The sequence below is a fragment of the Photobacterium marinum genome (assembly GCF_000331515.1).
GTDB classification, from domain to species: Bacteria; Pseudomonadota; Gammaproteobacteria; order Enterobacterales; family Vibrionaceae; genus Photobacterium; species Photobacterium marinum.
The window spans coordinates 1-57671 of the sequence record NZ_AMZO01000030.1; the positions used below are offsets into that span (position 1 = coordinate 1).

General features: G+C 44.0%; 53 protein-coding genes, 1 tRNA gene, 1 other RNA gene and 1 pseudogene (1 of these 56 running past the window's edge). 29 read left to right on the plus strand and 27 right to left on the minus strand.

Annotated features, from left to right (window positions below; genetic code table 11):
- Positions 1–133: 133 nt before the first annotated feature.
- From C942_RS24805 to C942_RS18100, 4 genes and pseudogenes are all read left to right on the plus strand, one after another.
- Positions 134–263, plus strand: a non-coding RNA gene (locus C942_RS24805) — RtT sRNA.
- A gap of 428 nt (positions 264–691) precedes the next feature.
- Positions 692–793 (plus strand): annotated as a pseudogene (gene fabG / locus C942_RS25180) (3-oxoacyl-ACP reductase); the annotation flags it as partial.
- 209 nt (positions 794–1002) lie between these two features.
- Complete coding sequence (mog, locus tag C942_RS18095; protein ID WP_007468439.1) at positions 1003–1536, plus strand: molybdopterin adenylyltransferase; 534 nt, start codon at positions 1003–1005, stop codon at positions 1534–1536.
- 79 nt (positions 1537–1615) lie between these two features.
- Positions 1616–2386, plus strand: a complete 771-nt coding sequence (locus tag C942_RS18100; RefSeq protein WP_007468440.1) for a lipid-binding SYLF domain-containing protein — start codon at positions 1616–1618, stop codon at positions 2384–2386.
- Positions 2387–2711: 325 nt separating this feature from the next.
- Here the strand turns inward: C942_RS18100 and C942_RS18105 are convergent, their stop codons facing one another.
- Positions 2712–3290 (minus strand): hypothetical protein, encoded by a 579-nt coding sequence (locus tag C942_RS18105; protein WP_007468441.1) that lies wholly within the window; start codon positions 3288–3290, stop codon positions 2712–2714.
- Between the two features lie 284 nt (positions 3291–3574).
- Between C942_RS18105 and C942_RS18110 the strand changes: the two genes are divergently transcribed.
- The gene (locus C942_RS18110) at positions 3575–3814 is read left to right on the plus strand and encodes a nickel-binding protein (protein ID WP_007468442.1); all 240 of its coding nucleotides are present in this window, start codon (positions 3575–3577) and stop codon (positions 3812–3814) included.
- 131 nt (positions 3815–3945) lie between these two features.
- Here C942_RS18110 and C942_RS18115 read toward each other — a convergent pair whose 3' ends face one another.
- Entirely contained in the window at positions 3946–4839 is an 894-nt protein-coding gene (locus C942_RS18115) for a DUF7916 family protein (protein WP_007468443.1), read from the minus strand.
- Between the two features lie 533 nt (positions 4840–5372).
- On the opposite strand from C942_RS18115, the gene C942_RS18120 reads away from it, so the two are divergent.
- A complete protein-coding gene (locus C942_RS18120; RefSeq protein ID WP_007468444.1) occupies positions 5373–5855 on the plus strand; it encodes a glutathione peroxidase in 483 nt (160 codons plus the stop codon).
- Positions 5856–5897: 42 nt separating this feature from the next.
- Here C942_RS18120 and C942_RS18125 read toward each other — a convergent pair whose 3' ends face one another.
- Positions 5898–6872, minus strand: a complete 975-nt coding sequence (locus C942_RS18125; protein ID WP_007468445.1) for a CHAD domain-containing protein — start codon at positions 6870–6872, stop codon at positions 5898–5900.
- A 298-nt stretch (positions 6873–7170) separates the two neighbouring features.
- Here C942_RS18125 and hppD point away from each other — a divergent pair, with 298 nt between their 5' ends.
- Positions 7171–8247: a 4-hydroxyphenylpyruvate dioxygenase gene (gene hppD / locus C942_RS18130; protein ID WP_007468447.1), complete on the plus strand. Its 1077-nt coding sequence runs from the start codon at positions 7171–7173 to the stop codon at positions 8245–8247.
- Between the two features lie 81 nt (positions 8248–8328).
- Here hppD and C942_RS18135 read toward each other — a convergent pair whose 3' ends face one another.
- Positions 8329–9378: a preprotein translocase subunit SecY gene (locus tag C942_RS18135; protein WP_036801039.1), complete on the minus strand. Its 1050-nt coding sequence runs from the start codon at positions 9376–9378 to the stop codon at positions 8329–8331.
- A gap of 415 nt (positions 9379–9793) precedes the next feature.
- Between C942_RS18135 and C942_RS18140 the strand changes: the two genes are divergently transcribed.
- On the plus strand, positions 9794–10246 hold the full coding sequence (locus C942_RS18140) for an acyl-CoA thioesterase (RefSeq protein ID WP_007468451.1): 453 nt from the start codon (positions 9794–9796) through the stop codon (positions 10244–10246).
- A 65-nt stretch (positions 10247–10311) separates the two neighbouring features.
- Here the strand turns inward: C942_RS18140 and C942_RS18145 are convergent, their stop codons facing one another.
- Positions 10312–11208 (minus strand): LysR family transcriptional regulator, encoded by an 897-nt coding sequence (locus tag C942_RS18145; protein ID WP_007468453.1) that lies wholly within the window; start codon positions 11206–11208, stop codon positions 10312–10314.
- A gap of 393 nt (positions 11209–11601) precedes the next feature.
- On the opposite strand from C942_RS18145, the gene C942_RS18150 reads away from it, so the two are divergent.
- The gene (locus C942_RS18150; protein WP_007468455.1) at positions 11602–12234 is read left to right on the plus strand and encodes a porin family protein; all 633 of its coding nucleotides are present in this window, start codon (positions 11602–11604) and stop codon (positions 12232–12234) included.
- 116 nt (positions 12235–12350) lie between these two features.
- Here the strand turns inward: C942_RS18150 and C942_RS18155 are convergent, their stop codons facing one another.
- The 5 genes from C942_RS18155 to C942_RS18175 all read right to left on the minus strand — a co-directional run bounded on the left by C942_RS18155 (position 12351) and on the right by C942_RS18175 (position 15891).
- Entirely contained in the window at positions 12351–13139 is a 789-nt protein-coding gene (locus tag C942_RS18155; protein ID WP_007468456.1) for a ceramidase domain-containing protein, read from the minus strand.
- Positions 13140–13224: 85 nt separating this feature from the next.
- Positions 13225–13632: a globin gene (locus tag C942_RS18160; protein WP_007468458.1), complete on the minus strand. Its 408-nt coding sequence runs from the start codon at positions 13630–13632 to the stop codon at positions 13225–13227.
- Between the two features lie 157 nt (positions 13633–13789).
- Positions 13790–14137: a nucleotide pyrophosphohydrolase gene (locus C942_RS18165; RefSeq protein WP_007468459.1), complete on the minus strand. Its 348-nt coding sequence runs from the start codon at positions 14135–14137 to the stop codon at positions 13790–13792.
- Positions 14138–14227: 90 nt separating this feature from the next.
- A complete protein-coding gene (gene rarD / locus C942_RS18170) occupies positions 14228–15139 on the minus strand; it encodes an EamA family transporter RarD (protein ID WP_036801043.1) in 912 nt (303 codons plus the stop codon).
- Positions 15140–15294: 155 nt separating this feature from the next.
- Positions 15295–15891: a class I SAM-dependent methyltransferase gene (locus C942_RS18175; protein WP_007468466.1), complete on the minus strand. Its 597-nt coding sequence runs from the start codon at positions 15889–15891 to the stop codon at positions 15295–15297.
- A gap of 231 nt (positions 15892–16122) precedes the next feature.
- On the opposite strand from C942_RS18175, the gene C942_RS18180 reads away from it, so the two are divergent.
- Together C942_RS18180 and C942_RS18185 are read left to right on the plus strand one after the other, a co-directional pair.
- Positions 16123–16476 (plus strand): DUF2750 domain-containing protein, encoded by a 354-nt coding sequence (locus C942_RS18180; RefSeq protein ID WP_007468468.1) that lies wholly within the window; start codon positions 16123–16125, stop codon positions 16474–16476.
- Positions 16477–16652: 176 nt separating this feature from the next.
- A complete protein-coding gene (locus C942_RS18185) occupies positions 16653–16901 on the plus strand; it encodes a hypothetical protein (RefSeq protein WP_007468470.1) in 249 nt (82 codons plus the stop codon).
- A gap of 111 nt (positions 16902–17012) precedes the next feature.
- Here the strand turns inward: C942_RS18185 and C942_RS18190 are convergent, their stop codons facing one another.
- On the minus strand, positions 17013–17768 hold the full coding sequence (locus C942_RS18190) for a 1-acylglycerol-3-phosphate O-acyltransferase (RefSeq protein ID WP_007468471.1): 756 nt from the start codon (positions 17766–17768) through the stop codon (positions 17013–17015).
- Between the two features lie 535 nt (positions 17769–18303).
- On the opposite strand from C942_RS18190, the gene C942_RS18195 reads away from it, so the two are divergent.
- Complete coding sequence (locus C942_RS18195; RefSeq protein WP_007468472.1) at positions 18304–19923, plus strand: amidohydrolase; 1620 nt, start codon at positions 18304–18306, stop codon at positions 19921–19923.
- Between the two features lie 294 nt (positions 19924–20217).
- Here the strand turns inward: C942_RS18195 and C942_RS18200 are convergent, their stop codons facing one another.
- Entirely contained in the window at positions 20218–20694 is a 477-nt protein-coding gene (locus C942_RS18200; protein ID WP_007468473.1) for a GNAT family N-acetyltransferase, read from the minus strand.
- Positions 20695–20902: 208 nt separating this feature from the next.
- On the opposite strand from C942_RS18200, the gene C942_RS18205 reads away from it, so the two are divergent.
- Both C942_RS18205 and C942_RS18210 read left to right on the plus strand, forming a co-directional pair.
- Positions 20903–21397 (plus strand): NlpC/P60 family protein, encoded by a 495-nt coding sequence (locus C942_RS18205; RefSeq protein WP_036801046.1) that lies wholly within the window; start codon positions 20903–20905, stop codon positions 21395–21397.
- Between the two features lie 126 nt (positions 21398–21523).
- On the plus strand, positions 21524–22036 hold the full coding sequence (locus C942_RS18210; protein WP_232323384.1) for an aminoacyl-tRNA deacylase: 513 nt from the start codon (positions 21524–21526) through the stop codon (positions 22034–22036).
- A 126-nt stretch (positions 22037–22162) separates the two neighbouring features.
- On the opposite strand, the gene C942_RS18215 is transcribed toward C942_RS18210, so the two are convergent.
- The 3 genes from C942_RS18215 to maoP form a co-directional block, all read right to left on the minus strand.
- A complete protein-coding gene (locus C942_RS18215) occupies positions 22163–24145 on the minus strand; it encodes a flavohemoglobin expression-modulating QEGLA motif protein (RefSeq protein ID WP_007468479.1) in 1983 nt (660 codons plus the stop codon).
- Positions 24129–25157 (minus strand): glutathione synthase, encoded by a 1029-nt coding sequence (gene gshB, locus C942_RS18220; protein WP_007468481.1) that lies wholly within the window; start codon positions 25155–25157, stop codon positions 24129–24131. The genes C942_RS18215 and gshB overlap by 17 nt, the downstream gene beginning before the upstream one ends.
- Before the next feature lie 122 nt (positions 25158–25279).
- The gene (gene maoP / locus C942_RS18225; protein ID WP_007468484.1) at positions 25280–25636 is read right to left on the minus strand and encodes a DUF413 domain-containing protein; all 357 of its coding nucleotides are present in this window, start codon (positions 25634–25636) and stop codon (positions 25280–25282) included.
- Between the two features lie 164 nt (positions 25637–25800).
- Between maoP and hdfR the strand changes: the two genes are divergently transcribed.
- The 3 genes from hdfR (at position 25801) to C942_RS18235 (ending at position 27561) form a co-directional block, all read left to right on the plus strand.
- The gene (hdfR, locus tag C942_RS18230; protein WP_007468486.1) at positions 25801–26661 is read left to right on the plus strand and encodes an HTH-type transcriptional regulator HdfR; all 861 of its coding nucleotides are present in this window, start codon (positions 25801–25803) and stop codon (positions 26659–26661) included.
- Positions 26662–26960: 299 nt separating this feature from the next.
- Positions 26961–27122 (plus strand): hypothetical protein, encoded by a 162-nt coding sequence (locus C942_RS25370; RefSeq protein WP_007468489.1) that lies wholly within the window; start codon positions 26961–26963, stop codon positions 27120–27122.
- A 253-nt stretch (positions 27123–27375) separates the two neighbouring features.
- Positions 27376–27561, plus strand: a complete 186-nt coding sequence (locus C942_RS18235) for a restriction endonuclease subunit S domain-containing protein (RefSeq protein WP_007468491.1) — start codon at positions 27376–27378, stop codon at positions 27559–27561.
- A 505-nt stretch (positions 27562–28066) separates the two neighbouring features.
- On the opposite strand, the gene brnQ is transcribed toward C942_RS18235, so the two are convergent.
- On the minus strand, positions 28067–29359 hold the full coding sequence (brnQ, locus tag C942_RS18240) for a branched-chain amino acid transport system II carrier protein (protein ID WP_036801049.1): 1293 nt from the start codon (positions 29357–29359) through the stop codon (positions 28067–28069).
- A 412-nt stretch (positions 29360–29771) separates the two neighbouring features.
- Entirely contained in the window at positions 29772–30446 is a 675-nt protein-coding gene (yjjG, locus tag C942_RS18245) for a pyrimidine 5'-nucleotidase (RefSeq protein WP_007468497.1), read from the minus strand.
- 224 nt (positions 30447–30670) lie between these two features.
- Between yjjG and ribA the strand changes: the two genes are divergently transcribed.
- The gene (gene ribA, locus C942_RS24810; protein WP_007468499.1) at positions 30671–31723 is read left to right on the plus strand and encodes a GTP cyclohydrolase II; all 1053 of its coding nucleotides are present in this window, start codon (positions 30671–30673) and stop codon (positions 31721–31723) included.
- Between the two features lie 70 nt (positions 31724–31793).
- Here the strand turns inward: ribA and C942_RS18255 are convergent, their stop codons facing one another.
- Positions 31794–32549 (minus strand): substrate-binding periplasmic protein, encoded by a 756-nt coding sequence (locus C942_RS18255; protein WP_007468501.1) that lies wholly within the window; start codon positions 32547–32549, stop codon positions 31794–31796.
- Between the two features lie 79 nt (positions 32550–32628).
- Between C942_RS18255 and C942_RS18260 the strand changes: the two genes are divergently transcribed.
- A complete protein-coding gene (locus C942_RS18260) occupies positions 32629–35076 on the plus strand; it encodes a hybrid sensor histidine kinase/response regulator (RefSeq protein ID WP_007468503.1) in 2448 nt (815 codons plus the stop codon).
- A 72-nt stretch (positions 35077–35148) separates the two neighbouring features.
- Here C942_RS18260 and C942_RS18265 read toward each other — a convergent pair whose 3' ends face one another.
- Together C942_RS18265 and C942_RS18270 are read right to left on the minus strand one after the other, a co-directional pair.
- Positions 35149–35421, minus strand: coding sequence for a DUF1471 domain-containing protein (locus tag C942_RS18265; RefSeq protein WP_007468505.1), 273 nt, complete (start codon positions 35419–35421; stop codon positions 35149–35151).
- A 131-nt stretch (positions 35422–35552) separates the two neighbouring features.
- Entirely contained in the window at positions 35553–37034 is a 1482-nt protein-coding gene (locus C942_RS18270) for an FMN-binding glutamate synthase family protein (RefSeq protein ID WP_007468507.1), read from the minus strand.
- A gap of 184 nt (positions 37035–37218) precedes the next feature.
- Here C942_RS18270 and C942_RS18275 point away from each other — a divergent pair, with 184 nt between their 5' ends.
- Together C942_RS18275 and C942_RS18280 are read left to right on the plus strand one after the other, a co-directional pair.
- On the plus strand, positions 37219–38727 hold the full coding sequence (locus tag C942_RS18275) for a thymidine phosphorylase family protein (protein ID WP_036801052.1): 1509 nt from the start codon (positions 37219–37221) through the stop codon (positions 38725–38727).
- A complete protein-coding gene (locus C942_RS18280; protein ID WP_007468511.1) occupies positions 38727–39650 on the plus strand; it encodes a ribose-phosphate diphosphokinase in 924 nt (307 codons plus the stop codon). Before C942_RS18275 ends, C942_RS18280 begins: the two co-directional genes overlap by 1 nt.
- A gap of 90 nt (positions 39651–39740) precedes the next feature.
- On the opposite strand, the gene C942_RS18285 is transcribed toward C942_RS18280, so the two are convergent.
- Positions 39741–40649, minus strand: a complete 909-nt coding sequence (locus C942_RS18285) for a chemotaxis protein (protein ID WP_007468513.1) — start codon at positions 40647–40649, stop codon at positions 39741–39743.
- Positions 40650–41191: 542 nt separating this feature from the next.
- On the opposite strand from C942_RS18285, the gene C942_RS18290 reads away from it, so the two are divergent.
- The 3 genes from C942_RS18290 to C942_RS18300 all read left to right on the plus strand — a co-directional run bounded on the left by C942_RS18290 (position 41192) and on the right by C942_RS18300 (position 43880).
- Entirely contained in the window at positions 41192–43126 is a 1935-nt protein-coding gene (locus C942_RS18290; RefSeq protein WP_007468515.1) for a glycosyl hydrolase family 18 protein, read from the plus strand.
- Between the two features lie 270 nt (positions 43127–43396).
- Entirely contained in the window at positions 43397–43579 is a 183-nt protein-coding gene (locus tag C942_RS18295; RefSeq protein ID WP_007468517.1) for a hypothetical protein, read from the plus strand.
- Between the two features lie 226 nt (positions 43580–43805).
- A tRNA-Gly gene (locus C942_RS18300) sits at positions 43806–43880 on the plus strand.
- A gap of 236 nt (positions 43881–44116) precedes the next feature.
- On the opposite strand, the gene yidA is transcribed toward C942_RS18300, so the two are convergent.
- On the minus strand, positions 44117–44926 hold the full coding sequence (gene yidA, locus C942_RS18305) for a sugar-phosphatase (protein ID WP_007468519.1): 810 nt from the start codon (positions 44924–44926) through the stop codon (positions 44117–44119).
- Positions 44927–45291: 365 nt separating this feature from the next.
- Here yidA and C942_RS18310 point away from each other — a divergent pair, with 365 nt between their 5' ends.
- A complete protein-coding gene (locus C942_RS18310) occupies positions 45292–46188 on the plus strand; it encodes an aspartoacylase (protein ID WP_007468521.1) in 897 nt (298 codons plus the stop codon).
- A 119-nt stretch (positions 46189–46307) separates the two neighbouring features.
- On the opposite strand, the gene C942_RS18315 is transcribed toward C942_RS18310, so the two are convergent.
- Positions 46308–47042: a type 1 glutamine amidotransferase gene (locus C942_RS18315; protein WP_007468524.1), complete on the minus strand. Its 735-nt coding sequence runs from the start codon at positions 47040–47042 to the stop codon at positions 46308–46310.
- A 12-nt stretch (positions 47043–47054) separates the two neighbouring features.
- Positions 47055–48221: an iron-containing alcohol dehydrogenase gene (locus C942_RS18320; protein ID WP_007468527.1), complete on the minus strand. Its 1167-nt coding sequence runs from the start codon at positions 48219–48221 to the stop codon at positions 47055–47057.
- A gap of 216 nt (positions 48222–48437) precedes the next feature.
- Between C942_RS18320 and C942_RS18325 the strand changes: the two genes are divergently transcribed.
- The 3 genes from C942_RS18325 (at position 48438) to C942_RS18335 (ending at position 51662) form a co-directional block, all read left to right on the plus strand.
- Positions 48438–49838: a tryptophanase gene (locus C942_RS18325; RefSeq protein ID WP_007468528.1), complete on the plus strand. Its 1401-nt coding sequence runs from the start codon at positions 48438–48440 to the stop codon at positions 49836–49838.
- A gap of 160 nt (positions 49839–49998) precedes the next feature.
- Complete coding sequence (locus tag C942_RS18330) at positions 49999–50814, plus strand: c-type cytochrome (protein WP_007468530.1); 816 nt, start codon at positions 49999–50001, stop codon at positions 50812–50814.
- Positions 50815–50960: 146 nt separating this feature from the next.
- The gene (locus C942_RS18335; protein ID WP_007468533.1) at positions 50961–51662 is read left to right on the plus strand and encodes a DNA alkylation repair protein; all 702 of its coding nucleotides are present in this window, start codon (positions 50961–50963) and stop codon (positions 51660–51662) included.
- Positions 51663–51791: 129 nt separating this feature from the next.
- Here the strand turns inward: C942_RS18335 and C942_RS18340 are convergent, their stop codons facing one another.
- A complete protein-coding gene (locus C942_RS18340; RefSeq protein WP_007468535.1) occupies positions 51792–52547 on the minus strand; it encodes a MaoC family dehydratase in 756 nt (251 codons plus the stop codon).
- A 599-nt stretch (positions 52548–53146) separates the two neighbouring features.
- Here C942_RS18340 and C942_RS18345 point away from each other — a divergent pair.
- Entirely contained in the window at positions 53147–54283 is a 1137-nt protein-coding gene (locus C942_RS18345; protein WP_007468536.1) for a serine hydrolase domain-containing protein, read from the plus strand.
- A 9-nt stretch (positions 54284–54292) separates the two neighbouring features.
- Here C942_RS18345 and C942_RS18350 read toward each other — a convergent pair whose 3' ends face one another.
- Both C942_RS18350 and C942_RS18355 read right to left on the minus strand, forming a co-directional pair.
- Complete coding sequence (locus C942_RS18350) at positions 54293–55873, minus strand: EAL domain-containing protein (protein ID WP_007468538.1); 1581 nt, start codon at positions 55871–55873, stop codon at positions 54293–54295.
- Between the two features lie 182 nt (positions 55874–56055).
- Positions 56056–57671: the 3' portion of a methyl-accepting chemotaxis protein gene (locus C942_RS18355; protein WP_007468539.1), read on the minus strand. Its footprint extends 478 nt past the window's final position; 1616 of the gene's 2094 nt are visible here — the last part of the coding sequence; its start codon lies off the right edge, out of view; the stop codon is at positions 56056–56058.

A 57671-nucleotide genomic window follows, 5' to 3' on the forward strand; every position in this document is an offset into this window, starting at 1 on the left:
AGATGGCTGAGTGGTTGAAAGCACCGGTCTTGAAAACCGGCATACGTTTGTAGCGTATCTAGGGTTCAAATCCCTATCTCTCCGCCACATTCAAGAAAACCGCTGAATTATCAGCGGTTTTTTTATATCTGAATTTTATATTGTAGAGATAGGGTGCAGAATCCTAGAAAGGGTTCAGCCGAGCGCAGCGAGACAACGTTGCTAGCCGAAGGCGTTTTAAAGCAACGGCCCGAAGGGCGCAGTAAATCCCTATCTCTCCGCCACATTTTAAGCCCTGGCAGAAATGTCGGGGCTTTTTCTTTGTAGCAATAATCTCAATTACCCATCTTATAGCGCTCAATTTCTTGCTGCATAGATTCAGCAAGGTTAGCGAGCTCAGATGTGGCTGCGTTCATAGCGAGCAGATTGGTCTGTTCTGAAATTCCCTGAATGATGTCAACAACATTCAGGGAATTTCATCTCAATGGTGGCGATGCTGATTCATGGCTTCAGTTGTATTGTTGAGAACCATGGACAGTTTTTCAATGATGGCAATACTATCACTGACAATTGACTGGCCGTCGACGACGGTTGTATCTGCCTGTTGAGAATCACTGGCTGGTGCTGAAGCATTCTGTCCAACTTCATGAACTGTGGAGTTGAACTGGTTATTTTCGATGCGACTAGAGTGTTGGTGAAGGAGCTCGCGATACGCATGGGAGAACCGCAGGAAGTCGCTGGGCAGGTGAGCTACTTGATGTCAGATATCGCCGGATATGTGACGTGTCAGGTGATATCTGTTAATGGGGTCTGATTTAACCTGAGTTATCTTTGGTGGCATTACGCTGATATTGTCACCAGAGGTAAACTAACTCTCTTTATTTCCACGTTTTTTCACTCCTGAGGTTTATCCGCTCACTGTTATTCCTTAAACTTGCATTTTATTTGTTTGAATAGCTGGCTGGCGCATGTTCGCTGGTCGGCAATAATGAAGAAGCAAGGTTTGAGCCTGAGGGATAACAAATGACAAAAGCAAAAATCGGTATTGTTACGGTAAGCGACCGTGCGAGCGCTGGTGTGTACGACGATATTTCTGGTAAGGCAATCATTGAAACTCTGAATGATTACCTTACCTCTGAGTGGGAACCGGTTTATGAAGTGATCCCTGATGAGCAGGATGTTATCGAAGCCACGTTGATAAAAATGGCTGATGAACTGGACTGCAGCCTGATCGTAACAACCGGCGGTACAGGTCCGGCAAAACGCGATGTAACCCCAGAAGCTACAGAAGCCGTATGTGATCGCATGATGCCTGGTTTCGGTGAACTGATGCGTGCAGAGTCGCTAAAATTTGTTCCGACGGCCATTTTGTCTCGTCAGACTGCTGGTCTTCGTGGTGACAGTCTGATTGTAAACCTTCCGGGTAAGCCTAAGTCTATCCGCGAATGCCTGGATGCTGTTTTCCCTGCTATACCTTATTGTATCGATCTGATGGAAGGTCCGTACCTTGAGTGTAATGAAGACGTTATGAAGCCTTTCCGTCCGAAGAAAAAATAACGGACATAGCTTTAAGGACGCAAAATTAGACTGAAAACCGGCAACTGATAAGTTGCCGGTTTTATATGGAGAGTAGACAATGAAGTTGAAGCTAATTGTAGTCGCGTTATGCCTTGCGGTGGCTCCGGCTCATGCCAGTTGGGAAGAGATTAAGAAAGCGGCGTCAGATCTTGGCCAAAAGGTTAGTGAGGGCTCAAAAAAAGCTTGGGAGGATGTTACTGATTTTTCTAAAGAGACCTGGGATTCGGTTTCTGAGTGGGGTGAAGATGCATTTAATACCGCAGGTGAATGGACTGATGCCTCGATAGAAAAGGGCAAGGAGTGGCTGGAAGCCGGTGAAGCCAAGCTAAATGAAATGCTGGAACCGGAAACCCCTGAAGAAGCGCGCTTGGCGCTGGATACCATGTCAGATACAGCGCTTGTTCGTTTGTTTAATGAAGAGCCGTCTGCAAAGTTATTGTTTGATACTGCTTATGGTTACGCTGTGTTCGATTCACGTAAATTTTCTCTGATGCTTCATACTAATCAGGGCGCGGGTGTCGCGGTCGACCGTAAAACAGGAAAGCGCACATACATGAAAATGTTTGGCGCAGGTTTGGCACTTGGACTCGGAGGTAAGTTCTACCAGCAGTTGATCTTTTTTGAAGATAAGAAAACGTTCGATAGTTTCGTTAAAGATGGCTGGGAAGCAACGTCAGAAGCCGGTGCAGTCGCCGGAACAGAAAGTGCAGAGCTAACCGCAAAGTATAATGGTGGGATGGCAATTTATCAGATCGGTGAGAAAGGTTTACTGCTCGACGCCAATATTTCCGGTTCAAAATACTGGGTTGATGAGGATCTGACTCAGTAATCACTCTGTTTGCCCTCACTTATACTCAATACAAAAAAATACGCCTATCAAATAGTGATAGGCGTGGAATAAAGTATAAGGAACAACATATTTGTTTAAAGCATGAGCAGTTTATCGCTCGAACAAAAAATGCTCAACGATCGGTTTTGTAAAGATTGTATGTTGTTATGTTAAATGCCTTTTGTGGTAAAAACTTAATCGATGAAAAAAATTTCATCGATTAGTGTGTTTTTTTCTGGTTTAGTCTTTCTGTACCTTTAATCATGCAGTGCCCAATAATTGCTTTACTCAGAAAACCAGAAGGAATATGGTGCCGAAGTTTGGTTTAACTCCTTTTAAATAAGCGTTTTAGCTGATTTTTAATTGTTAACAAAACGGAGGTGTCACGATGGTTCTGACGATAAGCTTCAATGCCAGCATAATAGGCCTTCATGAACAATGAACGGTAATGTTCACTGTCATTCATATTTTCTTCGTGTTCTACCTCTGCTTGATTTTCGGTTAGCAGGTTCGCTGTTTCTGCTGCTTTGTCATTGGCATAACTGAAGTCAATGCCGGTATAACCTTGAACCATAAACCAAAGTGATGAGATAACAACAAGTTCGGCCTGATTGAGCGTTGAGAACTTACCTGCATGCTCGGTGCCGACACTATCGGTAAACATAGTCTTGAGTTCAGCAATTTTTGGTTGCGTCGCCAGATAGTTGTTGAATGCTTCTTCATGAGCCTTGGTCAGTAAGCCCAGAGCCATATCATGGTGTGGCTTGTCCGGTTTCTGCTGACAAACATGCTCAAAGAACGTAGAGCTGTGTTCGATAAACTGCTCCAGCAGCGTGGATTCCTGTTCAGTGAAGCTCAGAGAGTCAAGCCCCATTATTTCCAGTTCTTTGAGTAAGTTAGTCATTATTTCATATAATCTATAAATTTTGCGCCATTATACCCAAGTCAACTTAAGATGCTTGTGAAACAGCGATGAGCTTTTTTCTTTATTATATAAAGGTTTCTTAAAATAGGTTGTTTACGACCAAGGACTCTTGAACATCTCGTACTCGCTTATACAACTTATCCTTTCTATAGTTGTTCTAATGGCGAACTAACGTTACGGGAGGTTTGAATCGAGCTCCTTGATTTTTTCGCCGTGAGGCGCTCGCTAATACTGTATTACTCGGGCGGAAGGAGGTGACAATCATGCCTAAGTTCATTGATACCCATCCTATGGAACCATTCACTGCGGATGAGCTGAAAAAGTTACAGAATGCTCCTCCAGATGAGTTCGGTGTTACCCACCACGACATCCTGTTCAGCGAGAAGGACAACAAAATTTATTGTGTATTGGAAGCTCCTAATGCTGAAGCGATTCATAAACATCATGAAAAGGCTGGGATCAAGTGTGAATGGGTCTGTGAGGTGCAATCAACTCGTGGATAATGAGACTCATAGAAAATAGAGAGGCTGTACATGCCTCTCTGTTTGCCTGGCATATTATTGAGTGAATACTGGCACTGGTTTATTGTCTTTTCTCAACATGTATCACCGGTATAAGCAATTAAGGTAATAAATTACACTCGGCGGTTAGCCATGCGCTTGAACTGGTGACGTCTGCCTCGGATAGTTATCCCCATTCGCATGATGTTCTCCGGAATTGCGATGCCTCCGTATCCACTGTCGCCGATATGAACGATATCGGCTCCGGCCCCTTTCGCTTCCACAGCAACCTTTTCGATATAACTCTCAGAGGCCCCTTCTTGAGATGTACCAATTGCCAGCAGACCTAGCATGCCTGCTTCATGAACAGTATTCATGATGGTTGATGCTAGCGTTGGATTCATTCCTGGAGTGGTGTAAGGAGCTGGGAACATCATAATGTCAGCGCCGACTTTGGCAAACTGAGGAATGATATCCAGGTTATAGTCGTTACCGACACCGGCGCCATGCATTTTCCCTGCAATGATCAGGATATCTTTCGATACTTCACGGGTTAGAGCGATTGCGTCCAGAATCGTTTCCTGAGAAACCATCATACCCGGGTTGCCAGTTAACATGATGTAGTTAAGGCCAAGCTCAACTGCTTTTTCTACTGTTTTTTTTGTCAGGGAACGGCCCGCATTGATATCAGTAAAACCAGACGGAACAGGTTCAAGGTTGCAGCCAATGATTCGGCCAGTAAGCTTTTTCAGTTCAGGAATACTTAAAGGTTCAATGCAGTCCTGTTCGGCTCCGCCATTGATACGTACTTTTGGATCTGTAAGATCCAGGAAGTTCAGGGTTATCATGTCAGCACCAAAAGCGGCGGCAATTTCAGCGCCTGATACCTGTTCAAGTGGCGGAGCCATGGTGACGACGTTTTCTACCATCAGTGTCCGCCCTTCGGACAGACGGATACATTCGATGAAGTCCGAGCGTTTCATATTTTCAATATCGTGACGGGTAAGATCAAAAATGCGTTTTTTCATTTTGAATAATTCCTTTATCTAATATGAACTGAATAAGTAGTGGAAATGAAATTTAGTTTAATTTCATCGACTGCTTGCGGTTTATCTTATTGATTTATGTCGAAATAAGGTTTTATGGTGGCTTTGGTTTAACTAAATAATCGGCAAGTTATTTAGGAATAGGCGAGTTCGCGAAACTATTAAATGAATTTGAAAAGTACGGTGTTTTCATACTTGAGATAACTGAGGTATAAGGATGGCTGAATACTAGCACTGTTCTATTTTTTAATATTCTATGGTGGTTGTATAAATTCAGAATCCTTATTTTTTCATAAGTTTTTGCGAGTTAAATCCAAGTTGATACTCATCTTTTGTGCTAACAGCTTATTTCTCAATGTTGATGATCTTTTTGAGCTCAAACTATGTAGATATGTTATGAGGGCTACAAGAAGAGCAGATTCAGGACATAAATAGAATAACCATTCTAATTCTATTTGCTAAATTCACTGTGTGCGCTTCGGAAAAAGTTTTTATTCCGTATATGGAGAAAGGTAATGACAACGTTTTATGATCTCTCAGCGAACAGTATTCGCGGGGAGGAAATCGCAATGAGTGACTTTGCCGGAAAAGTTGTTTTGGTGGTTAATACGGCCAGTGAATGTGGTTTTACTCCACAGTATAAAGGGCTGCAGGAACTCTACGCGAAATATAAAGATGAGGGATTGGTTATTTTGGGATTCCCTTGTAACCAGTTTGGAGGCCAGGAGCCGGGAGAGAACCAGCAGATTGCGGAAGCCTGCCAGATCAACTATGGCGTTGATTTTCCAATGTTTGAAAAGGTGGATGTCAACGGCCCGGACAGCCATGAAGTGTTCCAATATCTGAAAAAGGCTCTACCAGGGCTTTTCGGCCAAAATATTAAATGGAACTTTACCAAGTTCCTTCTTGGTCGTAACGGCAAACCGATTAAGCGCTACGCGCCAAACAAAGCGCCAGAGTCTATTGAGCAGGATATTGCTCGTGCATTGAAAGCTTAGATAAGTTGTTCTGAGGTAAACGCGGTGAAAAGCCTGATTTGTTCAGGCTTTTTTTTCGACTAGGTAAAGCTTTTTGTAGCTCGCAATATTGTCCGGATGGGTGAATTGGGTTAACTGAGTGATGACATGCTGCTTTGCAGCCTGGTGCTCACTTTGGGCTATTGCTTTCAGCTGAGTGATCGCAGCGAAGGTTGTTGATGATGGCTCTTTGCCCTTCAGGTAGTTTTCAAGAAATAACTGCTGAACTGATGAGTCATTAAACTCACCGAGTTGATCCTGAAGTTGTTTGAGACGCTGTATCTGCTCCTTATTGATTTTTGCCGGAAATATCGGTGTAAAGAACTCTAAAAGATAACGGAGTTTTTTACAGCAAATTCTGAGTTCATGAACAGATTCATCCGGACTGTTAATTGTGAGTTCATTACAATGCGTCAGAACCTGCTCAAAGTGCTGCCAGATCATTTCGCGCCCTAAGTCTTTACTTTTGCTGCGTCCTTTGGAAGTCGGACAGTATTCGAGTTCAGCAATAAGTCCTTTTACAAGCTGGCATTGCTGTTCGTAACTTTCTGTTTTCAGCCATCGTTTTAACTCTTTGTGCGTGTTTCGCCTCATGTACTGTAATTCGTCAAAGAAGCAGATAAGTCCTTGGTGATACTGATGATCCAAAGCAGAGAAATAATCTTCCATCTTCAGCAGAAACACATCCAGATCCCTTAGGTGGTTGCTTTTCTGCATCATGGTTTTGAGTTCGACTTTGAGCATTTGCTTTTGTTCTGCTTTAAACAGTGATTTAAGCAGGCTGATCAGCGCCCGACACCTTCGCAGAGCAACACGGTACTGGTGAAGAAATTCAATGTCATCATCGCGATTGATGCCTTTTTCATGTTGCCTGGCATGGTTGAATTCGGTTTTCAGGAAATGAAATACGGGCTGATGAATTTCGGCATCGGCTTTTAATAATACGTCCGGCTTTTTTCGTTTTGGTAATTTGAGCTTATCGCGCTTATTTACATTCATTTTTTCACCTCTTCAAATAATCTTAGTCGCAGACTGAGAGGTATGTAATTAAGCTTCGGAAACTGATAACTCGGTAGCAAAGATTTGAATAGTTTGAACAAAGCGGTTTAGCCAGCACGGAAAATAAGGCTTGGTGAGTTGCCTTTCATTTTGATGGCAATTGGAGTTTACGAGCAGCGTTTACAATCAAGTAACAGTTTTTACCGGCTTAATGTATCAACCTTCGGTGTAACTGCTAATCCTATTAATAAGATTGAAGTGATCACGCTTGGTGAGGAATAAAGTGAGGATCATGAGGATGAGCAAAAAGATTGAAAACCCCTTGGGTACTGACGGTTTTGAGTTTGTTGAATACACCGCGCCGACACCGGAAGGAATTGCAAACCTGAAGAACCTGTTTCACCTGATGGGCTTTGCTGAGGTAGCAAAGCACAAGCACAAAGCGGTGTGGTTGTTCCGTCAGGGTGATATCAATTTTATCGTAAATGGTGAGGCTCACTCGCAAGCTGCTGGTTTTGCCGGAGTGCATGGGGCCAGTGTGAATGCGATGGCGTTTAGGGTCCGTGACTCGTCGAAGGCACTGGAGTATGCGACAGAGCAGGGCGCGACAGCCTGCGCGGCTCAGGCAGGTCCGATGGAGCTTAATATACCGGCAATTTATGGCATCGGTGACTCGCTGATTTATCTTGTCGACCGTTATGGTGAGCATGATATTTATGAAATCGACTTTGACTATTACCCTGACTATAAAGCCAGAATGGCGCAGTTAGATGCCGGGCTGGTAATGATCGACCATCTGACACATAACGTGCAACGCGGGAATATGGATGTTTGGGCCGGTTTTTATGAACGTATTGCCAATTTCAGGGAAATCCGTCACTTCGATATCAAAGGTAAGATGACTGGTTTGCTGTCACGAGCCATGACCTCTCCGTGTGGAAGAATACGGATTCCGATAAATGAGTCGAGCGATGATAAATCCCAGATCGCTGAGTATCTGGAACAATACAATGGCGAAGGTATACAGCATATAGCGCTGAGTACCAAAGATATTTATGCCACAGTTCAAAAGCTCAAAGATGGTGGTCTGGCGTTTATGGATACACCCGATACCTACTATGAAAACGTCGATAAACGTCTTCCCGGCCATAATGAGGATGTGGCCAGGCTTAATGGGTTAAAGATCCTGATAGACGGTGATGAAACCGGTATTTTGCTGCAGATATTTACCGATACCGTTATCGGGCCGGTGTTCTTTGAAATCATTCAGCGTAAGGGTAATCAGGGCTTTGGTGAAGGTAACTTCCAGGCGTTGTTTGAATCCATCGAACTGGATCAGATCCGCCGGGGCGTATTGGATACGGAAGATAAGTAGAGAAAAGCCCACTTTGCTAGGCCGTAAAGTGGGCTAAATTACCTTTCTGTGAGTTTTATAAACTCTAAACCTTGTTGAAACTCAGCTTTCAGTTACCCCGTGCCACTGGTAGTGATTGTTGGGCTTTTTACTGACAATGCCTTTTTCTAGCAGTTGTTTGAAGATATCGTCGACTTCTTCACTGCTTATTTTCAAAAAGCGGGTGACGGCACGTTTTGTACAGTTAACCTGATTGCTGCTTAGTGCTTCAATCACCATGTCATATGGTGTTTTTGACTCTTCTGCTTTTTGAGGGGCCAGCTCTGGCGATTTACTGTCCGTTACGTCGTAATCACCCATATGGTTTGTCAGTAATTCAGGCTCTTTAGGCTCGGCATTAAATGCATCAATGGTGATTGGATTCAGGCGGTGGAACTGATTACGGAAACGGATTTCCTCACCAATCAAGCCAACAAAGAATGCGGCGAAAAAGTCCAGCAGTACAGAAAGGAAAATGACTAGCCCTAGCTGTGCGGTTTGAGTCTGAATATTTAGCGATTTGGCCAGGCTGTCAATCAGGCCGATCACTGATCCCTGGCCGACTACTGGCAGGCTGTCACGCTCGGCTGCCAGTTCTAGTTGCTGCTGGCGAAGTTTATCGTTCTCTTTCTGGATGCGGGTTACGCCAGTTGCGATTCGTTCCATCTGAATATATTTCTCGGCAGCAACATTATTAAGCTCTATCTGTTTATCGATAGCTGCGATCTGCATGTTGTAGCTGTTAACTTTGCTCTGATGAACAGTAATGTGGCTTTGTGCCTTGTTGGTCGCACTGTTGATACCACCGACAGAGCCACCGATAGAGATAGCTGCCAAAACCGCATAGAAAGCAAATGCCGAAAATGCACCGGTGTAATTTCGGCGTGCGCGGCGCTCACCGAATTCATACCACGCAAAAAACTTACCTAGCTCGAAGATGACGGCCAGTCCGCCGAAGAGTACCTGCATCATCGGGTTTTCATCGATCGACAGGAATAGCAGCAGGGAGAAAATGATCGAAGCCAGAATGGATGCACCGGTAAAACTGTACACGGTAAACATCGCAAATGTCCCTTTCGGGAAGCGTACGGGTAGGTTGTCGTTGTAAAGCATAAATGTTGTTCTTTCGCTATGAGCACGCTGGCTCATAATTTAAGCCCGTCGGTTTGTGCCGCAGGGCAATAAAAAAAGGTGGCTAAGGATACCGTAAAATATGCGGTTATCCCTTATAAATAAAGGCATTCAGTATTTTTACGACGGATTTTTACACTGCGCTTTCATAACTGAAGAAAAGTTAGTCAAACAGAACGGAGTTAGTGTTAGCTGCACGTATAAGCAGGGCTACAAATGGTTAGTGATTGCTAAAGGAAAATCATACTGATTCATATGAATTTGGTACTTTACCAGCACTAATATAAGGTTAGAACGAATGCTCTATTACTGTTTGCCATAATCTGATCTGACTATATCTCCGGACAGGAAGTATGAGCCGGCGATAATAAAATATTACTGACTGCAAGGAGTGCAAATGAACGAACTATTGAAAGAATACCCGGTCATTACAGAAATTCCGGTCGCCTGGGGAGAAATGGATGCCTTCCAACATGTTAACAATGTGGTTTATTTCCGATATTTCGAAACGGCCAGGATCGATTACTTCCGCGAAGTGGCATTGATGGATGAAATGTACAAAACCGGTATAGGCCCGGTGCTGAGAGAAACCAACTGCCGTTATAAGCTGCCGGTGACCTACCCGGACACTTTATATATCGGCAGTCGGGTATCTGAACTTCATGATGACAGGTTTACTATGGAATACGCAGTGGTCAGCAAGAAGCATGGAGCGGTAGTGACAACCGGGACGGCAGAAGTCGTGATGTACGATTTCAACAATAAACAGAAAGCAAATATGTCACCGTTATTGGTCGACAGTATTCAGGGAATTGAGTCTCGAACGTTGGTACAACAGGAAACATTCTGATTCAGCGTAAGCGGCAGCCGAAGCAATGTTGTGTTGCTTTAGCTGCCGTTGATTCTGAGCTGTCGTTAAATTATTTTTTTGCTGAACCAGTCGCAAAGAAAGTTGATCAACACTTTTACCCGTTCAGGTTGGTAGTGAAGTTTGTTATAGATTAAATGGACTGGTATCGGGGTGATAAACCAGCCTTTGATGGCCGGAGCTAAGGTTTTCTCCTCCAGATCGCGCTTTAAATAGAAAGACGGCAACCGTGTGATTCCCGAACCTTCAAGTGCAAACTGGCGCAGTACCCGGCTGTTATTACAGTTCATCACTGTGGGGATAAGTATGTCTTTTTGTTCTCCACGAGAGTTTTGAAACTGCCATTTCACAATGGGGCCAGCAAGGCACCTGTGTTGACTCAGCTCATCAGGGTGTACAACCGTTCCGTATTTTTCCAAGTATTCAGGTGAGGCAAACAATCCCATTTCCATTGTCATTAGAGGGCGGCAAACTAACCGTGAATCTGAAGGTTCGCCAGCGCGAATGACAAAATCATACTGCTCATCAATCAGGTTAACATGCCGACTTTCAAACGAAAGGTTTGTACGGATATTTGGATGTTGTAAAGAAAATTCAGCTAGGGCTTTTGCAAGATAGTCCTCACCAAAAACACCGCCAAGGCTGTTAATGTTAATTGTACCTGTCATCGCATTCGTCATTTCTAATACATTAGCCGCTGCTTTTTCAATGGCTTGTAAAGAATTGTGGCAGGTTTGATAAAACACTTCACCAGCTTCAGTTAGTTTTTGAGTGCGTGTTGTCCGGGTAAGCAACTGTACACCCATGTCTTTTTCCAGCTGGCTAAGCTGTCGGGAAACATGTGCACGGGAAGAACCTAGTTGCTCGGCGGCTTTAGTTAAATTGCCTTGTGAAACTATGGCGACAAAGGTTTTGATATCAGATAGTGATAGATTGTTGCTCATCAGGTAACAGTGATTTGTGTATTGATATATATATTATCAATAATAACATGACTATTATTCACGGCTTCATTAAACATTAATACTTTAATATGCAGCTCTTGTTGGTTTGTCTTTTATTTATTTGATTCTTAAAAGAATATTCAAATAATTCCATGTCAGGCTTACATTCGAGGGTATATTGGCTGTGCTTCAGTTCATATCATAGTTACTACCATTACATTATAAATATGTCACCAGGGTATATGTTCAGGCTTTAATAATAAAGCATGAACTATTAGTTTCAGTTATTTATAAATGAGACCTTCTTGTTTGAATTTATTAATGTGCTAGTTTTGACTCAAAAAGCTGCAGGTTGAAGTGTAAGTAGAATAATTAAACTTAAGATAATAAATTATGAAATATATTAAATTATTAGCGGTGTTAAGTACCCTATGTGTAGCCTCGTTTTCTCACGCAAAAGGTGTACAGGGTTTTTATATCGGTGCTGGTGTCGGTTCAACAAGCCTTGATGATAAAGATGATTTTTTTGAAGATTCTTATCAAGTAGAGGAAAGTGGTAATACGTACAAATTAATTGCCGGTTATCAACTTAACCGAACTCTTGCTTTGGAAGCTCAGTATACTAATTACGGGGATGCTAATATTCAGGGTACTTCTGTACTGAATCATCAGAAAATCACAGTACATAGTTGGACCCCAGAAGCGTTGTCTTTTGCCGCAAATGCGGGTTACACCTTCAATAATGGTTTACGTCCATTCGGTGTTTTGGGCTTATCAATGATTGATTTGAATGAATCTAAAAAAGTAATGAGCGAAGATAAATACCTAGGTCTTCGTTATGGTTTTGGTCTTGAATATATGCCACCAGCATTGAATGCGCTAAGTGTAAGACTTGCTTATGAAGCTGATTTCTTCTTTGCTGAGGAGAAAGAAATCCGTCCCGGTTTTTACTCAGATTATATGGTTACTGAGCTTTATGACTTTACTCTGGATTCTGTCTACCTAAGCGTTTCTTACCGCTTCTGATTGATTCATAAATGAGTTATACGAAAAGGCTGTGATTAATCACAGCCTTTTTATAGTTCATTGCGGATTAGTGTGAACCAAAAGAAAAACGGTAATTGTGATATTTAGTTGCTGGTTTAAACCGAGCTGAAGTTTTTTAATACCCGACGCTTTCTTAATCCCCAATAGACAAAATACCCGCCTAAAGCAGCGAACAGATGTTTAAAACTGTGGCCGCTGAAACCGTTGGTCAGTTCATAAAGCAGTTCGTCATTTGACTCTGCCCACTTAGATATAACATAGGAAACTAATGCGAAAACGTAGCATCTGCCGTGACTGAATTTAGCTTTGAACAAAGCAATGATAATTGGAAGGTGGATGATGGGAATAACCTGAACCAGAACATAAGCCGACATATCTCCTCTTCCTGTTGTGACATCTGTAATGTACCAGTAAATAACAGAAAGCGTGCTGTATACGATGAGAGGCAACAGCAGGCGCTTACCTAGGCTCGGTGAAATGTATTCTGCCAGTACAATGCAGTAAAGCGCCATAAATACAATGCTTAGGGCAATACGATCGATCATAAGACTGAATGAATTTGGCACTAGATGATAATAGCCTGAGCCGATACAGACTGCGATAAGCCCCCAGAACATTGTTAGGTATGCATTGCGCATCGTCGGCTCAAGGGTTAGGGTATCAGGCTTTTTGCCGTTCCTGAGAGCAATGATACCGACAAGCGCAAAAGGCAAATTTGTTATCACATTCCAGAAGTTAGGAATCGATAAGATCGTTCTTTGATCTGCATAGTCGTAAAAGTTCCGGCTCTGATGGATAGGGGAAAATAAAACCGCAAGCAAGGTGAGAATAAGGGCTGATAGTATTAACAGCCACAAGCGGTGACGGTGTCGGAGTTTTATCATTGCATTAAACTTCAATTACATGTGAGCGATTCTGTAATTAAAGTGTAGTGGGTTGCTGTAGATACCTGATTTGAACTGGATGAAACTATTTTTTTGCGGCGCATTCCTCCTTCATAATCGCGATACCCAGACTGAAACATTTTCTCCATGCCTGTTCAATTTCACTGTTATATTGGTAGTCACACATTTTTACTGCTTCCAGCAGGCTGGTAAGCCATATATCAAAATCGAGCGGTTCAGCTCCGATACCATCTGGTCCATGGCGCTTACCAAGTTTTTTTACGTAATCCCTGGCTTCTGCGGATGTAGATGCCAGCATTATCATTGAGATTGAAGCCTTCAGCATCCGGTATTGCTTTGACATATCGACGTTGGAAAACAGTAGCCTGAAGCGGTCGTCTTTCTCGATAAACAACTCATAAAACAAGATGATAAAGTTTGGATCTTTCTGACATCTTGCGTAGCTATCGTTGAATGTCTCATGAAAGTTCATGTCATTTTCTCCGGAGCTGTTCTGACTCACAATTAGTGAACTTGAGGGAATTTAGAGTCACTACAAGTAATTATCCGCTTGATTTTCGCATAAGCAACTGTGTGCATTTTAAGTGTGAACTTTGAACAGTTTTGTATTGCTTTGGGAACCAGCTTACTTACAGCTCATTGTATTTTTTTGCGCTGCCATAGCATTTCTCAACTGGATATTTATTTCGGTTCTTTTCCAGCTTGGTTTCGCAGGCTTTGATAATATCGACATCACAACGATCTGCCAGTCTTAGCAGGTACATAAACACATCAGCTATTTCTTCTTCAAGATGAGTTTTCTTGTTGTGAGGAAGCTGTTCGCTCTGCTCTGGCGTCAGCCACTGGAAAATCTCGGTAAGCTCGCCAACTTCACCATTCAACGCCATTGCTAGATTCTTCGGTGTGTGGAATTGATCCCAGTTACGCTCAGCAGCGAATTGAGCTAACTGTTGTTGAAGGAGCTTAATATCAGACATATCGGGTTCTCATAAAATACGGAGTGCAAAGACTTGGAGCTGATTATGTAAAAGCACCGCCGTGCATACGGTGCTTTTTATGTGAGAATCTCACAGCGTTGCGCTTTCGGCCGGGCTGAACTTTTTGCGGAATGTACTCTGTAAAGCTTCCAGTGTGCAAAGCAGTAACCCCAGCCAGATGAAGCCGAAGCTTACTGCTTTTACTTCATCAAATACTTCGCCGAATAGCATGATAGCGAGCAAAAACTGCAAAGTAGGTTCAATATACTGCATCAGACCAACCATGGTCAGGCTGGTGCGGTTCAAGGCCAGTGCAAAGAAGATTAATGGTGCCAGTGTTACCGGAGCTGCACCAATATATAACAGCAATGTATTCGTATCTGCAGACAGCGCGACACTGTCACCTTTTATCCATAGTGAAGCCATGAAGAGCAGCGCAAAAGGAACCAGCACGGCGGCTTCAACCGTAACAGATGTTAGCGCATCATAGCGAATATATTTTTTACTCAGTCCGTAAAGGGCAAAGAAGCTGCCCATAATCAGTGAAATCCATGGAAGTTCACCATAATGCCAGACTTGGTAACCAATACCGGCAATGGCCAGAACGACCGCAGCTACCTGGGCCTTTGAAAGATGTTCCTTAAGGAAGATAACACCAAGTGCTATTGCAAACAGAGGGTTAATAAAAAAGCCCAGGCTGGCTGCCAGTACCTGATCATGAGTCAGAGCCCAGGTAAATGCATACCAGGATACACACATGATGCAACCTGCGATTGCTGACATCAGCAAGGAGCGCTTATCCGCCAAAATTGTTCTGATGGTCGGAAGTGGACGCCGTATCAGCCACATAGCAAGCAGCATAAACGGTACTGAGAAGAGAATTCGTAACGCAAGCAGTTCGTTTATATCTGCTTGCGGTAAAAACTGGTAATAAAGAGGCAATATGCCCCATAAGACGAACGAAAACGCCGCTAAGGCATTGCCAGCGCGATGTGATTGCATAAGTTGGCCATCCAAAAAATTAGCAAGGGTGACAGAAGGAAGCAGACAGGTATTTTGTCATTTATCCATCTCGGGATAAAGCAATTTGTGCGACAAATAACTTGCTGAAATATAAGCAGTAATAACTAATTGGAATAACAATGTCTGAGGTGGAATTATTTCTTCATGGCAATAATGGTGTGAACCAGCCAGGGACGTTTTTTTCCTGTCAGCTGGGCAGAAAACTCCTGTTTTTCTTTCCATGACACAATATAAAAAGCACTTAATAGTTGCTCGATTTCATGTCGGGTATGAGTGAGTACTGGTAGCTCTTCATCTATATTGATATCAACGGCGCTAATAAAGTGACCGCAGAAGATGCCGCCACTGTACAGGCTGTTTTCAATTTGTAGCCAAAGCCTGGGAAAATCACTTTTTGGGCAGAAGAAAAGGCAGGCGCTGGCATTGATCAGGTGGGCTCGAGGAAACTCAAATTCGCTAAAACTGCATAACTGAACATCAAGTTTCGGACTTGCCGCAGCCAAGGGATGTTCAGTTAGTATTTCAAGGCACTTAATATCATTATCAAAGGCAAAAACCTGATAATCTTTCTCAAGTAAGTAAATAGTGTCTCGCCCGGATCCACAACCACAGTCGACGGCGACTTTTTCTTGGGTCAGATTACACAGAACATGGTGGGCCTCAATCAGGTGCGCACGGGGTGCCAGTGTCTTCTGGTTACTCAGGTAATTCAGCCAATCAACTGTTGCCATGCCCTGTTCCTCTTAATCCCTATCATCGAATTAACCTCAAAGCGTAACGGTTAATTATTAGAATATAGAGTACGGTGACGAATTTGGTATAACTGCCTGCCAGCCAATAAATTAGCTCACTCCATTACAGCGAATTTTGTTATTATTGTCCTATCAACAGAAACGCGGTGGTAATGATACCGGGTTCTGTAATGAGTGTATGCCATCTGGCAAAAATGAAGAGAGAATACAATGACTAAGTTAACCGCAGATATTCAGGCAAACAGCGATCTGTTTGTTGCAGAAACAAAAGAGACCCTGAAGGTATGGGGCCTGTGCAACGAAGAGGGTGACTGGTTATCTGTTGATTCTACTGAGTACGAAAATTCAGAGGTAATGCCTTTCTGGTCAAATGAAGAGGATGCCAAACTTCATTGTGTTGATGAGTGGGAAGAGTTTGAAGCAGTAATGATCCCGCTGGATGTGTTCGTGGAAGACTGGATGATCACTTTGTCAGAAGATGGTGTTCTGGTTGGCATGAATTGGAACGCGCAGCTGGAAGGTCAGGAGCTTGAACCTTCTGATGTGGCTAAGCAGTATCTGTAAGCTTGTCGTTCTTTCCTGTAAACAGGAATAGTAAAGAGAGAAGGCCGTATCATAATGATACGGCCTTTTTGTTTGGCTTTAACAGGTACTTATCTAGATTGTTATTACCCTTAGTTTATAGATGTTAATTTTATCAGCTATATTTACAGTGAGTCATCAAGCATGAGGGTAGCGTTATGGTCCTTTCAGAATGTCGCCAGATGATGGCAGAGCACTCGTTCACTGAAGCTCGTCTTGTCCATGATTTTTTAAGTGCAGGCTGGAGTATCAATTTCAGAGATGCGGAAGGAAATGATTTCCCGCTTACCGACAGCTATGGAATTCCATGTAGCTATGACTCGCTGAAACAGGCAGAAGATGTTGTTCATCAGGTTGGGGATTGCCCAATTCAGATCGACAGCTTGTTCCGCTTTGCTGAGCGATAACAATCAGACTCGTCAGGAATACCAGAATAAGTTGTAACGGCGCAGGCGTGATTTTAATGAAATAAAAAAGAGCATCTTCAGATGCTCTTTTTTGCGCTTGGTCCAAACGGATCAGCTTGATTTGACTTCCACCGGAATGCGTTCAAGTTCAAGTTGTTCAACTTCGGCATCCAGCTCGGCAATCTTGTTTTCCATCATGGCATGGCACTTATCTGCCAGCATTCGTGCATCATCCATGCTGTACTGAGATACATCAATCGGTTCCAGCATTTCAGCAATAACTACGCCGTTATCTTTACTGCTTAGAGAAATTTTGTTGTGGGTTGAACTGACACACATAGGGATGATAGGAACACCAGCTTCAATTGCCATGCGAAATGCACCGGTTTTGAAAGGCAGTAAACCTCGACCTTTGCTTCGGGTGCCTTCAGGGTACATCCAGACTGATAGGTTGCGTTTATGAATTGCATCCGACACTTGCTTGATGGTGTTTCTGGCTTTGGTTTTGTTCTCACGATCAATCAGTATGTTACCCGTGATCCAGTACAAAAGGCCAAAGAAGGGTACCCACAACAGGCTTTTTTTGCCGATAGAAACTGTACGTGGTTGCAGCATACCCGGCGAGGTAACAAAGTCGAAAATATTTTGATGGTTCGAAATGTAAACGCCTTTTTGGACATCAGCTACCTTTTCGGTTCCTCGTTCAATGACTTCAAGGCCGACAATTTTTCGCAGAACTCTGAACCACTGGCAGAAAAAATGCACGTGCTTTGGGTCCCGGGGGCTGAAAAGACAGTAAACCAAAGCAAATATCGTGGTAATGATGATAAATATTGCCGCTAAAATCATGCGGATAAAAGAAAGCACAGTCACTCCTTTGTTACTTGTACATCTACCTGATGTATACAGGCATACCTTACAGTAGAGAGCAGAGGCGTTGTATCGTCACTTTCATAAACACAACAAGTCTGGCTGAAGATACTCATTGCCTGTACTAATCAGTACATTTATACCCAAATGAACTCTATGAATCCGATCCTGAGATCACTTGGGTATAATATTAATCTTCAAAAAATCACAATCAAGTCAGTTAGTAAGCAACTGATTGTTCACTATTATGAAATGAATTTTACTCAAACGCTAGTTGATGAGCTTGTTCATTATTTCATTATGGGCTTAATGTCCATGAATTGACCTTGTTTCGACTTAATCGTAGTCAGAAAGAAAGAGAAATCAAAAAAATAGCATCTTCAGGATAGTAACTGTTGAACCCTGCCTGATGTTTTGTTCTGATACCCAGAACAATAAGAAACAAAGTGCTTAGTGGATGGTTATTACTTGTAAAATTAAATGGATTTTATTGCTTCTTGCATGTGTGTGTAATTTAGGGGCATCTCCTGCTTTGGCAAAGCTTTCCCGCCATGCTGATACTGTTATTATTAATGCCAATATCTATCAGAAGAAGGGAATGGACTCGATTGCTGTCACTGACGGCATGATTAGCTTTGTTGGTAATTATGATGAAGTGAAGGGGAAAATAACGCAGACCACAAAGGTTATTGATATCGATGGTCGAGCGCTTTTACCTGGCTTTATTGATTTGAATAACCATGTATTTGAAGAGGCTTACGCGGTAGAAGGTAGTTGCCCGCTGCCTTCAACGGATGATTACTCTGAACTGGCAGGTGTGCTGGCAAAATGTGCCGCTGCGATACCTGAATCAACATGGGTGATAGGTTTTTCCAGATTGTTACCTCGGATGAATAAGCCTTCATTTATGCCTAAGCAGTGGCTTGATAAGTTCTTTCCTGAGCGGCCTGTGGTACTGATCGATCTGAGCTCGGATATGGTATGGGTTAACTCGCGTGCGTTGGAAACGGCTCAGCTTAATCGCTACAGCATTAACCCACCTGGTGGCAGAATCATAAAAACTGCTGACAAAGCGTCACTCACTGGTGTTTTATTGGGTTCTGCCGGTGAAAAAGTGATCAGTCGGGCCAGGGCTGTACATCCTGATCTTTGTCATATTAATTACCCGAATGTGGTTCATGGGTTGAAAAATGTGACGCGAAACGGGATCACAACACTCGGTGATGCTCGCAGTTACTGGCATCGTGGTTGGAATCGGGTTTGGGAAACTATATTGGCTAATGGCGATTTGTCGGCCAGGGTTACGGTTCGGCCGTGGCTTTATCCCCATTTGTCCATGAAAGAACAGCTTGATTATTTCTCTGGGATTGCTCGTCAGGACTTAACTTCGAGGTTGATCATCAATCAGGTCAAGGTGAATCTTGATGGAAGTTATACCGCGGGTACAGCTAGATTATCAGAACCGTATTCGTCACCGACGTTAGTATCAGAAACCAATGGCGTGTTTTATATTTCTCCTTCAGAGCTGACGGCCTGGCTAGAAAGGCTGGATAAAATTGGTTTCGGAGTCAACATTAATGCGACCGGTGATGAAGCGGTTAAAGCATCGTTGAATGCGATTCAGGATGTCCGTCTTCAGGATATTGATCAGGTTTTCTCCATTCATTCTCAGGGAGTAATAAGCCGTGAGGATGTGCCTCGTTTTGCTTCACTCAATGTCTCGGCTGATTTTCAAATTGGTAATATCACAGACTCTACGGTGCTCTCAGAGAGGAGCAGAAAAAATCGCACTCTGGAGGACACATTAATGCCGGCGTTATCTGTGGCCGGAGCTAACGTAACCCTGAGTAGCGGTTGGGCGACTTCGCAGTTTTCACCGCTGAAAGGTATTGCCAAAAGCCTGAGTATGGGAAGCCATGGGTTTTCTGACATTCACATGGCTATTGCGGCATACACGATAAATCCTGCGCGAGCTTTAGGGCTTGAGGGGATTACAGGAAGTATTGATGTCGGTAAGTCTGCGGATTTCGTTATCCTTGATCAGGATATTACGGAGCTTAAACCTGAGCAGATACCACAGGTTAATGTTTCGCTGACCATGCTGGAAGGTGAAATCGTTTATCAGAGTGAGTCAGATAAGCGAGGTGCATAGCTGTGCAATTGGGAATAGTTATGTAATTTAGAATGGTTGTGTGTCTCCATAATTATTTAAAGATAAATGCGTTAATTTCAGTTCAGATATGAAGTCAATCCCATCTGTGACTACAAATGCAAATATCGCTGGAATTTTGTCACTATAAGCGCGATAAAGAGACTAGATTTTGACACAGCAAATAGCAGGCATTAGTCAATGCAGCTCGTTGTGCGAAGTCTCTTCTGTTGTGTGGAGTTTTAGAGGCGAGCAGGGCTTCGCCTCTCTTTTTTTGTTATTGCGAAACGCAAAGTATTAGAGTTGCTTGACCATGTTATAACGCTCAAAAGCAACGTTGTTTCGTAGTGAAATTTCCTCTTCGATCAGTTCAAAACCAAGTTGCTCAAAAAGACCTTTCGATACCTTGCTGGCGGTGACACTAAGGCTTTTCTGTCCTTTGCTCCGGGCAATGGCTTCAAGAGTGGCGCAAATTTGTTTGCCTATTCCCTTACGTGAAAACTTCGGCAGCACATAAAGTAATGTCAGGTGGTTTTCCGGATGAAGCTGGCCAAAAGCAACTGGCTTGTTTTTGTCGTCTGTCGCAACCAAGGTATGGCCCTGACCAAGTAATTCTTCGAACTCATCAGGGTTATTCTGCGGATAACCGGCCCATATTTCGATTTGCTCAGCAGAGTAATAAGGACTTCCAAGTTCTGTTGCTGATTGTTGGTATATTTGGGCAATAGTGCCGATATCATCGCTAATGTATGCTCTGAGCGGAAATATTTGCATTTGGTTATCTTCCCTGACTTGTGTTGATTGCATAATTTATCTAAGTTTAATGCGATTTATATCATGCCACATAGTGAGGAGTTTTTTCTTCTGGGCTGAAATTTGTAATTGAATTTGTTTGCCAGCAGAGTTGCAGATAATACGTAATGCTTGTTTGGTTTTATCCGGATTTATCAGGGATGTAGATGTGAGGAACAAGAATAAATTAATGAGTAAACACTGTTTATCATGGCTGCTCTGTTTATCTATGTTGATGCTTTCTGGTTGCGCGTCTAACAGTCATGACGATGCCTTTAAATCTATGTCAGCTGGTGGCGGGGATGAGAAAACATCAGTATCAACCGGAGCTTTCGGGGATGTTTATGCGTCATGGAAAGGGACGCCATACCGGCTCGGAGGCAGCAGCAAGCAGGGTATCGATTGTTCCGCCTTTGTTCAGGTAGGTTACTCTGATGTATTTAATATCATGTTACCGCGAACAACCGCAGAGCAGGCAAAGTTGGGTCAGTGGATCCCATTGAGTGAGGCAAGAGAAGGGGATTTAGTCTTTTTCAAAACAGGCCGAAAAGTCAGGCATGTCGGCATCTATTTAGGAAATGCTTCGTTTCTTCATGCATCGACTTCACGCGGGGTGATGATCTCCCGACTCGATAACCCGTATTGGCGAAGCGCTTTTTGGCAAGTGAGACGCGTGCGAGCATAGACGTAATACTCATACTATAGCCAGATCAATTTTACTCTGAAAAGTTGCCATATAACCTCGCAAAAACAGCTATCGCCTCCCATACTTTTGCTGTAGGAATAACTTCCCCTGGAGGTGATTATGGCCATGGCAATTACAGTAGGACAATTCCTTAACAGTCATAATGTGGATTTCAGTCTTACTAAACACCGTCATACCGACACATCTTTCAGCTCTGCTATCTCTGCACATGTTCCGACTTCGCAAGTTGCGAAAGCCGTTATGCTCAAGGATCAGGATGGTGAATACCTGATGGCAGTTGTTCCATCTAATCGGCGTGTGATGATTGATAAAATCAGCCGTATGATGGGTAAACAGTTTTTCCTGATCAGTGAACATGAACTGTCAGATATATTTCAGGACTGTGAACCGGGTGCTGTTCCGTCGTTGGGACAGGCTTATCAGGTTGATATGCTGCTGGACGATCTTCTGCTTGAGCAGAATGAGTTGTATATAGAATCTGGTGATCATGAAAATCTGATCCACCTCGATAGCAAGCAGTTCCATAAAGTGATGCAGGATATCCCCCATAAAAACATCAGTGGCTACCGTATGATGTTTTCACAAGAGCATGAAGGCAGGCAGTGGGAGTGGGAATAGGAATAGCTAAGCCGGAAAGATGAGTTGTTAAGCTTATGAAAGCTGATAGAAAACACCCGCAAGTTTATTAACCTGCGGGTGTTTGTTCAAAGCTTGTGAGTCAGTTGTTCCATTGATCGTAAGTGCTTACTTTATGCAATTCAGCATGAAATCGATAATAGGATCATCTCCAGCTTGTTTCATCAGCGCCTTCGGCATGAATACAGGCTTACGCAGAATATCCCTGGTGATCAGTTCATCAAGCAAGGGTTTAAATTCAAACCCGGTTTTGCCGACAAACAGTGAACTCAGATCTTCCTGACGGTAATAAACCAGCGCATCCCGTAATCCCTTCAGGTACAGATAATCCTTGGTAAAGCCACCGCCCCGGAAAGCGCGGGCTGTTACTGTGAATGCCTCACCTTTGCACAGGTTATAAGTAAACTTCAGGTGATTGTAGGTATCACTGAAGCTTTCGCCGCGAACCATGAAATCAACAGCCAATACACGCAGTGCCAGTATCTTCAGTCGGTGCAGCGGGAAGCTGCCCGAAAGATGCTCACACAAAATTGCCAGCCCTTCCTGAGTATGTGTATTGCCTGGCAGGCCGAGTTTAAGCACTTTCAGTGGCTGTTGATCTGCATTCACACTGGTGACCAGATGCACGCCCATTTCATGATGGATCAGGGCATTCAGATCTTTCTGTGAAAACAGGCTGTTCAAGTTAATCTTAATCGTGCGGCCGCTCACCATCGCCCGGGCAATCAGTTTTTGTGTGCCGACAATCTTGCAGGGAATATCGTAATTTTTTGCTGCTTCATGAAAAGCAGCAATCGCATCCTGAGCACTGATGAGTTCAGGCTCCGGCTCTTCATACTCCCTTGCATGGAGGATAAAGTTAGCGTTGGCAATATCCTGCTCATCAGGCTGGCCGTAATAGCGTAGCGAGTTATAAAGAAACTCTTCATGGCCGATACTGGTCAGCAGATCAATTCGCACAGCCAACTGATCAATTACCTTACGGTACATTTTCTGGATATCAGCATCGCGAATATCCTCAACCGGCAAGCGATAGAGCTTTTCCCTGAATTTGTACGGATCAATATCCAGTTGCCGATAGGTAAACCGGGGTTGATATTCGTGTGGCTTCAGGAAGAAACGACGCTTTTCCTGCTTGAGGTTCATCGGGTTGATATAGCTCAGTGTATTAATGCCTTTCGCAATTGAATACAGCTGGCGATCCAGCTTGATAACCTCTCGTGGTAGTTTTGAGGCCAGCACATCACTGCCGGTGACTCGTCTTACCTTTGTTCTTCGAACTATGGTTTCTGCTGCGTGCTCTGTGAGCACGGTTTTCATCGCTTCTTTCAGTTTTTCGATTACCAGCGGGAAGTTCTCACCACGGTTTTCGTCCATGTAGATCTTTTTCACCTCAATCGGCATGATCAGGGTGTTAGTAAAGTTCTCTTTGACGAAAGTGGCCTGGTAGCCCATGCCTTTGAAAACATCATTCGCTTTTGCCGAAACGTCAACATTTGGCAGCTCAACTTCATTGAGTCGGCTGACTAACTGTTGCAGTTCTTTATGCCATCTTCTGCCGTTGACTTGCTTCGTCCCCAGGTTAAATACCGGCGTGTCTTTTTCGATGCGACGATAGTTGTATGAGTGGATGTCATACAACAGGCAAAGTCCGAAACGCTCTTCAAGGGTTGCGATAAGGCAACCCAAGATACGGTAGTAACAAGCATGCTTTGCTTGTGACACATTACGTTCAACGTCCGTTAAATCTTCAGACCAGACTTTGTGTCCCCATGCTTCATCATAGATACAACTAGCCGGTGGCCTGTTCAGGTCGTATTCGTAACGAGAGTCCTCACCCTGCAAGACAATCGGTAGCGACGAAATGAAGTCGCCGGTAAATGGGTCTTCTTCGAAGTACCTCTCTTCTTCGCTCAACGCACACTTAGGAAGCAGGTCACCGCGAAGGCGGTGACCATGATGGATTGCTGTTGCAATATAAGGCTGATATTCACTGATTCGAATTATCAGGCTACCATCGTTAAGCTGGGCTTCAAACGGAATACACTGCCGGATTTTATCCAGCACTTCGGCTTCAGTAAGTTGCAGCATCTGCAATCACCTTGCGGTATTCGTTTTTGCGAGCGATGCTAACTTCTTTGGCGACCACGACGCTTTCTACAAAATCCAGTACGTTACGCTGCAGTTTTGTTCGGTTCAGGCGATTGATACGGGTAATACCACCCGGGCTAAGTACATTAACTTCAACCAGCTTGCCTTTAATGACATCCAGACCGACAAAATACAGGCCGTCGCGAACCAGTTTCGGACCGATGTGCTTGCACAGGCGCAGTTCCTGTTTTGTTAAGGTGTGCTTCACTTCTTTACCGCCGGCATGAATATTCGAGCGAACATCACCAGCTGCCGGAACCCGACGCATAGCACCGATAGGTTCACCGTTCAGCATCATGATGCGAACGTCACCTTCTTCGGCCCCTTCAATGTAATCCTGCAGAATTACGTAGTTCTTATCGTCGCCGATATAGAAATCAAGTAGTGACTTAACGCTTGATTTCGCGCTCTTCTCAACAAGGATTACGCCTTTGCCGCCATAGCCATTCAGTGGCTTTATGATCATGCGGTTGTTAGGACTTTCGTCCAGCACACGCTCCAGATACTCACGGTTTTTAGATACGTGAGTTACTGGGATAAATTCGTTATTCGGATCCGGCAAAGACGTTGTGTAAAGCTTGTTATTAGCCACACGCAAACCGTCGATGTCGTTCATGATGAAGGTATGATCACGAACGGAATCCAGGAAGTTCAACGCCATGGTATCCAGCGGCGGGTTAGCGCGCATGAAAATAACATCAAAGCCAGCCAGCGGCAGCTGAGCCTTACGGAACTCTGCCTTACGGTAAAAACTTGGGATATTGCTTGATACTTCACCCTGTTTCAGAACTTTGCAGAAGGCGATTGCCGTACTGTGACGCATAGTTAGATTATTAGGTGTTGTAATTGCCACCGTGTGGCCACGGCTGGCAGCTTCATGGATCAGGCGCAGCGTTGAATCTGTTTCTGGTTCAACTTTGTCCCACGGGTACATTACAAAACAAATTTTCATATCAGGTTTACCAAGTTATCTGTCGCTGATGACAGGCAATAAAGAACTAAGCCATCGCACAAATGTGGATGGCTTAATTGCTTTTGAAATAAATAGAAACGGGTAATTAATTACCCTGGAAATTAATAATCCAGGTCGTTGTCACCGTCGCTCTCGGTGTCACTGTCATCGTATTCGTAATGACTGACATTTTTTCGCTGAGAGGCACATAAGGTGTAACGTCTTACTTTGTTGGTCGTTTTATTGATGTATTTGAGCCAACATTTTGCAAAGTCAGACTTCACTTCAAGCTGACCTTTGATTTCGGCAAGAAATTGAATTTCTGCCTCATTGACCGGTTGAGATATTCCTTCAGAAAGGCTTCTCATGGTCCGGCCATAATTTTCAAGCAACGTGGCTTCGCTGATGGTGAAAACACCAGAGCGGTTGAAGCCGCGTGGGAAATTTTTATCGTCGTAAAATTTACCTTCACTTCTCATTGCATTGCTTCCTGACGAGATTTGCGCAGATATTCAGATAGCTCGGGTGTCTTGTAAAACAAATTATTTTCGCTGTGACGATAAAAAAATTTGATTAAGCTTTATATAATGCAGAGTGTACTATCGACCCTTTAATTAACTCCTTTCACTGGTTGAGAACGTTTGTGGATACAGAATTACTCAGAACATTTCTCGAAGTATCGAAAACCCGCCATTTCGGGCGAGCGGCAGATAACTTGTTTTTAACTCAGTCTGCGGTCAGCTTCCGCGTTCGTCAGTTGGAATCTCAAATTGGTAATGAACTGTTTTCAAGGCAGCGCGGTAATGTTCACCTCACCGCTGCTGGCGAGCGTCTTCAACCTTATGCTGAGGCAATCTTGCAGACCTGGGGGCGGGCTAAACAGGATGTGGCGTTATCTGAAACCCTGAACACTCAGGTCACCATCGGTGCATCACCAATGTTCTGGGAGTTTGATGGTATCTCTGACTGGATTAACCGTATCTATGCCACCGTTGAAGGCTTGGCATTACGATTAGAATCTGTGCCGAGAAAGAGTATGGCGAAACAGATCCTGGATAAAAGTATCGATGTCTCCATTACCAGTGAGCCGCCACGTATTGAGAATCTGCAGGTAACACAAGTTCGTGATTTTCAGTTGCAATTGGTTACCAAAGATCCGGATTGCACAATGGAGAACGTTAACTCATATCCACTGGTTTACCTTGACTGGGGTACTCGTTTTTCTATGGAACACGGTCGTATCAGTGAGTTACAGAAAACGCCGGTGATGCACACACACTCTAGCCGGATGGCATTGGAGTATCTGCTGAATAACCGTGCTGTTGGTTACTTGCCATCGCCGGTTGTGGCGCAAAGTGTTGAAGACGGTACTTTGTATACCGTACCCGGAGCGCCGGTGATGGAGCAGTCGCTCTATCTGGTATGGCGTGAAGACAGTGACAAAGAAGGGCTGCTTGAAGCCATGCGGGCAGTTCCTTTCAATACTGTGATCGAAAGCGTTTAATCAATTTCCTTGCTCGTCAGCAGTAAAAAAACTTGTTGTACATCGCTGGGCTTTTTCTCGTACCCTCCGCTTTGTAGGAGGGTAGATACAAGCCCGATGAAAATCACAAATTCCTTATTTTCTATGATGGTGCTGGCACTCTTTGGGTCGGGACCTGCGTTGTTTAGCATTTTTGTAATACACGACTATTATTATTCAGTAAATCTCGGTAATGATGTGTGGCTTGTTACTACCATCGTTGCAAGTGTTCAATTAATCAGTAGCATTTTTTTACTCTGGAGTTATTTCAGGAAACGCACATGGCTAAGTTAGATCAAAAATTCAGCAAGGGATCGCGTTCTAAACGTAAATTTGAATTTGAAGATGATCTTCGCGAATTTAATCAGCACTCAAGGAAGAAAAAGCGCCGGATAGCAAAACAACGTGATGAATTTCCAGAGTATTACGACGATTCATATTGATTCAGGTCGTCAACTGGTAAATCTTTCAGCTCTGAATCTGAGTTGACAGATTCAAACTGACTATAGTGAAACCGGAGTAGCTGACTCCGGTTTTTTTATAAACGGTATTAAGGAGCTTGGTAGGATATTGAGTGTGATGGCATTTTGACCATTGGGTGCAGATAAACGCCCCGCTGGGTAGTTGTGATCAATATTTCTTATCTGGTTTGGGGTATACTGCCCGCAGTTAACTTGAGAAAGCAAGAGTAGTTACATGCTGGATAATCTGAGTATACCTGAAGGTATTGAGAAAGAGCCGGAGCTGCCGGTACCATCGATCGAAGAGCAAAAGCGTATTGTTGCTGAGCTTAAGCGTCTGGAAGAGGCTGGTGAACTGACACCTGAGATTCTGGAAGCGTTTATGACCGGCAAGGAAACGTTGGAGCAAAACGATCAATAATTCCATTGTGGAATTTGAATTTAGAAACGGCGCCTTCAATCAGGCGCCGTTTTTTATTGCCTGCTGTATTTAACAATATTCTCATTTTCATCAAGTTTCAGTTTTTTTTTTATACAAAATCCATAACCATCACATCTCTAAACAAAAAAGTGTCAAATACCTGTATTGTGTTTGTCATGAATTTGGCACCCGGAGCATTCATTTTGCAGTGAAAAGCGGTTGGATTTAGAAGAGGAAATGTGATGAAAATATTGTTTGATACTAAAGGCAGGAATAATCGCTTTAAAGTCGTCAAAAAGAATCAGCATTATTATCTATATGAAAGAAAATTTGGCTTTTTCTGGTTAAGTGACGGCAATACTTATGAGTCGAAGCAGGATGCCACACATGCCATACCATTCTGACTGACGTTTTCTCTTTTCCTTGTTGATATATTCAAGAAAGCTCCCTCAGACATCGATATGTCAGGGGGAGCTTTCTAGTTTGTTTAGTTCGAAGCTGCGGGTTAACCCATCACAGGTTGTTGGTTTTGTGCTGGTTTATTGGCTGCGAACAGGAAAACAATCAAAAGTACGCAAGGTGTCAGCCAGCTCAGATGGTGCTGGTAAAGCGGCATCCATTGTTGCAGGAAGCTGTCTGTTGCAGTATTGAACATATTCAGTACAGAAAATGTGTCTAGTGCACCAAAGATAAAGGCGGTAAATACCAAGTATTTCAGCTTCTGGTTTTTAGTCAGAGACAAAGATGCTGCCAATACCAATGCGATTGATACAGGGCACAGCATCAGGATCAGCGGCAGACTCAGAGTGATTAGCTGCTCAAGACCGATGTTAGAGACAATAGCCGTCAGAACCGTAACGATTGTTGCGGCTTTGGCAAAAGGGAAGTTGTATGTTTTTCTGAAGAACTCGGCGTTAGCATTTGTCAAACCGATAACCGTGGTCAGGCAGGCCGTCAGGGTAATTGCTGCCAGCAGGATTTGCCCAATTGGTCCCAGAATTGCCGCAGCATACAGTGTCAGGATTTGACCACCATTCGTCGCATCAGCGGCAATCGCTGAAGAACTGGCACCCAGATAGCCCATCGTCAGATAGCAAGATGACATCAACACCATGTAAATTGCAGCGACAATGTAGCTGTAATGGCTGATTAGGGCTTTTTCTTTCACTCCCTTATCCTGAATGGCTTTGATAATTACCCAGCCGAATGCCACTGCAGCGATTGCATCCAGCGTCATGTAGCCTTCAATTAAACCATTAACCAGCGGGGTTTCACGGTAGCTTTCTGTTGCTAGGCCAGTTGTACCCTGAGGGTTAAACATGGCTGTGATAACCAGTACACCCAGCATAATAATCAGAGCAGGTGTCATGAACTTACCAATAATATCGACAATTTTACCCGGCTTGATCGCAAGCATCAGGCTTAAGGCACAAAAGCATATAGAAAAAGGCAACAGGTAGTTTTCAGTAGTAAAAGGTTTAATGCCCATTTCGTAAGCAACAGTTACCGCGCGCGGAAGAACAAATGCCGGACCAAGGGTGGCAAAAACCGTCAGCCAGAAAGAGCGCGCAAGCCATTTGGGAAGGGCATCAGTCAGCGCATTCACAGTCGATAGACGACCAAGCACAATGATAGTCATCGCTGGCAATCCAACGGCAGAAATCAGAAAACCTGCCATTGCATTCAGCCAGTTATCTCCGGCTTGTTGAGCCATCATTGGCGGGAAAATGAGGTTACCTGCACCCAGGAACAGCGCAAAGGTCGTAAAGCCAATGGCTGTGATATCAGTTTTTTTCAATGGAACCACCTTCAACTTTGTAATCAGCAGGGTGGTGAAATAGAGAGGGGGAGACTCTGTTTCCGCCAGCCATGCTGACGAAAACAAAGCCGTCAGCGTCAGGAAACGACGACGACGACAGAGACAAGTGTGTAAGCGCCACAAGTTATCGCTTGTGGACAATCGAACTGATTTTCAGTGATTGGGTATCGCATATTACACACCAGGAATTAATCTATTGCGTATTAACATAATGTTAGGAAGATTGGCTGTAAAGCATTATTTCTTTCTAAACTGAAATAAACATCCAGTGAAAAGCTCCATGGATAATTCGTTTTGTCTTTAAGTTTTTGATATTTAGGTAAATTGAATGCGGGGTGAAACACAGGCCTGACCAAAATTTGAAGGTCAGACCTTATTAATTGCTGATGATTTAACCGGTTAGTAAGGTGTTTAATTCATTCAGTGAAGAGACTTGATAGTTTGGTTTTATACCTTCCGGCACTTCATGCCCATGATGGTTTAACCAGCAAGTATGAATACCTGCATTCATTCCGCCCAAAATGTCGGAGTGGGGATTATCGCCGACCATCAGCACTTCTTCTTTGTCTGGCTCTCCCATTTCGGAAAACGCGTAGTCAAATATCCCGCGATCTGGTTTGGCTATGCCAACCTGTTCTGAGATGATCAGGGTGGAGAAAAAGTCCTGAAAACCGGTTCGCTCCAGTCGGATTTGTTGAAGGTCGGTAAAGCCGTTGGTAATGATACCTAGTTGAGCTTTATGTTTTAGGCTGTCTAACAGTTCTTTCGCGCCGGGTAGCGGGGCACAAATATCTGCCATTGCGGTCAGAAATGCGCTGTTAAGTGTCTGAGTTGTGACTTCAAGCTTTTCAGCCCAGGATTCAAAACGAATGTTTTGCAATTCTTCCGCATTAATCACGCCATTTTGGTAATCATCCCACAGGGGCTTGTTTACTTTCTGATACTCAATAAAATCTTGCCGGGTAAAATCGATACCAAAGCGAGAAAACATGATATTCAGTCCTTTGAATGCATCAAAATGAAACAGCGTTTCATCAGCATCAAAGAGGATCCATTTATATTTCATTCGTTATCATCCGTTATCAAATCTATCTCTTATTTTTGAGCCGGCACATTCTATCTTTGTTGCTCACTTTAAAGCTAGTGATTTGTTTGAATACCTAATTAGTCTAATTTTGTTGAACTATTGTTAAATTAACTATACTTGGGAGTATGTCTTTGCAGGCATACCGTTATTCCGGAATTCGAAATTATTTTATTTGTTGTTTAGACGCAAAGGAGTGACAGTGAATGATTGATGAAATAAAGTTTTATGAGCCTCAGGATAGCTACGGTTTTTTATCAAACTTTGCCCCGGCACCAATAACATTGAGTGATGTGGTATGGCCTACCAGCGAACATTACTATCATGCACAGAAGTTTGTTGATCCAGCAATTCAGCAGCAGATCTTCAATGCGGAAACTCCGGACGAGGCGTTTAACTTAAGTCGTCAATATGCGGACCAGGTTAAGGATGATTGGATGGAAGTCCGCGAGGCTGTTATGCGTTATATTGTTTTCGAGAAATTCCGCCAAAACCCTCGTTTGGCGCATTTGTTGGTTAGTACCGGCGACCGAGTTTTGACGGAACATTCGCATAAGGATGCGTTCTGGGGAGATGGTGGTGATGGGAGTGGCCGCAATACACTCGGTAAAATTTTGATGGAAGTGAGAAACTACTTCTCAAATAAGGAACCATACAACCTGGTGCATTTTGTTGAGAGCGCTAAGTTGCCAACCCAGTGGGGAACATTCCAGATGTATGGCTTTGTAGAGCAGGCGACAGGTAAAGAGCATCTTGCGCTGGTATATGGTGATTTGGATCCGGATACACCACCACTGATCCGCCTTCATTCTGAATGCCTGACCGGTGATGCTTTATTCAGTGCACGATGTGACTGTGGATTCCAGTTGTCGCGTGCGATGGAGAATATCGTCAATGCAGGCAGTGGTGTGTTGTTTTATTTGCGCCAGGAAGGTAGGGGGATCGGATTGATTAATAAGATCCGCGCTTATCATTTGCAGGATCAGGGAGCCGATACTGTAGAGGCCAATGAACGACTTGGTTTTGCTGCGGATATGCGTGATTATTCTTTTTGTCGCGGAATGCTGAGTTTCCTTAATATTAAGTCTGTTAATTTAATGACGAATAATCCTCGAAAGGTCCGGGCAATAGAGAGTGCCGGAATTAAGATAGAAAAACGGGTTCCGCTACAAGAAGGGAATAATCCTCATAATGAAAACTACCTGAAAACTAAAGCCGCTAAATTGGGCCATATGTTTGATAAAGAATTTATAAAATAAATACAGTAGTTATATTTTGTTATAAAAACAGCCATCGAGTCTGATGGCTGTTTTTAAATTGATTTATGTCTTAATAGTGGCTGATAATTTGATCAAGTTTTCCGGTCGATTTCAGGTCTTTGAGGCGTTTATTTATAAAATTTTGAATTTTACTATCCATCTTCGGATCAAAAGCTAAGTAAATAGGATAGTCAGGAATGACTGAACTGAAATTTTGAATATCAAAATCCGCTAAGGTTTCGTTTTGTTTGGTTAGGTTATATTTAACACGGGAAGCCATCTCTACAAAAGTGGTATCACCCGGCAGCTTTTTAATTACTCGAAACGCGGCGTTGTAGTCTTTTACCCGCAGTTCTTCAACCTGACCTGAATTGAAATAAGGCATCAGTTGAGGATAGTCGAAACCATGTAATACAACGACGACTTTATCAGTCAGATCATCCATCGACTTAAACTCAAAGGGATCTTTATGGCTGCTGACAAGTACATGCCTGACATTATAGATTGGAAGATCTGACAGGTTTTCTGCCTGCACACCTCCCCAGTCTGGGCTGCCATAAGTAACCCAGTTGGGTTTGCCTCCTGCCTCAAGTAAGGAAATCATACGGTTGAAAGGATAAGTATGATAGTCCATCTCATATTTGCTGTCTTTGAATATGGCTTTGACAATGTCTGTAACAATACCGCTGTGTGTACCGTTAGCGTTTTCTATCTGAAATGGTTCGGCTTGTTTGGCTATCACGTAATAGTTGATGGTGTCGGCGCTTACACTAAAGCTTGAGCAAGCTAACGTTAATGCTGATGCAATCGGAAAAAATTTATTCATTTTGTATCCTTACCTTAACTATCTTGTTCAAAACGCTATTATTATATTAGTTGAGTATGCATCAGATGCGAGTTTAGGGATGAACAAAACGTATCAGCAAGAAAAGCCAATGCGTAAACTGGGGATAGCAAAACAACTTTTAATTTCAATTTTGTTAATTAGTACCCTGTTTACTATATTTACGACTTGCCTGAACCTCTATCTTGATTATAAGGAAGAGTTGGCAAGTATTGATGATCGTTTTGTACAGATAGAAGAAAGTTTTCTTTCAAGTCTGGTATCGACCCTTTGGGTTGAAGATCGTGAGCAACTCATGATGCAGGCGGAAGGGATCATGCATTTTCCCGCCATCCATTATCTGGAAATTAAAGACGACAATGGCATTATTTTGCAGCTCGGTGCTGAATTGCCTAAATATATGCACGAGAAATCGTGGGATATGGTTTATAAAACAACCAGTCGAGAATATAAACTGGCAACACTGACTGTTCAGTCAGATCTTTATGTTGTTTATCAGGGATTGTGGGATAAATTCCTGATTTTGTTGCTAAGTCAGGCGGTAGAGATATTTGTTATTGCTGTTGTTATCACCCTTATAACATATCGCCTGATCGTTCACCCCCTTACTCTGATGTCCCGGTCTGTCAGTGAGTTTGATGACAATAAAGTTCCAAAGACCGTTTATCTCGATGAACGCTGGTTTGATGATGAATTCATCACTTTATCTCAACGTTATAACCAGTCTGTCTGCCAAATCAGGGAAAATTACATTCAGCTTGAAGAAGCTCGCGAGATTGCAGAAGAGGCAAACCGTAAGAAAAGTGAATTCCTTGCGAACATGAGCCATGAAATTCGAACACCGATGAATGGCATTATCGGTTTGTCATCTTTGATGAAAGAGATGGAGATGCCAGCAGATCAGAAGGAGTATATCAGTATGCTCCATACCTCATCCTTGTCATTGTTAGATCTGATCAATGATATTCTGGACTTTTCTAAGATCGAAGCCGGTAGGTTGGAACTCGAACATACAGCTCTGAACCTGTTTGAGTTGAACAAAGAAGTCGAATCTGTGTTCATGGTTCGCGCTGCAGAAAAGCGGCTGGCATTTCAGTGCTCTATTGATCGTAGTATCACGCCGATGTTGCTGGGGGATGCAACTAAACTCCGTCAGGTACTGAATAATTTGGTTAGTAATGCAATTAAGTTTACTGACCAAGGTTATGTTCACTTGCAAATCCAGCGTGAAAATGAATCGCCGGAATCAGTAACAGTCAGGTTTGTGGTCAGTGATACTGGAATAGGGGTCCCGGCCGATAAACATGACGCTATTTTTGATAAGTTTCAGCAGGCCGATGGTAGCACTACCCGAAAATATGGCGGAACGGGTCTTGGTTTGGCGATCTGTCGTGAGATTGTTCGCATGATGGGCGGAGAACTTAAGATTAGCAGTGATACTGGTAAGGGCAGTTTGTTTTATTTTTCGGTGACATTAGAAAAGAATGTGTTACCTGAAGCCGAGGAAAATGACAGAAAGCTGTTGTCAGAGCTTAATGTACTGTTGGTTGATGACAGCATGTTGAATATGCGGATCACATCTGCTCAGCTGAGTAATTACGGAGCCAAGTCGACTTGTTGTGAGGATGCCGTTAAAGCCGCTGAATTGGTTATGGATGCCCTGAACCGCAAGCAACCGTTTGATTTGATTGTGCTGGATAAAATAATGCCAGAGATAGACGGTTTTGACCTGGCTCAGCAACTAAGAGTCCGGTTTGCTGAACAATGCCCGAAAATGATGATGGTATCGGCTGGTCCTGAAATGGGGGATGAAGAAAAAGCCAAGCAGGCTGGGATTGGCTCTTATCTGGCAAGGCCATATAAAGAGAGCAGCCTGAAGTGGGCCGTGCAGCATGTACTCAGGGCTTCTTTGTCGAAAGCCAATATCGACTGCAATGAACATGTCTCGGGCGCTCAGTCTGTAAGCGGTGATTATCCGGCACCGTCGACAGAGACGATTAGACAAGCTTCGCAGCCACAGCAAATGCCACAACAAAGCAGGGCAGCAGAACTTGAGAGTAATCAACAAGTAGGTACAGCTACTGGTAGCGAAGAGCCTCTGCCTGTTGTTCTGGTTGTCGAGGATACGGCCGTTAACCAGAAAGTGGCCAAAATGATGCTGGAAAAGCTGGGTGTTCGGGTTGAAATTGCAAATAACGGGGCAGAGGCAATATCACGATTCCGTGAGCAGTCGTTTGATGTCATCTTTATGGATTGTCAAATGCCTGTAATGGATGGCTTTGCAGCCACAAAAGCGATTAGAACAGAGGAAACTGAAGGGCATCGGATTCCAATTATCGCGTTGACCGCTAATGTTGTTAAAGAAGAAAAAGAAAAATGTTTTGCGGCGGGGATGGATGACTTTGTGTCTAAGCCAGTGAGTCAGAAAATGCTGGCCGTTATGCTGGAAAAATATTTGTCGGCGACGGCGGAAAAACTCAATGAGTACCTTGCTTTTCAGCGGGATTAAGAGAGTTCAGAAAACAGGCAGGAATGTATGTAAGTGTCACTCCTGCTGATTTCCCTGTAAGCACGATTTGCCTCAGTGTTTGTACAGATCAACAACCACCGTCAGTGTGTCGTTGAAGGTGTTTTCAGACAGATCCTGGATTACGTAATAGTCAGATTTTTTATTCTTGATTGAGCGATTGATCAGGCGGTGGAAATTGTCGTCGATATCGCCGTTAATGGTAATCGTTTCAACAAGCTTATATTTACCATTCTGTAGTTTTGATGGTGAAATCTCTTTCGGTAATGCAAAAGCATTTGCTGAAAGGGCAAGAATCAGAGTTGTGAATATAGCGCGTTTAAACATGGAGTGACCTTTCAAGTCTTTTTCAATCAGGGATTATTATCTGTTATTGATACTTTGCCACAGCTGTAAATCCTTTTGTCAAACTACAGTTAAAATACAGCTCGTAGTTGCGAGCATGATCAAAACAGCCCTTAAAAATGGTTTTCATACAGTTTTTCCAAGGCAACAGACAAACCATTTTCCGTCACAATTCGGATATGTGATTTATTAAGCTCTCTGACGTTGGTTAGTCCGCAGGAGTGCGCAATCAGGCCGATACCATAATGGATATACTTGTTGTAGTTAGCAACACGTTGCGTTTTATCTTCAACATTCAGCCCTTGTTGTAGTCGTTTGTTGTGGGTCGTTATACCTGTCGGGCACGTGTCTTTATTACACTGAAGTGCCTGGATACAACCGAGAGCAAACATATAGCCACGAGCCGAAACAACAAAATCGGCACCTAAAGCAATAGCCCATGCTACTTTGGATGGGGTGATAAGCTTGCCCGAGGCGATAATTTTGATTCTGTCTTTGAGTTGCCTTTCTTCGAGCATACTAGCGACCATTGGTAGGCTTTCCTTAAGGGGAAGACCAACATAATCCATCAATGGTTGGGGGGCTGCACCGGTTCCGCCGTCAGCGCTGTCTATGGTAATGAAATCCGGAGCACTCTCGGCCCCTCTGCGCTCTATTTCAAGCAGCAATTGCTCAAACCAATTCATCGAACCAAATACCGCTTTAAAACCAACAGGTTTGCCAGTGACCTCTCGAATAAAGGCAATCCTATCGAGCAGGTCACTTACAGTGCGGATATCTTTATGTCCGTTTGGGCTGATGGAATCCTGACCTTGCGGAATCCCCCTTATTTGCGCTACTTCTGCGGTCACTTTTTTACCGGGCAGAATGCCGCCTTTGCCAGGTTTGGCCCCTTGACTGATTTTTATCTCAAACATTTTTACTGCCGGGTGGGCGGCGACGGCTTTGAGTTTTTCTTCGCTTAAGTTGCCGGACTCATTCCTGACGCCATACTTTGCAGTGCCAATCTGAAAAACAATGTCTGCTTTACCTTCCAGATGATAAGAGCTTAGCCCGCCTTCACCTGTATTCATCCAACATCCAGCCTGTGATGCACCTTTTGAAAGTGCCCTGACTGCCGGTTTGGAAATCGCCCCATAACTCATGCCGGAGATGTTAAATATGGAGCTGGTGGTGTAAGGGTGGCGGCACTGGGCACCAATAGTTATTGGTGCCGGGCTGACAGCATCTTCCGCAAGGGTTGGAAAAGCACAGTTCATGAACATGATGGTGCCGGTGGGATCCAGACTGCGGCTGGAACCAAAAGCGATAGTCCGGTCGACATTTTTAGCGGCTTTATAGACCCAGCTGCGCTCAGCTCGGTTAAAGGGCATTTCTTCACGATCCATGGCGAAAAAGTATTGGCGAAAGAATTCCCCCTGTTTCTCGAACAGATAACGAAAACGGCCAATGATTGGGTAATTATGGCGGATTGCTTGTTTATGCTGCGAGACATCTACAATGTACATGTAGATCAAAAACAGTACGCCGAGGCCAACCAGTAAGATAAACAGGCCTGATAAAAGGTCGATACTGACCAGAATAAAATCACCCATACTCCCCCTGCTTTTGTTATTTGGCTGATTGGTAATTTGGGGCTACCTGACAAAATAGTCCGCCACCGCAGAATATGAAAAAAATCAAGCCATAATAATATAGACCACCGTCTGAAAATTGATGGTCGCTGTAGGTGTTAGTGCTCACTTTGATTAATAACGAGAAAGAACCAGGGTAGGGCTTATGAGCAAAAAGCATCATCATCTAATAGCTATGGACATGGGGATAGATACACATCAGGAGCCGGTTGTTTACATGAGAAACGACTGTCATATCTGTCGTGCGGAAGGATTTACTGCTAACTCAAGAGTGACGATTGAACTCAGGGGAAGGCAGCTGATTGCGACGTTAAACGTTGTTGAGCAGTATGTTTTACCGCGAAACCATATCGGCTTTTCCAAGGTTGCGGCCGAGCGGCTGGGTATTGCATATGGCGACAGTATTCGGGTCAAACACGGACCGGTTCTTTTATCGCTTAGTGCTTTGCGCAAGAAAATATATGGTAATGAGCTGAATGAAGCGGAAATCCGTTCGATCATCGTTGATATCAGCACTCATCGTTACAGTGATATTGAAATAGCAAGTTTTCTTAGCGCCTGTGCCGGACACCGGCTAAGCGCTGAGGAGATTATTTTTTTAACTAGGGCCATGGTGAATTGTGGTGAAAAGCTCAGCTGGCAGGGGCATGAGAAGGTATTTGATAAGCACTGTATTGGCGGTTTGCCAGGCAACAGGACAACACCTCTGGTTGTGGCCATTGTGAGTGCGGCCGGTCTGATTATTCCTAAAACGTCTTCTCGTTCCATCACCTCTCCGGCGGGCACTGCCGATGCGATGGAAACCCTTACCCGCATAGAACTGGGACTGGATGAAATACAAAAGGTTATATCCCATACGGGAGCCTGTCTTGTCTGGGGGGGGGCGGTGAATTTAAGTCCAGTTGATGAAGTTTTGATCAGGGTTGAACGAGCCCTGGATTTGGATGGTGAAGGTCAGCTTATTGCTTCGGTTTTGTCGAAGAAAATAGCGGCAGGTTCAACGCATGTACTGATTGATATACCTGTAGGTGAAACGGCAAAAATTAGAACTCAGGCCGATGCGGAAAGGCTGGCTGCTTTGTTTACTGAAGTGGGTTCTGCGCTGGGGTTAGCTGTGCGCTGTGTAATTAGTGATGGAACTAAACCAGTCGGCAGTGGCATAGGACCGGCTGAAGAAATGCGTGATGTATTGGCTGTTCTACAAAACAAGCGATCTGCGCCAAAGGATTTACGTCAGCGTGCTTTGTTTTTGGCCGCACAGTTACTGGATTTTGCTCGTGGTAAAGGCATTGATGAAGCACTGAGCCTGGCAACGTCACTCCTTAGCAGTGGTAGGGCATGGCAGCAATTTCAGCACATCATTGACGTTCAGGGGGAACGAAAAGAGCTGCCGATGGCGAAGCATCAGGATATTCAGTACGCCCTGCAGAGCGGTATTGTCTACGATATAGATAATCGGCGATTGTCCCGGCTGGCTAAACTTGCCGGAGCTCCAGGAGAAGCCTGTGCAGGATTGAGATTACACGTCAACGTCGGCAATAAGGTGGAACAGGGGCAGCCATTATTTACTTTATTTACGGCCAGCCTAGGAGAGCGGGATTATGCCTTGTCCTATTACCGGGATAATTTCGATATGTTTGAAATAGGAGACTGATGATGAGTGAAACATCAACGGAAGCGGTCTTGTTTGCGCTTGAACCACACTCGCTTTTTTACAGTTTATGTAAGAAGTTGGCATTAAACCCTGGATTTCATAGCTTTCGCCGGTTTCCGGATAACGAGTCTTATCTGCGTATCGAGGCATCGGTAAAAGATAAGCATTGTATTATTCTTGCTGACTTATCCCATCCTGACAGCAAATGTCTGCACTTGTTATTTTTAGCAGAAACGCTTCGTGAGCTAGGGGCGGTTTCTGTCGGACTGGTAGCTCCCTATTTATGCTATCTCCGTCAAGATAAGCGTTTTGTGGCCGGAGAAGCTGTAACCTCACGGATCTTTGCCAGTTTACTGTCGCAGCATGTCGACTGGCTGGTAACCGTTGATCCGCACTTGCACCGCTATCACTCTTTAAATGAGGTGTATTCGATTCCTTGCCGGGTTGTACATGGCGGCTCGTTGCTGGCGACATGGCTGGCAACACAGCAGAATATCTTATTAGTCGGGCCTGATGCTGAAAGTGAGCAATGGGTAGCTCAGGTTTCAGAGCTGAGCGGTCACCCCTATGTTATTGGTGAAAAACAACGACTGGGAGATAGAGAGGTTGTTGTGACTTTGCCGGATTTGGATGCTCATCAGGGTTGTTCGGTTGTCATTATTGATGATGTGATATCCAGCGGACATACGCTGATTCAATGTATTGAGGCATTGCAAAAGCAGCAGTTTGATGATGTTTCTTGTGCTGCAATTCATGGCATTTTTGTCGGTGAGGCTGAAGAACGCCTTCAGGAGAGAGGGATTAGGAAGTTGGTAACGACTAACTCGATTCCTCATCACACAAATGAGATGGATTTGAGTGAGTCGTTGGTGGTTCCCATTTCTGAAAGTCTTGATGAGATAGATGAGCTAAGGAAAAAATAATGCCCTTACCATTATGGAAGATACATGCAGTCCAGCAAAAAATAAGTCAGATGAAGGAAGGCCCACAGAGATTGTGGGCCTTGTTTATATTTAGCTTTCTGTTTCTAGACTGCTTATTTTCTCAGCGCCTCGAAGCATCGCGTGGATCAGTTCATTAGCTTCAAATTTGGTCAGGGCTTCATGAGCACCAACTTGATGAGCCTGAGATACACTGATTTCACTGGAAAGTGAGGTATGCAGGATAATGTAAGCATGATTTAACTTATCGCTATTTTGAACTTCGAATGCCAGCTCGTAACCGTCCAGCCCTGGCATTTCAATGTCACTGACTAGAATATCAAAAGGTTCCCCCGCATCGGCTGCGTGCTCAAGCATTGTCAGGGCATCACGTCCATTGGTGGCTATAAAGTAAGGGATACTGATGCTGTCCAGTGCCTGTGACAGCTGACGGCGGGCAACGGCTGAGTCATCGACCAGTAATATTTTTAAGGGTCTTAGAATCTCGCGCTGGATGTCTGTCAGTACCGGATGCAGGCTGTCAGGTTTATCCGGGTAGACTTTTGATAGCAGCAGTTCAACATCAAGTAATTGTACTTGTTTTTCTTCTACATTCATTACCCCTGTCACGAAGACATTTTTGCCAAGGCTACTTGGTGGGGCATCAATTTTGTGCCAGTCACACTCAGTAATCTTATCAATGCCACGAACTAGGAAACCAACCAGCATTCGGCGGCAGTCTGTGATGATGATGTAGCAGTCTTTTAGCTCTTCTTTACTTAGAGGTGGATAACCGACCGCCTTGGCCATATCTATAACTGGAAGCGTATCACCACGTAAAGTCGCGGCTCCCAGAACTGTAGGGTGAGAATGGGGTATAGCAGTAAGGCGTGTATAAGGAACAATTTCTTTTACTTTCAGTGTACCGATAGCAAATGTTTGTAACGGTGTTAGCCGAAAAAGCAGCATACCCTGAGATTGATTCGTCGCGGATTTGATCATTTTCAATCCCTGTTTGCGCATTATGTAGGATTCAGAACTTTACCCTACATAGTAGCTGTTTGAACGGTTAATAGGAAACAGACTTAATGAATTTTAAGAGATTTATTGATCTGAGTTGGATGTTTTTTGTGTTATTTCGTTCGTTGGGTCATTGCGTTTATTTTATCTTCAAAACTCCTATTTGTTGAAGTCACGCTTAATTTTTAAAGTAAAAAGATCTATTTGTTAATTTGTATTTTTTATGCCTGACGGGGATTGATTTCGAACTGGATCGGAAAATTGCCGTCTCATGTTACCACTTGGTTACATTTTTACTTGAAGTGTTATTAAAAAGCCTCATTATTTTTCGCTAAACAAAAAAAGATAGGTGATACTAATTTTGCGCTTATTGTAAAGGCTTTCAGAATACCCAGTTCGCAGATATCAAGAAGCTGTTTGGATGATATAACTGGCAATCTTATAAAGCCATATTCGATAAGCAGACATAGGTAACTACAAAAAGTAGTACCAGTGGATTTGATAAACGATACGTGGAGTTAGACATGCGAAAGGGACTGAACCTAAGCAAAATTGCAGGCGCAGTAGCCGCTACAGTATTAATGGCTGGAATTTCAGGTACAGCAGTAGCTGCACCAACTCATGATAAGAATGTGATTGGTTATATTACTCAGTGGGAGGCATGGAAGGGCCCTAATGAAGGTTTTACCGCTAAAGGGGAAGCTAACCACCTGAACGTAAATATGGATATCTACTCTATCCTTAACTTTTCTTTCTTCGGTGTTGCAAAGGATGGTTCACTGCATAGTGGTGACCTGAGGAACAAAAATATTTATCAGCCTAATGCTGTTCAGGAACCTGGTCCTTTGTTGCATCCGGACATTTATTCCAGTTGGGACCTTCATATTCTTTGGGGTGAATTGGAATATGTACACCAATTCCCTACGAATGAGCCATGGAACCAAGAACAGTACCTGAAAGTTAAAGAGCAAGGTTTTGTACCACATGGTAATGGCTGGTTACATGAGCCAACAGGTATCACAGGACAGTTCCCTATTCCTCTGAAAAAAGCTGGTGGTGCACCGGGGCTTATTGATCTTGCACACTCAAAAGGCGTGAAAGTAATGGCGTCTCTGGGTGGTTGGAGTATGTCGAAGCACTTCCCTGAAATGGCAGCAGATCCGGTTAAGAAAGCGCGTTTCATGGCGGATCTCGACAAGCTGATGGCCTTGGGTTTCGATGGTATTGATATTGACTGGGAATATCCAGGCACTGGTGGTATGAACTTCAAGGGTAACCCTGAAGATTACGCTAATTTTGAGCAATTGATGGAAGATATCCGTAAGAAGATTGGACCGAACAAGCTTCTTACTGCGGCATTCTCTGCTTCGACTGCAAAATTGGAAGGATTTAACTGGTCTCGCTTGTCTACCAGTATGGATTACTTCAACATGATGACTTACGATCTCAATGGTGGTTGGTCTAATGTTGCTGGCCACAACGCGCCGCTATATCCATACCCAGAAGAAGAATATGCCGGTTTGAATCTGGATCATCTGCGCAACTGGATGGCAGCAAAAGGTATTCCTTCCAATAAGATTAACTTCGGTGCGGCGTTCTATGGCCGTGGTGTCCAGACAACAGAAGCACAGGCTTATGTTGGTGCACCAACGGATAAACGCACAGTGAACTTTAGCGTGGATGGTCCGACAGAGTCAGCGGTTGACTTGGACAATTGGAAAGTATTTGAAGGCCAGCCTAACTATAACTACATCGTTAAAACTCCGGGCTGGGAACATAAATGGGATGCGAACGCAGAAGTCCCATATGCTGTTAAAGGTAAGTACTTCCTGAGCTATGATGATGTTCCGTCTATCGAGAAAAAAGCCCAGTACATTGTCGATAATAACCTTGGTGGTGTGATTGTATGGCAGGTTCACGGCGATATTAAATGTGAAGGTTCAATTGTCAGCCGAGGCCGTATGCTAAAAGAGTGTACTAAATTAAGTTCACCACTGGCTGAAGCGATTGATCGTGTATTCACTACCGGTGGTGGTACAGCTCCTAATCATGCGCCAGTTCTGACTGTACCTGCCGCTCAGTCGGCTCAGCCAGGGCAGGCTATAAGCTTCACTGTTTCTGCAACTGATGCTGATGCTGGTGATAAGTTGTCCTTTAGCGTTACAAATGCAACTGTTGTTGATAACGGTGATGGCAGTGCAACGGTAACTTATAAAGCGCCAAACACTACTACAAGCCTGAAAGAAGTCGTGACCATTACGGTAACCGACGGCAGTAAGAGTGTGACAAAAGATGTTGTTGTAAATGTGGATGTTGCCGGCACTGGTGAAACTACTTGGGATGCAGGTAAGGTTTATGTTGGTGGTGATATTGTTGTTTACAACGGTGTGAAATATAAGGCTAAGTGGTGGACAAAAGGTGATAAGCCTGGACAAAGTGATGTTTGGCAAAAAATCTGATTCCCTGCTTAACTTTGAATAGCAGTTTACAGCCCTGATTTTTCAGGGCTGTTTTTGTTTAAAGCTTTAGAAAGGGAGGGGCACATAGCAAATGGAATATGCTTTGTCAGCCGGGTGAAATGGGAAGAATTCTGATATAACACACGTGATTGTAATAGTTATTAATTATCCTGAACTATATAAACCAGCTTAAGCATAGGAAAATACCCATGTAAGCACTATAGTTAATAAGGTAGTTGGTTATTTGGATACTTTCTGAGGTGGGCGAATATGGAACTACGTAATAAATCAGGAGAAATAGCTAAACTTGCGGATAACCTGACCATAAAAGAGATCGTGGAAATGGGTTTCTCATTAGATATCTGTGACGAAAGTTATGATCCTAATGAACATTGGACAGTGACTGGTAAGACTCCTAAGGGTAAAGAAGAAAAAGATTACCCATCAAGCTGAGATTAAGTGGTACAGTTTCTAGAGCAGGAGCCGGCAATGACCGGCTTTTGTTTTGGCAACTTCAACACGGTCTTAGCTTATATGTGATTGAAATTTAAGCGCTTGGCTGAGGATTTTGTGAGTTGCATCACATTCGAGAAAACAGTACTTTATTTTGCTGTCGGATATGACATTATGAACTTATTCGATGCACATCACGTTAGTTTTTAACTGACGCATCCAGAAAGCGGGCATCGTATAATGGCTATTACCTCAGCCTTCCAAGCTGATGATGCGGGTTCGATTCCCGCTGCCCGCTCCAAGAATTCTTCGCGAAAAGCCCACACTCAGGTGTGGGCTTTTTTGTATGCAGAGAAAAATAAAGTAACGAGATTGCTTAACTTGAAACAATACAATCTACTTTATTGTTATTGAGCTATCATTCGAAATCTGAATCTAATAACTTAGTCCAGATATAATCTGACAGTTACCAAAAGATAAATGGGTAACTGTTAGCTCAAATCTGGACTAATACATTTCAATAATAAATATTAAAAGTTAATTATTCAGGATAAAGGTTTCAATTACCTGAGCCACACCATCATCATCGTTAGTAGCCGTGATGTGGTCAGCAAGCGCTTTGGTATCGTCGGTTGCGTTACCCATCGCTACGCCAAGACCTGCGTATTTCAGCATGTGGTGATCATTACCGGCATCACCCATGCAGATCACTTCGCTGGCATCAATGTTCAGATGTTCGGCCAGTTTTGCAACACCTGCACCTTTGTTGCTGTTAGGGTTCATTAGCTCAAGGAAGAATGGTGCACTTTGTACAATGGTGTACTGCTCATAAAGCGAAGCCGGAAGTTTTTCAATGGCTGCGGATAGAATTTCCGGATCAGCAACCATCATCACTTTGATGATTTCTTCATTGCAGTCCAGTTCTGCGAAGTCGATTTCAGTTACCGGAACACCGTTAATGGTTGACTCGTGTTGAGTGTAGGTGTTGTTCTCTGGCGTGATCAGGCCGCGCGTCGGAGAGAAAGCGTGTACATAAGCACCTAAATCACGCCCCAGGCTGGCGATATTTTTTGCATCACTACCCAGCATGATTTGTCTGTGAATGATTTCTTTGCTTTCAACTCGCTGTACTAGTGAAGCATTGTAGCTCAGTGCGTAATCTTCATTGCTGGTCATGCCCAGTTCAGAGAGATAATTTGTAAGACCTTCTAGAGGACGTCCTGAAGCCAGTACGACCTGAACACCTTTTTCTCGTGCCTGTTTGATTGCCTGCTTGGTACGTTCAGAAATTTCTTTCTGCGAGTTTAGCAGGGTGCCATCCATATCAAGTGCAACCAGTTTGTACATGTTGTGTATCCGCATCCATAAAATTTTAGAACGCGCATAATACTCAATTTTTGTGACCAGCTCGACATCGAATAATGACGAAACTGTGATCATCTGTGGTTGATTTGATTTCAGATAAAAAAGCAGCTCGTGAAGAGCTGCTAAATAGGAGGGAGTGGCGGATAAAAGTAGTAACTTGAATTCGGGATAAGAATCCTGTGAACTAAAAGTTTGTTCAGTGAGCAACTTTTTCGACGTAAGAAGGACTAATCACAATTAGAAAATAGTGAAAGACCTGTTGGATTAATGCTGGCAAATTACTAATAAAGCTGGTATTCATTTTAGTCTGTTAGAGTGAATAAATATGTAGAGTGAGAGCCTGAGCAGTGAATACAAGGAAAGGTAATATCAACTCCGTTGCGATCGTCGGCGGAACCCATGGTAATGAATTCAGTGGCATCTACCTGTTGCGTAAATGGCAGCAATTACCAGATGCTATTTCCCGTTCATCTTTTTCTGTAGAGACCGTATTTGCCAACCCGAAAGCCTTTGATGAGAACAAACGCTACCTGGATTGTGACCTGAACCGTCAGTTCGGCTTTGAAGATCTTAACAATACAGAACTGGCGAATTACGAGCAGAGCCGAGCTAAAGCGATCAACTACCAGCTTGGCCCGAAAGGTGATGCTAAAACAGACTTTATCATCGATTTGCATAACACCACCAGTAACATGGGACCGTCACTTATTCTGCTACAAAGTGATGCTTTCAACCGTAAAATGGCCGCTTATGTTAAATCTAAAATGCCGGATGCTGTGGTTGTATTGGAAGATCAGGTTTCAGTTGAAGAGCATTATTTCCTCAGTTCGATTTCAGCACAGGGTGTGATTGTTGAAGTAGGCCCTCAGCCACAGTCAGTGATCCGTCAGGATGTTCTTGATTGGATGGAAGAAATGACGGGGCATATTCTGGACTATATCGATCTGCACAATACGGATAAATTGCCTGAACTACCGAAAAGTTTTGAGGCCTTTAAATACATCGAAACTTTGAAGTTACCGGAAGATGAACAGGGAGAGCGAATCGGTATGGTTCACCGCAATGTACAGGATGCCGATTTCAAACCGTTGTGTCCGGGGAACCCGATTTTTACTCTGTTTGATGGAAGCGTTATCTGTTGGGAAGGCGACTATGAAGCCTATCCGCACTTCATCAATGAAGCGGCTTACTATGATAATAACCTCGCAATGTCACTTGCTAAAAAGGTGACAGTTGAAGTTTAAAATTGAGTGATTTTTCGTGAAATTCAAAATAGCGCCGGAGTGAAAATTCCGGCGCTATTTTATATCGGTCAGAATAAAGTTCGTCAGCGAATTTACTTCTCGCTTGAGGTTTCTGATCTTCATTGAGATAAATCCAGGTGACGCTGTTTGATGAAATTCACGATCCATTGAGTAACAGTTAAGTGATCGGTTTTGCTATCCAGTGAAGCTTGTGCTGAATCGCGCTCCTGTTCACTGAATCGGTTCTTCAAGCATTGAATGAGATCATACGTGTATGCTGGGGTGAATTCCGGGTGCCCCTGAATACCGAGAAAATGATCGCCGACCTGAATCATCGCATAGGGGCAGTATTCGCTGCTGGCCAGCACAAGCGTCTCTGGTGGCAGTTCTGCTATCTGATCATTGTGGCTGACTATCAGGGAATACGTTTCCACATCATCAGTTATCCAGCTATGACGGCGGGTTTCCTCTTGATTGAGTGCCACGGATTTAACACCAATAGCCCATCCGTTAAATGAAGGATAAACTTCCCCACCAAGTGATCTGGCGATCATCTGATGACCAAAGCAAATCCCGATATAAGGAATTTGCTGGTGATAGAGCTGGTGGATGAATGCTTCGAAAACACCTATCCACCTTGCTGCATCATTCACACTATAGCGACTGCCAGAAGTGATATAGGCATCGCATTCATCTAAAGTCTCCGGGTACTGGCCATCAATGACGCGGTAGAAATTGAGCAGCATAGTCGGATCAACCGGCTTGAACAGCTCGTTGAACATTTGCGGATAGTTGCCATGCTTTTCTTGTAACTCGGGTCGTACGTCGTCACATAGCAGAACACCCAAAACCATATTCACTCCACCTCATTGATAAATGAGTGTCCCTTTGACGGCATTAGTAAATATCTCTGCATACTGCTCTGCTGTGAAATGGATCGGATTACTCGCCGCAGAAGGGTCTGATGCTGCGATTTCACCAATTCGTTCAGCCTCTTTGCTGTCGATATCGATGGCTGCAAGTGTGTGAGGAATATTCAGTTCGGTTCGCAGTGAGAGTAACCAGGCCATAACCGCATGAAAATCCGGTCTTGGCAGAGCAAGGTATCGTCCCATCCGGATCATTTTTTCATTGATATGGTCTTTATTGGCAGAAAGGACATACGGCAACAAAATGGCATTAAGCAGGCCGTGATGTTTATCGTAAATTGCTCCCAGGGTGTGGGATAGGGCATGTGTAGCGCCAACGCCTTTTTGAAATGCTGTTGCGGCCATACAGGCAGCAATCTGCATCTCGAAGCGGGCATTCAGATTCTGGCCTTCCATGTAGGCGACAGGCAGGTAATGCGAAATTATCCGCATAGACTCCAGGGCTATGGCATCGGACATCGGGTGGAATGTGTGAGTACAGAGTGCTTCCAGACTATGTGACAGTGCATCCATCCCTGTGGCGGCAGTCAGCTCCGGCGGAAGATCTAAGGTTAATATCGGGTCCAGCAGTACCAGTTTCGGCATCATTTTGGGGTGATAAATGATTTTTTTCTTATGCTCTAATTCATCTTTGATTATCGATGCCCGACCTACTTCTGAGCCTGTTCCTGCGGTTGTCGGAATGGCAATGACAGGGGCTATTTGTTCCGGATCTGCTTTCTGCCAGTTTTCATCTTGGTGAACAAAATCCCATAGTGGAAATGCCTGCCTGGCAACCAACGCGACCGCTTTAGCTACGTCGATGCTGGAGCCGCCGCCTAAGGCGATAATGCCGTCATGCCTGCCATCGACGAAGTGTTTGATCCCGGCTTCAACATTGGCCCCGGTAGGGTTGCTTTGGATATGGCTGAATAATTCAACCGGTAAGTCGGCTTCGCAGCATCCCGAAATAATATTTCGCACCATCTTAGTTTCGGCCAGCTCATGATCTGTGATTAGCAGCGGGCGATGGATACCGGTATTCCGGCAATAGTCGGCAAGTTTGTTGGTGCAGCCTTCTCTGGCGATGATTTCTGTCGGGTAATGCCAGTGTCCATAGGTCATGGTGGCGACTCCTAAAGGTTTTCGCTGAACTATCTTCTGGATTGAATCAGCAGTCGTTCAACTTTCGTATAGGGCAAGGCATGAATCGCGCCAGTTGCATGGAAACTCATGCCCTAACACATGGTTTTACAGGTGACTGATATATTTAACGTAGGAACAGGGAGAATATTCGTCAACTCAGGTGTACTACCCAGATGCGGCGATTAGGAGTGTGGTATGAAACGAATTCCAGAGCCGTTTCGGATCAAAATGGTAGAGCCAATTCGGATGACAACACTGGCTGACAGGGAAGAGGCGCTGAAACTAGCGGGTTACAATCCGTTTGCGCTAAAAAGTGAAGATGTTTATATCGACCTGTTGACTGATTCCGGCACCGGGGCAATGAGTGAATCCCAGTGGGCGGGGTTGATGCTGGGGGATGAAGCTTATGCCGGTAGTCGGAATTACTATCATTTGAAAGCGACTGTTGAAGAGGTCTTCGGTTACCGGGACTTTGTGCCGACTCATCAGGGGCGTGGTGCCGAACAACTATTGTTTCCGTGCCTGGTTGAAAAAATGCAGCGGGAACGCGGTGGAAGCCATCCTGTATTTATTTCCAATTTTCATTTCGATACCACTGCTGCTCATGTTGAATTGTCCGGCGCCCAAGCCATTAATCTTGTGGATGAGCGAGCGTTCGATACTGAATCGGATTTTAGCTGGAAAGGGAATATCGACCTGCAAAAGCTGGAAGATTGTGTCTGTCATTACGGGGTGGAGAATATTGCTGCCATTATTATGACCATCACCTGTAACAGTACCGGCGGACAACCGGTATCAATGGCAAATCTGAAAGCGGTTTATGCTTTGGGTCGTCAATACCGCATTCCTGTGGTGATGGACTCGGCGCGGTTTTGTGAAAATGCCTGGTTTATAAAGCAGCGGGAAGAGGGGTTCCAGTACAAGTCGATTAAAGAAATCGTCAGGCAGATGTTTCGCTATGCCGATATGCTGACGTTGTCTGCGAAAAAAGACCCAATGGTAAATATCGGTGGCCTTTGTGCTGTACGTGATGATCCTGTGTTATTTCAGGCTGTTCAGTCCCGTTGTGTGCCACTGGAAGGATTTGTGACCTATGGCGGTTTGGCCGGAAGGGATATGGAAGCGCTGGCTAGAGGATTATTTGACGGGTTGGATGAAGATTTTCTGACTTATCGAATTAAACAAGTTGAGTACCTTGGCTCTCGGCTTCATGATGCCGATGTTCCTGTTCAGTGGCCACCCGGCGGTCATGCGGTGTTTGTTGATGCCAAAAAGCTGTTACCACATATTCCGCCGGAAAGGTTTCCTGCTCAGGCATTGTGTAATGCACTGTATCTTGAAGCTGGCGTTCGTGCTGTAGAAATCGGTTCTCTTTTAATGGGGCGTGACCCTGTCACCAATAATCAGAAGCCATCTCCCTTTGAATTCATGCGCCTGACCATTCCGAGGCGTGTTTATACCAACGATCATATGGATTATGTCGCTGACGCTGTGATTGCTGTAGCAAGGTGTGCAAGGGCGTTAAAAGGGCTTGAATTTGAATATGAACCGCCAGTACTACGCCATTTTATGGCGGTGATGAGGCCTTCTCTGTGAGCACAGTTTGAACAGAATAGAGTAAGGTTAGGATATTGAGCACAAGCAAATGGTTGTGACCTTTATCTCATAAAATAAAAAGCCTAATGATGCCAAAAGCTTAAAGACTATAGTCAAAGTGAAGTAGTCATAAAAAATCAGCAGAATAAGGAGCGTTCAAATGAAGGAAAAAGCGCTATGGATAAAGTGGCTGACGGTGATTGGTTTACTGTGTTTAGCGTCCGTGGTCAATGCAGCGCAGCTGGTTTTTTCTCAGGACGGAGAGGTGCTGAAAACAGTCACTCTTGACGATATGAAGAAACAGCTCTCGACGCATCAGGTCGATATCTATGACCCTCAGTATGGTAAAGATAAGCGTTACATCGGCTTTGCTCTTCATGATGTAATGGCGTTTGCCTACGGGAATTCATGGGAAAGCAAACTGACGTCAGATGTGAATTTTATTGCTCTGGATGGCTACCAGGCGGTATCAACCATGGATAAGCTGATGGAGCAGGGAGGTTATATTGTATTTCGCGATGTTGATACTCCGGAGTGGGAACTGATTGGTCACAACCAGTCGAATCCAGGACCATTTTATCTGGTCTGGAAAGGCGACAAGCAGACGCCGAAACAGGCTTATCCGTGGCCATATCAGTTAGCGGCAATCAACACTGTTGAATTTCAGAATCGGTATCCGGCTGTTTATCCGGCCGGGGTAAAGAAGAATTCAAATGTGTTCAGTGGGTTCAAGATCTTTAAAGCTCGTTGCCTGAAATGTCATGCTCTTGATCAACAGGGTGGGAAAGTCGGCCCGGACCTGAATGCGCCAATGAATATTCTGGCTTATCGTGATTCAGATATATTGCGTGAGTACATTCGTCAGCCCTCTAAATTCAGATATACCCAGATGCCGGATCATGCAGATCTCAGCAGTGAGCAAGTAGAGCGGATTTTGGAGTACCTCGAATATCAGGGCAAACTGGGTAGCAAATAATCATTTTGTCAGTGAGTTTCTGATACTGGCTAAGCTCGGTTTTTTGCCGGGCTTCTTGCCGTGATGAAAGATGGGGGTAGAATGGCTGCACAGGAACTAGGTTCCAATAATCAAAATAAAAAAGTTAGTCGAAAAGGAAGTTATACATGTCCCTCATCATTCCAATGGTGATTTTCATGCAGCAGCGGATGGCCGAAGCCGGTGATCCCGATGTTGCAAAGGAAATGCAGGCCTACATGAAAACAGACCAGCCTTTTTATGGTGTGAAAACACCTCAGCGCCAGGCTATTTTCAAACAGGCCAGAGAGCACACCAAAGTTGCTACTTTCACTGATTACAGCCGTTTGGTGCTTTGGTTGTGGTCCGGCGAAAACCGTGAAGAGCAGTATCTGGCGATGGAGGCAGCAGAATATTACAAAGCTTTCCGAACCAAAGAAGCCTTTGCTGTTTATGAAGAAATGCTGCTCGGATCTACCCACTGGGACACGGTTGATAAAATCGCCTCAAACCTGATTGGTTTGTTGGTTAAGGAACATAGAGAGTTTGAACAGAAGCTTATTGAATGGCGTGAGTCTGACAACATGTGGCTGCGTCGTGCTTCTCTTCTGGCTCATTTGAAACATAAGGATCAGACCAACTTACCGTTGCTCGATGAGACAATCTTAATGCTGGCTAATGACGATGAGTTTTTCATTCGCAAAGCGATTGGCTGGGTGTTGCGTGAGTATTCGAAAACAGATCCTGAATATGTATCAGAGTTTGTTGCCAGCCACAGTGAAGAGTTGTCTTCGTTGAGTAAGAAAGAAGCCTTGAAAGTGATTCAGAAAAGCGGGGTCATAGCAGAGTAAGTAAGGGCAGAGTAGGTAATTTGTAATGTATTGAATGGCAAAGTGCCATCGCCCCAAATCACCTAATAATTTCTATAAACGAAAAAGCCATCCGAGAGGATGGCTTTTTGCTGTTCGTTTGGTGTTCTATCAGAACATCAGGCGAATTACTGATTCCGCAACACAACCAGGGCGGCGAACACCTTCAATTTCGATGGTCAGTTCCTGAACGATTTCCAGGCCGCGTTTAATTGCTGTGACAGACTGAATTTTGGTGCTTGCACGTACGCGGTTGTCAGACTTAACCGGGTATGGGAATCGAACCTTGTTCAAACCAACGTTAACTGTCATTTTTGCTGTCGGGAATTTCTGGTTTTCCGGATCAACACTGTCAGTTAGAACTGAAAGTAGAGACAGCGTCAGGAAGCCGTGCGCAATTGTGGTTTTGAACGGAGACTCTGCTGCCGCACGCTCAGGATCAGTATGAATCCACTGGTGGTCTTCAGTCACATCAGCAAAGGCATTGATACGTTCCTGATCAACAGTCAGCCATTTGCCGACATGAATCACTTCGCCCAGTGTTTCATTCAGCTCATTCATCAGCTTTTCAGCTTCAGGGTGCATCTCAATTTTAGGCTTCTTAGGTTCTGTTTCAGCAACAACGTCTTCTGACGTAGGTTTTGTAGCTGATTTTACTTCTGTTTTTACCTCAACAGGAGCGTCTACAGCATCATCATTTGAAGCAGTGCTGTTTTGATTAATTAGTGAACCCAGATGACTATTGTTCGCCTTCTCAACCAATTCAAGCCAGTAATCACGAAGAGACGGAGATAGGAAATCCTTCAGCTCAAACGGATGTTGAGAAAGAACATCACGCTTTTGTTTTAAGAAATCGACTACTTTCATGACTGTGTGACCTTATTTTAGTTTGTCTTGAAGTGCTTAAGGCGAAGTATTGTAGCGACTACAGCGAACAATAAAAGTTGTTTTGTGTCCCAGATCTCACTTCTTGACTCGTCCGATGAGTTTTTTCATTTGAATATCAGTAAGATGCGCGAATTGTGCGTTTAGTGCAAAATATCTAAAAAAAATCACATTAAGCCAATAAATAGGATTAATTATCAATAAAACACCGTTTTCAGCGAACAAGTGTACACAAAGAAATATCAAATCAGCGAACAAGTGTACGCGGAAAATATGTAATCTATGTGATCAAAGCAAATATATGCAATGGGTTAAAATTAACGCGCAAAATTATCATAGTGTAAATTTGAGGCGATTTCTTGCACTATTTTCTTATATCTTAAGATAGAGGCTTCAAAGTGAGCTCTGTTGGTTAAATATGAGTTTTTTGACATTCCTTGTTTTTAGTTGTTCCCCCTTGTCCTGATTGAGTTTGATTCTCAAATCAGAGAGCCTTTGATACCAGTAACAGGCACTACCCTTAGGATTTTGAAGACATAGTGGCTCTGCGTTAAGAATTGCATTTTCGTGAGGGTAAGCCTGTGTTGCTGAAGTTTCCCAGATTTCTGGCGGCTGTCATGCTGGCTGTGTTTTACTGTGGTACAGCTGTTTCGGCGCCAAAAGATGAAATTGTGTTTGCGTTGGATGAATACGCTAAGAAATCCGTTAAGCAGGGAGTACCCGGTGCATCGCTGGCGGTGATCATAAACGGTAACATCAGGTTGTTACGTGGTTATGGGGTGACGAAAGTTGGTGGTAAGCAAAGAGTCAATTCGGCAACAGTTTTTCCTCTGGCTTCAATATCTAAGACATTTACATCCGGTGTGACATCAATATTGGTTGCTAAAGGATTGATTGAGTGGGACACGCATGTAGTTCCGTATCTGGAAGATATCGAATTCAGTGATCCGGAATTGGGTAAGGTGGTAACACTCAGGCACTTGCTCTCGCATACAACAGGGCTTGTTCCCCAGGCCTATTCAGACTTGTTGGAAGATAATATTCGCTACACGAGGATCCTGCAGATTCTTGATCGAGTGAAGTTTGTCTGCGATCCGGGTAAATGTTACGGCTATCAGAATATTGTCTATAACCTCAGTGCTGATATGCTTGCTCTTGCCGCTGGGCAGGATTTTCCAACTTTGGTCAAAGAGTTAGTTTTTATTCCGCTGAGGATGAATCATGCTTCATTCGGGCTTGATGAGTTTAAGAATGAACCTAATCGTGTAGTTCCGCATGTTAAGGTGAAGTCAGGGTACGCTGCCGTTAAGCCAGAGCCTTATTACTACAGAGTACCCGGCGCAGCAGGAGTCAATGCCAGCGCACAGGACTTGGCGAAATGGATGTTAGCGCAGTTCGGTCATTACCCTTCAGTAATACGCCCTTCATCACTGGAAATCATGCATAAACCTCATATTCGGGCTAATCAGTATCGTTACCGGGCCAAGTTGAGTAATGTTTACTATGGGTTGGGGTGGCGGACATTTGATTATCGCGGCATAACCGGCTTTGTTCACCATGGTGGCTGGGTAAAAGGGATTAGAACTGAAATGGTGTTTAACCCTGTTACCCAGACCGGGATGGTTTTTCTGACAAACAGTGAGACTGATGTCGCGAGGGAAATTGTGCTGGAATTCCTCGAACTTTATCGAAAACACATAGTGCGCAAAGAAAATTGACGCGCTTAATCAGGAACTCTCGGTATTAACGTATTGCTTTGCCTTGACCACAAACTCTTCCAGGCTAACCGGACGACTGTGCAAAAAGCCCTGGGTGTAGTCGACATCCAGCGTGCGCAGATACTCCAGTTGCTCCGTTGTTTCAACTCCTTCAGCAATAATATGGAGCTCCAGCGACTTAGCAATGTTGACGATATGCTCGACAAGGCTTCGTTTCAGTGACGGCTTTTCAGCTCCCCAGATAAAGCTTTTATCGATCTTCAACGCACTGACATTAACTTCTCGTAAAGCTTCAAGGTTAGAAAATCCAGTACCGAAATCATCAATCGCTACTTCAAACCCAAGTCTGCGAAGATCCTGTACGCCTTGGCTAAGAGCTTTAAGGTTCTCAATTTTTTGCTCAGTCAGTTCTATAGAGAACAGCGAGTAATATTCTTTAGGCAGTTGCTGGCATAGCAGGTTACGAATGTGGCCTGAAGCAATATCAGCAGGGAAAGCATTGATACCAACTTTTACTTTGCCCAACATGCCGACCTTCGATAAGTCGCGGATACAGGTTAAGACGACCTGCTCAGTCAGTTCTGCTGTCTGACCGTTTTGCTCAACAATAGCAATGAATTCATCTGGTCGAATCCATTGGTTATCTTGAGTACGCCAACGGCTCAGTACCTCACAGCCGATGATGTTACCAGAAGCCATTTCAAGAATCGGCTGATAGTGCAGGGTGAGTTGGTGATCATTTATTCCGTGGCGAACCTGGCGCGGAATGCTGAAAAGGTGGTGGTGAACGTGATTGCCAAGTAAGCCGACTAGAATTAGTACGGTTACTAAAATGCAACCCCACAGGAACAGCATGGACTGATTTGCTGCAAAGTAGGCCGGAATATCGATTGCAATCAGCAGGCATTCATTTTCATTAATACATTGGCTGAAGAGCCAGCTCTGGTTTTCGTACCACTGTGAGCCGTCCGAATGTGGAGTAAAGTCATTAACAACAAAATCGGCGTCACCGGACAGGTAGTTCAGATCGCCATCTTTGTTGTAATAGCTGATGTATTTAAGCCATGGTTGCTGTGGCTCGCTGATTGCGTTGGAATAATCCAGGTAAGCCAAGAAATTACCGATTTGAGCAGTCCGACCTGTGACATGATCTTCAAAAAATGGGACTGTTTGATGTTGACGTACTTTTACGCCTGCAAATGAGATCCAGTCAGGCTCAATCAGTATGGTGGGTGGATTAATCATTCCCTGAGTTGAGCTACAAACGATAAGGTTATCCTTAACGATTGAAATACTGGTCAGGAAGTTAGCAAAGTAGTCGGCCTGTTGCATTGCCATCATTGTTTTATGATCGCAGAGAGGCTCCGGATACTGATTGTTGAGGGCGGCGAGGCTGTTTTTTAAATCATGGGCAATCCCCGCAGAAAGGGAGTCCAGCTGCCTGACAAGGTTATCCTTGTGCTGGCTCCATGTATGTATGCTGTTGATGGTAAACAACGACAGGCTTATGAGTAATGTTGATAGCAACAGCAAGCTTAATAGTTGTAGCTTTCCCAAATGGAAATAAGTTCTTTTGATTTTATTAATCATTTTTATACTTCAGAATGCGCAAAGTGTTGTTGAGCTACATCTGTTTGATAACGTTAATCATTATTGACAGAGCAGACGAATGATATTTGTTTTCCTGCACTGCCAATAACTAAGGCCATATAAAAAAAGCGACCGTTTTTCGGTCGCTTTAAGCTTTTATGACAAAATATTTAATTAAGTGATTAAGTTTTGAACTTATTTAGCTCTTTATGTAGCTCTGCAGCCTTTCCTGCAAGCTCTTCGCTGTTGTCCAGGGCTGAGTTCATACTGTCCATCACATCGGTCGCAGTATCGTTGATAACAACAACGTTACGGTTGACCTCTTCAGAAACAGCACTTTGTTCTTCAGCAGCAGAAGCGATCTGATTGTTCATATCATTGATCACTTCAATGGCTTCATTGATTTCTTTCAGTGCCAGCTGAGCTGCCAGAGTTTCTTCTTTGGTATTCATTGCCTGTTGCTGACTTTGCTGCATAAGCTCGACAATCGACTGAGTTTCCTGCTCCAGGCGGCTTAGCATGGTGCGGATTTCTTCTGTTGAGGTCTGGGTGCGGGTTGCCAGATTTCGAACTTCGTCGGCAACAACAGCAAATCCTCGACCAGCTTCACCTGCTCGTGCCGCCTCAATTGCAGCGTTCAGTGCCAGCAGGTTGGTTTGATCGGCAATGCCACCGATTTCACTAAGGATGCCCTGAATCGCTGCGCTGGACTGTGCCAGATTTTGGATTTGGTTTTGAGCATCGTTAACACGTACTGCCAGATCGCCAACAGCGGTCGCAGCATTGTTCATCTGACCCATGCCGTTAACACTGCTTGATTGAACTTGAGTTGCTGCAGCGGCTGCCTGAACAGCTGAACCTGCTACTTCTTGTGCGGTTGCACTCATTTGGTTAATTGCGGTAGCCAGTGAGTTTACTTCACTTAGCTGTGCGTTCAGTTTGTGTTTGGAATCTTCTGCTTTGGCTTTACCGCCGTTCGCACTGTCATCAACCTGAATAGCGGTGGTCATTACAGTCTGTAGGGTAACTTGCAGGCGGCTCAGGAAGGTATTGAACCAGTGAGAAAGCTGGGCAGTTTCGTCCTGACCTTTTACTTCCAGACGGTAAGTCAGATCTCCGTCACCTTCAGCCACATCCTGGAAACGGTCAACCAGGTTCGACAGAACGTTACCGATTGAGTTAGCAATCATGGCCATGATTGCGATGCCAATTAGGGCTGTGATCAAACCGGCAATGACGCCCTGGTTGATCGCACTTTCATTTTGCTCTCCGCTCCATTTTTCGAACGCGTTAACGCTCTGAGCCAGCTTGCTGTTTGGCACAGACACCATCACAATCCATGGTGCGCCGGATGTATCTACAGAGGTAATGGCAAACTCATCATCACCCATTGTCATGACACTTACACCGTCACGACGAGCAAGAGACTGAATATCAGACCATTTTATTGCCAGCTCACCGGTTACCTTCTTACCAACCTGAGCAGCTTTACCGCTGTTAGCCAGTACCGCACCTTTCCATGAAGTGATGATAACGTTGCCTTGGCCGTCAAACAGGTTACGCGCCAGATCTTCACTCTGTCCCTGAAGTTCAGCCAGCGAGAGGTCAAAACCCAGAGAGCCTACAATTTTGCCGTTAACTTTGATTGGCTGGCTGATTGTCGTGATCAGCTCTTGCTTGCCTCGAACCGGGTACATGTATGGTTCCATAACGAACGTTTTTCCGGTTTCGTAAGGCATCAGGTGCCAATCATCTTTTCGCTCACCGTTATTGTTCAGCTCGGTATTGGAAAAACTTT

Excerpts from the sequence above, each read along its gene's own strand:
- C942_RS18185 (WP_007468470.1), top strand. The coding sequence starts at position 16,653 with ATGGTCCTTTCAGAATGTCGCCAGATGATGGCAGAGCACTCGTTCACT.
- C942_RS18160 (WP_007468458.1), bottom strand. The coding sequence starts at position 13,632 with ATGAACTTTCATGAGACATTCAACGATAGCTACGCAAGATGTCAGAAA.
- hppD (WP_007468447.1), top strand. The coding sequence starts at position 7,171 with ATGAGCAAAAAGATTGAAAACCCCTTGGGTACTGACGGTTTTGAGTTT.
- ribA (WP_007468499.1), top strand. The coding sequence starts at position 30,671 with ATGATTGATGAAATAAAGTTTTATGAGCCTCAGGATAGCTACGGTTTT.
- C942_RS18295 (WP_007468517.1), top strand. The coding sequence starts at position 43,397 with ATGGAACTACGTAATAAATCAGGAGAAATAGCTAAACTTGCGGATAAC.
- gshB (WP_007468481.1), bottom strand. The coding sequence starts at position 25,157 with ATGAAAATTTGTTTTGTAATGTACCCGTGGGACAAAGTTGAACCAGAA.
- C942_RS18180 (WP_007468468.1), top strand. The coding sequence starts at position 16,123 with ATGACTAAGTTAACCGCAGATATTCAGGCAAACAGCGATCTGTTTGTT.
- C942_RS18100 (WP_007468440.1), top strand. The coding sequence starts at position 1,616 with ATGAAGTTGAAGCTAATTGTAGTCGCGTTATGCCTTGCGGTGGCTCCG.
- C942_RS18140 (WP_007468451.1), top strand. The coding sequence starts at position 9,794 with ATGAACGAACTATTGAAAGAATACCCGGTCATTACAGAAATTCCGGTC.
- C942_RS18105 (WP_007468441.1), bottom strand. The coding sequence starts at position 3,290 with ATGACTAACTTACTCAAAGAACTGGAAATAATGGGGCTTGACTCTCTG.
- C942_RS18150 (WP_007468455.1), top strand. The coding sequence starts at position 11,602 with ATGAAATATATTAAATTATTAGCGGTGTTAAGTACCCTATGTGTAGCC.
- rarD (WP_036801043.1), bottom strand. The coding sequence starts at position 15,139 with ATGCAATCACATCGCGCTGGCAATGCCTTAGCGGCGTTTTCGTTCGTC.
- C942_RS18235 (WP_007468491.1), top strand. The coding sequence starts at position 27,376 with ATGCTGGATAATCTGAGTATACCTGAAGGTATTGAGAAAGAGCCGGAG.
- C942_RS18110 (WP_007468442.1), top strand. The coding sequence starts at position 3,575 with ATGCCTAAGTTCATTGATACCCATCCTATGGAACCATTCACTGCGGAT.
- C942_RS18200 (WP_007468473.1), bottom strand. The coding sequence starts at position 20,694 with ATGCAAATATTTCCGCTCAGAGCATACATTAGCGATGATATCGGCACT.
- C942_RS18255 (WP_007468501.1), bottom strand. The coding sequence starts at position 32,549 with ATGAATAAATTTTTTCCGATTGCATCAGCATTAACGTTAGCTTGCTCA.
- C942_RS18340 (WP_007468535.1), bottom strand. The coding sequence starts at position 52,547 with ATGAAAGTAGTCGATTTCTTAAAACAAAAGCGTGATGTTCTTTCTCAA.
- maoP (WP_007468484.1), bottom strand. The coding sequence starts at position 25,636 with ATGAGAAGTGAAGGTAAATTTTACGACGATAAAAATTTCCCACGCGGC.
- mog (WP_007468439.1), top strand. The coding sequence starts at position 1,003 with ATGACAAAAGCAAAAATCGGTATTGTTACGGTAAGCGACCGTGCGAGC.
- C942_RS18280 (WP_007468511.1), top strand. The coding sequence starts at position 38,727 with ATGATGAGTGAAACATCAACGGAAGCGGTCTTGTTTGCGCTTGAACCA.
- C942_RS18320 (WP_007468527.1), bottom strand. The coding sequence starts at position 48,221 with ATGACCTATGGACACTGGCATTACCCGACAGAAATCATCGCCAGAGAA.
- C942_RS18115 (WP_007468443.1), bottom strand. The coding sequence starts at position 4,839 with ATGAAAAAACGCATTTTTGATCTTACCCGTCACGATATTGAAAATATG.
- C942_RS18125 (WP_007468445.1), bottom strand. The coding sequence starts at position 6,872 with ATGAATGTAAATAAGCGCGATAAGCTCAAATTACCAAAACGAAAAAAG.
- C942_RS18265 (WP_007468505.1), bottom strand. The coding sequence starts at position 35,421 with ATGTTTAAACGCGCTATATTCACAACTCTGATTCTTGCCCTTTCAGCA.
- C942_RS18350 (WP_007468538.1), bottom strand. The coding sequence starts at position 55,873 with ATGATTAATAAAATCAAAAGAACTTATTTCCATTTGGGAAAGCTACAA.
- C942_RS18120 (WP_007468444.1), top strand. The coding sequence starts at position 5,373 with ATGACAACGTTTTATGATCTCTCAGCGAACAGTATTCGCGGGGAGGAA.
- C942_RS18325 (WP_007468528.1), top strand. The coding sequence starts at position 48,438 with ATGAAACGAATTCCAGAGCCGTTTCGGATCAAAATGGTAGAGCCAATT.
- C942_RS18155 (WP_007468456.1), bottom strand. The coding sequence starts at position 13,139 with ATGATAAAACTCCGACACCGTCACCGCTTGTGGCTGTTAATACTATCA.
- C942_RS18145 (WP_007468453.1), bottom strand. The coding sequence starts at position 11,208 with ATGAGCAACAATCTATCACTATCTGATATCAAAACCTTTGTCGCCATA.
- C942_RS18210 (WP_232323384.1), top strand. The coding sequence starts at position 21,524 with ATGGCAATTACAGTAGGACAATTCCTTAACAGTCATAATGTGGATTTC.
- C942_RS18135 (WP_036801039.1), bottom strand. The coding sequence starts at position 9,378 with ATGCTTTACAACGACAACCTACCCGTACGCTTCCCGAAAGGGACATTT.
- C942_RS18205 (WP_036801046.1), top strand. The coding sequence starts at position 20,903 with ATGAGTAAACACTGTTTATCATGGCTGCTCTGTTTATCTATGTTGATG.
- C942_RS18285 (WP_007468513.1), bottom strand. The coding sequence starts at position 40,649 with ATGATCAAATCCGCGACGAATCAATCTCAGGGTATGCTGCTTTTTCGG.
- C942_RS18165 (WP_007468459.1), bottom strand. The coding sequence starts at position 14,137 with ATGTCTGATATTAAGCTCCTTCAACAACAGTTAGCTCAATTCGCTGCT.
- C942_RS18335 (WP_007468533.1), top strand. The coding sequence starts at position 50,961 with ATGTCCCTCATCATTCCAATGGTGATTTTCATGCAGCAGCGGATGGCC.
- C942_RS18270 (WP_007468507.1), bottom strand. The coding sequence starts at position 37,034 with ATGGGTGATTTTATTCTGGTCAGTATCGACCTTTTATCAGGCCTGTTT.
- C942_RS18330 (WP_007468530.1), top strand. The coding sequence starts at position 49,999 with ATGAAGGAAAAAGCGCTATGGATAAAGTGGCTGACGGTGATTGGTTTA.
- yidA (WP_007468519.1), bottom strand. The coding sequence starts at position 44,926 with ATGTACAAACTGGTTGCACTTGATATGGATGGCACCCTGCTAAACTCG.
- C942_RS18175 (WP_007468466.1), bottom strand. The coding sequence starts at position 15,891 with ATGGCAACAGTTGATTGGCTGAATTACCTGAGTAACCAGAAGACACTG.
- C942_RS18315 (WP_007468524.1), bottom strand. The coding sequence starts at position 47,042 with ATGGTTTTGGGTGTTCTGCTATGTGACGACGTACGACCCGAGTTACAA.
- C942_RS18260 (WP_007468503.1), top strand. The coding sequence starts at position 32,629 with ATGAACAAAACGTATCAGCAAGAAAAGCCAATGCGTAAACTGGGGATA.
- C942_RS18215 (WP_007468479.1), bottom strand. The coding sequence starts at position 24,145 with ATGCTGCAACTTACTGAAGCCGAAGTGCTGGATAAAATCCGGCAGTGT.
- C942_RS18290 (WP_007468515.1), top strand. The coding sequence starts at position 41,192 with ATGCGAAAGGGACTGAACCTAAGCAAAATTGCAGGCGCAGTAGCCGCT.
- yjjG (WP_007468497.1), bottom strand. The coding sequence starts at position 30,446 with ATGAAATATAAATGGATCCTCTTTGATGCTGATGAAACGCTGTTTCAT.
- C942_RS18275 (WP_036801052.1), top strand. The coding sequence starts at position 37,219 with ATGAGCAAAAAGCATCATCATCTAATAGCTATGGACATGGGGATAGAT.
- C942_RS25370 (WP_007468489.1), top strand. The coding sequence starts at position 26,961 with ATGGCTAAGTTAGATCAAAAATTCAGCAAGGGATCGCGTTCTAAACGT.